General features: G+C 65.4%; 47 protein-coding genes (2 of these 47 running past the window's edge). 27 read left to right on the forward strand and 20 right to left on the reverse strand.

All coding sequences use genetic code 11. The features are described from left to right. From U5775_RS09120 to U5775_RS09135, 4 genes are all read left to right on the forward strand, one after another. Positions 1-383, forward strand: partial view of a phosphocholine cytidylyltransferase family protein gene (locus tag U5775_RS09120; protein ID WP_322057803.1) — the final stretch only. Its footprint begins 397 nt before the window's first position; 383 of the gene's 780 nt are visible here — the last part of the coding sequence; the start codon falls outside the window, past its left edge; it ends in the stop codon at positions 381-383. Between the two features lie 218 nt (positions 384-601). Next, complete coding sequence (locus tag U5775_RS09125; RefSeq protein WP_322057804.1) at positions 602-2,005, forward strand: MFS transporter; 1,404 nt, start codon at positions 602-604, stop codon at positions 2,003-2,005. Positions 2,006-2,185: 180 nt separating this feature from the next. Beyond that, positions 2,186-3,952: a gamma-glutamyltransferase gene (gene ggt / locus U5775_RS09130; RefSeq protein WP_322057805.1), complete on the forward strand. Its 1,767-nt coding sequence runs from the start codon at positions 2,186-2,188 to the stop codon at positions 3,950-3,952. 220 nt (positions 3,953-4,172) lie between these two features. Then, positions 4,173-5,198: a helix-turn-helix transcriptional regulator gene (locus U5775_RS09135; RefSeq protein ID WP_322057806.1), complete on the forward strand. Its 1,026-nt coding sequence runs from the start codon at positions 4,173-4,175 to the stop codon at positions 5,196-5,198. A 78-nt stretch (positions 5,199-5,276) separates the two neighbouring features. Here U5775_RS09135 and U5775_RS09140 read toward each other — a convergent pair whose 3' ends face one another. From U5775_RS09140 to U5775_RS09150, 3 genes are all read right to left on the reverse strand, one after another. Beyond that, positions 5,277-5,462: a hypothetical protein gene (locus U5775_RS09140; protein WP_322057807.1), complete on the reverse strand. Its 186-nt coding sequence runs from the start codon at positions 5,460-5,462 to the stop codon at positions 5,277-5,279. A gap of 51 nt (positions 5,463-5,513) precedes the next feature. Next, positions 5,514-7,217 carry an FAD-dependent oxidoreductase gene (locus U5775_RS09145; RefSeq protein ID WP_322057808.1) on the reverse strand — a complete coding sequence of 568 codons (1,704 nt, stop codon included), beginning with the start codon at positions 7,215-7,217 and terminating at the stop codon, positions 5,514-5,516. A gap of 243 nt (positions 7,218-7,460) precedes the next feature. After that, positions 7,461-8,288, reverse strand: a complete 828-nt coding sequence (locus U5775_RS09150; RefSeq protein WP_322057809.1) for a helix-turn-helix transcriptional regulator — start codon at positions 8,286-8,288, stop codon at positions 7,461-7,463. A 264-nt stretch (positions 8,289-8,552) separates the two neighbouring features. On the opposite strand from U5775_RS09150, the gene U5775_RS09155 reads away from it, so the two are divergent. Next, positions 8,553-9,578 (forward strand): VTT domain-containing protein, encoded by a 1,026-nt coding sequence (locus U5775_RS09155; RefSeq protein WP_322057810.1) that lies wholly within the window; start codon positions 8,553-8,555, stop codon positions 9,576-9,578. A 105-nt stretch (positions 9,579-9,683) separates the two neighbouring features. On the opposite strand, the gene U5775_RS09160 is transcribed toward U5775_RS09155, so the two are convergent. The 4 genes from U5775_RS09160 to U5775_RS09175 form a co-directional block, all read right to left on the reverse strand. Continuing rightward, positions 9,684-11,126, reverse strand: a complete 1,443-nt coding sequence (locus tag U5775_RS09160; RefSeq protein WP_322057811.1) for a DHA2 family efflux MFS transporter permease subunit — start codon at positions 11,124-11,126, stop codon at positions 9,684-9,686. Positions 11,127-11,416: 290 nt separating this feature from the next. Next, positions 11,417-11,593, reverse strand: coding sequence for a hypothetical protein (locus U5775_RS09165; protein WP_322057812.1), 177 nt, complete (start codon positions 11,591-11,593; stop codon positions 11,417-11,419). Between the two features lie 367 nt (positions 11,594-11,960). Next, positions 11,961-12,662 (reverse strand): carbonic anhydrase, encoded by a 702-nt coding sequence (locus U5775_RS09170; protein WP_322057813.1) that lies wholly within the window; start codon positions 12,660-12,662, stop codon positions 11,961-11,963. Positions 12,663-13,180: 518 nt separating this feature from the next. Continuing rightward, positions 13,181-14,425, reverse strand: a complete 1,245-nt coding sequence (locus tag U5775_RS09175; protein WP_322057814.1) for an MFS transporter — start codon at positions 14,423-14,425, stop codon at positions 13,181-13,183. 114 nt (positions 14,426-14,539) lie between these two features. Between U5775_RS09175 and U5775_RS09180 the strand changes: the two genes are divergently transcribed. Further along, positions 14,540-15,421 (forward strand): LysR substrate-binding domain-containing protein, encoded by an 882-nt coding sequence (locus tag U5775_RS09180; protein WP_322057815.1) that lies wholly within the window; start codon positions 14,540-14,542, stop codon positions 15,419-15,421. A gap of 550 nt (positions 15,422-15,971) precedes the next feature. Then, a complete protein-coding gene (locus U5775_RS09185) occupies positions 15,972-16,367 on the forward strand; it encodes a BON domain-containing protein (protein WP_322057816.1) in 396 nt (131 codons plus the stop codon). Positions 16,368-16,549: 182 nt separating this feature from the next. On the opposite strand, the gene U5775_RS09190 is transcribed toward U5775_RS09185, so the two are convergent. Continuing rightward, complete coding sequence (locus tag U5775_RS09190) at positions 16,550-17,503, reverse strand: LysR family transcriptional regulator (protein ID WP_322057817.1); 954 nt, start codon at positions 17,501-17,503, stop codon at positions 16,550-16,552. 253 nt (positions 17,504-17,756) lie between these two features. Here U5775_RS09190 and U5775_RS09195 point away from each other — a divergent pair, with 253 nt between their 5' ends. Next, positions 17,757-19,283: a CoA-acylating methylmalonate-semialdehyde dehydrogenase gene (locus U5775_RS09195; protein ID WP_322057818.1), complete on the forward strand. Its 1,527-nt coding sequence runs from the start codon at positions 17,757-17,759 to the stop codon at positions 19,281-19,283. Between the two features lie 40 nt (positions 19,284-19,323). Then, positions 19,324-20,214 carry a 3-hydroxyisobutyrate dehydrogenase gene (gene mmsB, locus U5775_RS09200; RefSeq protein ID WP_322057819.1) on the forward strand — a complete coding sequence of 297 codons (891 nt, stop codon included), beginning with the start codon at positions 19,324-19,326 and terminating at the stop codon, positions 20,212-20,214. Positions 20,215-20,284: 70 nt separating this feature from the next. Here the strand turns inward: mmsB and U5775_RS09205 are convergent, their stop codons facing one another. Continuing rightward, a complete protein-coding gene (locus U5775_RS09205; RefSeq protein ID WP_322057820.1) occupies positions 20,285-21,361 on the reverse strand; it encodes a phytoene/squalene synthase family protein in 1,077 nt (358 codons plus the stop codon). Between the two features lie 362 nt (positions 21,362-21,723). Between U5775_RS09205 and U5775_RS09210 the strand changes: the two genes are divergently transcribed. Next, the gene (locus U5775_RS09210; protein WP_322057821.1) at positions 21,724-22,122 is read left to right on the forward strand and encodes a hypothetical protein; all 399 of its coding nucleotides are present in this window, start codon (positions 21,724-21,726) and stop codon (positions 22,120-22,122) included. Between the two features lie 189 nt (positions 22,123-22,311). Next, on the forward strand, positions 22,312-24,561 hold the full coding sequence (bamA, locus tag U5775_RS09215) for an outer membrane protein assembly factor BamA (protein WP_322057943.1): 2,250 nt from the start codon (positions 22,312-22,314) through the stop codon (positions 24,559-24,561). Positions 24,562-24,593: 32 nt separating this feature from the next. Here the strand turns inward: bamA and U5775_RS09220 are convergent, their stop codons facing one another. Next, a complete protein-coding gene (locus tag U5775_RS09220) occupies positions 24,594-25,544 on the reverse strand; it encodes a LysR substrate-binding domain-containing protein (RefSeq protein ID WP_322057822.1) in 951 nt (316 codons plus the stop codon). 123 nt (positions 25,545-25,667) lie between these two features. On the opposite strand from U5775_RS09220, the gene U5775_RS09225 reads away from it, so the two are divergent. From U5775_RS09225 to U5775_RS09245, 5 genes are all read left to right on the forward strand, one after another. Continuing rightward, positions 25,668-26,843 (forward strand): M20 aminoacylase family protein, encoded by a 1,176-nt coding sequence (locus tag U5775_RS09225; protein ID WP_322057823.1) that lies wholly within the window; start codon positions 25,668-25,670, stop codon positions 26,841-26,843. Positions 26,844-26,943: 100 nt separating this feature from the next. Next, entirely contained in the window at positions 26,944-28,272 is a 1,329-nt protein-coding gene (locus U5775_RS09230) for an MFS transporter (protein ID WP_322057824.1), read from the forward strand. A 546-nt stretch (positions 28,273-28,818) separates the two neighbouring features. Continuing rightward, positions 28,819-30,363, forward strand: coding sequence for an efflux RND transporter periplasmic adaptor subunit (locus U5775_RS09235; RefSeq protein ID WP_322057825.1), 1,545 nt, complete (start codon positions 28,819-28,821; stop codon positions 30,361-30,363). A gap of 3 nt (positions 30,364-30,366) precedes the next feature. Then, the gene (locus U5775_RS09240; RefSeq protein ID WP_322057826.1) at positions 30,367-33,528 is read left to right on the forward strand and encodes a multidrug efflux RND transporter permease subunit; all 3,162 of its coding nucleotides are present in this window, start codon (positions 30,367-30,369) and stop codon (positions 33,526-33,528) included. A gap of 4 nt (positions 33,529-33,532) precedes the next feature. Then, positions 33,533-34,984 carry an efflux transporter outer membrane subunit gene (locus U5775_RS09245; protein ID WP_322057827.1) on the forward strand — a complete coding sequence of 484 codons (1,452 nt, stop codon included), beginning with the start codon at positions 33,533-33,535 and terminating at the stop codon, positions 34,982-34,984. Between the two features lie 9 nt (positions 34,985-34,993). Here the strand turns inward: U5775_RS09245 and U5775_RS09250 are convergent, their stop codons facing one another. The 3 genes from U5775_RS09250 to U5775_RS09260 all read right to left on the reverse strand — a co-directional run bounded on the left by U5775_RS09250 (position 34,994) and on the right by U5775_RS09260 (position 37,798). Further along, positions 34,994-35,359 carry a hypothetical protein gene (locus U5775_RS09250; protein WP_322057828.1) on the reverse strand — a complete coding sequence of 122 codons (366 nt, stop codon included), beginning with the start codon at positions 35,357-35,359 and terminating at the stop codon, positions 34,994-34,996. A 366-nt stretch (positions 35,360-35,725) separates the two neighbouring features. After that, positions 35,726-36,259 carry an ankyrin repeat domain-containing protein gene (locus tag U5775_RS09255; protein ID WP_322057829.1) on the reverse strand — a complete coding sequence of 178 codons (534 nt, stop codon included), beginning with the start codon at positions 36,257-36,259 and terminating at the stop codon, positions 35,726-35,728. A 138-nt stretch (positions 36,260-36,397) separates the two neighbouring features. Then, on the reverse strand, positions 36,398-37,798 hold the full coding sequence (locus U5775_RS09260; RefSeq protein ID WP_322057830.1) for a short-chain fatty acid transporter: 1,401 nt from the start codon (positions 37,796-37,798) through the stop codon (positions 36,398-36,400). A 375-nt stretch (positions 37,799-38,173) separates the two neighbouring features. On the opposite strand from U5775_RS09260, the gene U5775_RS09265 reads away from it, so the two are divergent. Continuing rightward, positions 38,174-38,830 carry a peroxiredoxin gene (locus U5775_RS09265; RefSeq protein ID WP_322057831.1) on the forward strand — a complete coding sequence of 219 codons (657 nt, stop codon included), beginning with the start codon at positions 38,174-38,176 and terminating at the stop codon, positions 38,828-38,830. 164 nt (positions 38,831-38,994) lie between these two features. Here the strand turns inward: U5775_RS09265 and U5775_RS09270 are convergent, their stop codons facing one another. Genes U5775_RS09270 through U5775_RS09280 form a run of 3 tightly spaced genes read right to left on the reverse strand, consistent with a single transcriptional unit; the run spans position 38,995 to position 41,769 of the window. Next, complete coding sequence (locus tag U5775_RS09270; protein ID WP_322057832.1) at positions 38,995-39,858, reverse strand: ABC transporter permease; 864 nt, start codon at positions 39,856-39,858, stop codon at positions 38,995-38,997. 36 nt (positions 39,859-39,894) lie between these two features. Further along, on the reverse strand, positions 39,895-40,689 hold the full coding sequence (locus U5775_RS09275; RefSeq protein WP_322057833.1) for an ABC transporter ATP-binding protein: 795 nt from the start codon (positions 40,687-40,689) through the stop codon (positions 39,895-39,897). Between the two features lie 57 nt (positions 40,690-40,746). After that, entirely contained in the window at positions 40,747-41,769 is a 1,023-nt protein-coding gene (locus U5775_RS09280; RefSeq protein WP_322057834.1) for an ABC transporter substrate-binding protein, read from the reverse strand. A 207-nt stretch (positions 41,770-41,976) separates the two neighbouring features. Here U5775_RS09280 and U5775_RS09285 point away from each other — a divergent pair, with 207 nt between their 5' ends. Together U5775_RS09285 and U5775_RS09290 are read left to right on the forward strand one after the other, a co-directional pair. Continuing rightward, positions 41,977-42,657 carry a response regulator gene (locus U5775_RS09285; protein WP_322057835.1) on the forward strand — a complete coding sequence of 227 codons (681 nt, stop codon included), beginning with the start codon at positions 41,977-41,979 and terminating at the stop codon, positions 42,655-42,657. Between the two features lie 12 nt (positions 42,658-42,669). Beyond that, complete coding sequence (locus U5775_RS09290) at positions 42,670-44,094, forward strand: sensor histidine kinase (RefSeq protein WP_322057836.1); 1,425 nt, start codon at positions 42,670-42,672, stop codon at positions 44,092-44,094. On the opposite strand, the gene U5775_RS09295 is transcribed toward U5775_RS09290, so the two are convergent. Then, positions 44,085-44,705, reverse strand: a complete 621-nt coding sequence (locus tag U5775_RS09295) for an alpha/beta fold hydrolase (protein ID WP_322057837.1) — start codon at positions 44,703-44,705, stop codon at positions 44,085-44,087. The genes U5775_RS09290 and U5775_RS09295 overlap by 10 nt on opposite strands. Before the next feature lie 239 nt (positions 44,706-44,944). Here U5775_RS09295 and hutC point away from each other — a divergent pair, with 239 nt between their 5' ends. The 6 genes from hutC to hutG all read left to right on the forward strand — a co-directional run bounded on the left by hutC (position 44,945) and on the right by hutG (position 51,995). Then, positions 44,945-45,658, forward strand: a complete 714-nt coding sequence (gene hutC, locus U5775_RS09300) for a histidine utilization repressor (protein ID WP_322057838.1) — start codon at positions 44,945-44,947, stop codon at positions 45,656-45,658. 364 nt (positions 45,659-46,022) lie between these two features. Then, positions 46,023-47,711 (forward strand): urocanate hydratase, encoded by a 1,689-nt coding sequence (gene hutU / locus U5775_RS09305; RefSeq protein ID WP_322057839.1) that lies wholly within the window; start codon positions 46,023-46,025, stop codon positions 47,709-47,711. Continuing rightward, the gene (locus tag U5775_RS09310; RefSeq protein WP_322057840.1) at positions 47,708-48,418 is read left to right on the forward strand and encodes a HutD family protein; all 711 of its coding nucleotides are present in this window, start codon (positions 47,708-47,710) and stop codon (positions 48,416-48,418) included. Before hutU ends, U5775_RS09310 begins: the two co-directional genes overlap by 4 nt. Before the next feature lie 36 nt (positions 48,419-48,454). Beyond that, on the forward strand, positions 48,455-49,681 hold the full coding sequence (gene hutI / locus U5775_RS09315) for an imidazolonepropionase (protein ID WP_322057841.1): 1,227 nt from the start codon (positions 48,455-48,457) through the stop codon (positions 49,679-49,681). A 22-nt stretch (positions 49,682-49,703) separates the two neighbouring features. Then, positions 49,704-51,104: a formimidoylglutamate deiminase gene (locus U5775_RS09320; RefSeq protein WP_322057842.1), complete on the forward strand. Its 1,401-nt coding sequence runs from the start codon at positions 49,704-49,706 to the stop codon at positions 51,102-51,104. Positions 51,105-51,185: 81 nt separating this feature from the next. Further along, entirely contained in the window at positions 51,186-51,995 is an 810-nt protein-coding gene (hutG, locus tag U5775_RS09325) for an N-formylglutamate deformylase (protein WP_322057843.1), read from the forward strand. Between the two features lie 153 nt (positions 51,996-52,148). Here the strand turns inward: hutG and U5775_RS09330 are convergent, their stop codons facing one another. Then, a complete protein-coding gene (locus tag U5775_RS09330) occupies positions 52,149-53,534 on the reverse strand; it encodes a cytosine permease (protein ID WP_322057944.1) in 1,386 nt (461 codons plus the stop codon). Between the two features lie 282 nt (positions 53,535-53,816). Then, on the reverse strand, positions 53,817-54,677 hold the full coding sequence (locus U5775_RS09335) for a LysR family transcriptional regulator (protein WP_322057844.1): 861 nt from the start codon (positions 54,675-54,677) through the stop codon (positions 53,817-53,819). A gap of 157 nt (positions 54,678-54,834) precedes the next feature. Between U5775_RS09335 and U5775_RS09340 the strand changes: the two genes are divergently transcribed. Next, positions 54,835-56,472 carry a gamma-glutamyltransferase family protein gene (locus U5775_RS09340; RefSeq protein ID WP_322057845.1) on the forward strand — a complete coding sequence of 546 codons (1,638 nt, stop codon included), beginning with the start codon at positions 54,835-54,837 and terminating at the stop codon, positions 56,470-56,472. 164 nt (positions 56,473-56,636) lie between these two features. Continuing rightward, on the forward strand, positions 56,637-56,882 hold the full coding sequence (locus U5775_RS09345) for a hypothetical protein (protein WP_322057846.1): 246 nt from the start codon (positions 56,637-56,639) through the stop codon (positions 56,880-56,882). A gap of 119 nt (positions 56,883-57,001) precedes the next feature. Here the strand turns inward: U5775_RS09345 and U5775_RS09350 are convergent, their stop codons facing one another. After that, a protein-coding gene (locus tag U5775_RS09350) for a D-2-hydroxyacid dehydrogenase (protein ID WP_322057847.1) crosses the window boundary here: on the reverse strand, positions 57,002-57,671 show its 3' portion. 464 nt of this gene lie beyond the right edge of the window; the window shows 670 of its 1,134 coding nt (coding positions 465-1,134); the start codon falls outside the window, past its right edge — the gene reads right to left on this strand; its stop codon occupies positions 57,002-57,004.

Here is a 57,671-nt window from a genome sequence, read left to right on the forward strand (position 1 = left end):
ACTGCGATTTCGAGGCCGGCGACGAGCCCGTGAAACTATGCCTGCGCGAGGGCGTGCCCGTCGAGCTGCGCAAGCAACTCGCGGTGGGGCTGCAGTACGACACGATCGGCGAATCGGTGGGTTTCTTCCGCTTGAACGAAGCGACGGCGCACCGCTTTGCGCAGATCGTTGCGGGCTATGTTGATACCGATCGTGCGAACATGCCGCACGAAGAAGCGCTGCGAGACCTGCTGCTCGAACGCGGCAGCGAGTTCGAAACCGCGGACGTCACCGGCGCGCCGTGGATCGAAATCGACTTCCCGAATGACGTGACGCGTGCGGCGCAAGAGGTGCTTCCGCAACTGGCGCCGATCGTGAGCCGCGTGAAGCAGACGGCGGTTTGATCGCCATCCGGGCCGCGCTTTTCGCTTTCGACATAAGAGGGCCGTGAAGTCCGTTGCCGCGTGAATGCGGCGCCGGGTTTCGCGGCCCTCGTGCTTTTTGCGGCGCGTTCCCGGTATTTTTCGCGCCGCTTCATCTGTTGCGGCCTCACCGTTTTCGGCAACACGGTGCCATAATGGCAGCTTTACGCCATCAGCCACGCTGACTGTCGTTCCTGCCCATGCCCCTTGCACTAGGCACCTTCATCGTTCCGCTCATCGTCGCGTGCTCGATGTTCATGGAGAACGTGGACGCGACGGTCATCGTCACCTCGCTGCCCGCGATGGCCCGCGATCTGGGCCAGAGCCCCATCACCCTCAAACTCGCCGTCACGAGCTACGTGATCGGGCTCGGCGTGTTCATTCCCATTTGCGGCTGGGTGGCGGACCGCTTCGGCTCGCGCAACGTGTTTCGCACCGCGATCGGCATTTTCATGGCGGGCTCGCTGCTGTGCGCCGCGTCGCGGTCGCTCGAAATGTTCGTGGCCGCGCGCTTCGTGCAGGGTATCGGCGGCGCGATGATGGTGCCGGTGGGCCGCATCATCATCTTTCGCTCGCTGCCCAAATCGGACTTCATTCGCGCGGTCAACTATCTCACCGTGCCTGCCTTGCTCGGTCCCGTGATGGGGCCGCCGCTCGGCGGCTTCATCACGACCTACCTGCACTGGCGGCTGATTTTCTTCGTCAATATTCCGATTGGCGTGCTCGGCATCTGGCTCGCGAACCGGCATATCGCGAACATGCACGAGGAGCATCCCGGACCGCTCGACTGGTTCGGCTTCATCCTCTCCGCGGGCGGCGCGTCGCTCTTCATGCTCGGGCTGTCGTTCGTGGGCGGCGAGCTGGTTTCCAATGGGAAAGCCCTGACGATGTGCGTAGTGGGCGCGCTCCTGCTGGGCGGCTACTGGTTCTACGCGCAACGCGCCGAACGGCCCGTTCTCGATCTGAAATTTTTGCGCATCCCGAGTTTCAATGCGAGCGTGCTGGGCGGCTCGCTGTTTCGCATCGGACTCGGCGCCGTGCCGTTCCTGCTGCCGCTCACGCTGCAGGAGGGACTTGGCATGACGGCGTTCGTTTCGGGCGCCATCACGTGCGCGTCGGCATTCGGCTCGATCTTCATGAAGTCGATCGTTTCGCACGTGCTCGGCCGCTTCGGCTTTCGCCGCACGCTGATCGTCAACGCCGCGCTCGCGGGCGTCTCCATCGCCGTCTATGGATTGTTCGCGCCGGGCACGCCCATCTGGCTCATCTGGCTCGTGGTGCTGCTGGGCGGCGTGTTTCCTTCGCTACAGTTCAGCGGTCTCAACTCGCTGGCTTACGCCGATATCCCCACCAAGGACATCGGCCGTGCCACGAGCGTCGCCAGCGTGATCCAGCAGGTTTCGCTGGGGCTCGGCGTGACCATCGCCGGGATCGTGCTGCAGGTTTCGCATCGGATACAGGGGCATCCGACCATCGTATGGTCCGATTTCTGGCCCGCGTTTTTTGTCGTGGGGCTCTTTTCCGTGGCCTCGATTCCGGTGACGATGCGTTTGCCCGCCAACGCGGGCGACGAGATCGCGCGTGGCCGGCGCGGACAAACCTGATCCGTTCGCCGATTTCGCTTCTGCCGGTTCGGTGTCCAGTGTCCGGGGAAGGCTATCGGCGGATGGCCTGATCGCAAACGATTTCTGCGCGTGCTATAAGCGCAGGATCCGGGCTGAAAGTCGATTGAAAAGCCGGGTCACAAGCTGGTGCTCGATGAACCGAATCATGGAGGTCACTCAATGAAGCTGGTCGATAGAACGAAAATTTCCGCCGCTGCTCTCGCACTCGTTTCGCTTTCCACCTTGTCCGCGGGCTTTCTCGAAGCCACGCCCGCGTTTGCGAAGGACACGCAGCAACGTCCCGCTGTCCTGACCGCGTCGGCGGTCGCCGTCGCCGACAAGTACGCGGCCGATGCGGCCGAGCAGATCTTCAAGGAAGGCGGCAACGCCGTCGACGCGGCGGTCGCCATCGCCTTCTCGCTGGCCGTCACCTATCCGGAAGCCGGCAACATCGGCGGCGGCGGTTTCATGACGCTCTACGTGAACGGCAAGCCGTACTTCCTCGACTATCGCGAGCGCGCGCCGCTGGCCGCCACGCGCAACATGTATCTCGACGACAAGGGCAACGTGATCCCGGGCAAGAGCCTCTATGGCTACGACGCCGTGGGCGTGCCGGGCACCGTCGAGGGCATGTGGGAAGCACAGCGCCGCTTCGGCAAGCTGCAATGGAAGCAGGTGCTTCAGCCCGCGATCCATTACGCGCGCGACGGTTTCCTCGTCGACGAGCAACTGGCCAAGCGCCGCGAAGACGCGTCGAAGGAGTTCGGCGGCAAGACCAACTTCGACCAGTACTTCGGCGACATGAAGGAGGGCACGACGTTCAAGCAGCCCGATCTCGCGGACGTGCTCACGCGCATCGCGAACCAGGGGGCGAAGGACTTCTACGACGGCAAGACCGCCGACCTGATCGCGGCGGCCATGAAGGGCCACGGCCTCATCACCAGGCGCGATCTGCAGGAGTACAAGGCAGTCTGGCGTCAGCCGGTGGAGGCCAGGTGGAACGGCTATGAAGTGATCACCGCGCCGCCGCCGAGCTCGGGTGGCGTGGGCCTCGTGCAGCTGCTCAAGATGAAGGCGATGCTGGCGCCGCAGTTCAAGGACGTGCCGCTCAATTCGCCGCAATACATCCATCTGATCGCGGAGATCGAAAAGCGCGTGTTCGCCGATCGCGCGCAGTATCTCGGCGACCCCGACTTCTACAAGGTGCCGGTCGCGCAGCTGACCGACGACGCCTATCTCGCCAAACGCGCCGCCGACGTGGACCCCGACAAGCCGTCGGACACGAAGAGCGTGCAGCCCGGTCTCGGCACTTCGATGCCGGAGAAGGCGGACGCCACGCACGGCAACAAGATGCCGGAAAAAGCGGAAACGACGCACTTCTCGGTGGTCGACAAGTGGGGTAACGCCGTGTCGAACACCTATACGATCAACGGCTACTTTGGCTCGGGCGTGGTGGTGCCGGGCGCCGGCATCGTGCTGAACGACGAAATGGACGACTTCTCGTCCAAGCCCGGGGTGCCGAACATGTTCGGCGTGGTGGGCAGCGACGCGAATGCGATCGCGCCGAAGAAGCGCCCGCTTTCCTCGATGACGCCCACGATCCTCACCAAGGACGGCAAGGTCGCGCTCGTGATCGGCACGCCCGGCGGCTCGCGTATCTTCACGTCGATCTTCCAGGTCATCAACAACATCTATGACTTCAAGATGCCGTTGAAGGACGCGGTGGCCGCGATGCGCTTCCATCATCAACTGCTGCCGCCCAACACGATCTTCTGGGAGCCGTACCAGCCGATCAACGGCGACCTCGCCAAGCAGGTCGAGGCCAAGGGCTATGTGCTCAAGGGCCAGGACTTCAGCGGCGATATTCAGGCGATCCGCATCGACGGCGATACGCCGGAAGCCGCCGCCGATCCGCGCGGACGCGGCGTGACGCGCGTGGTTCAGTGATGTGATGCGCGGCGAACGTGCCGGTCGGGTTTGCCGATGCGTTCGCCTCCATGTTGCGCGGCCTGTTGCCGATGAGAAATAAATGCCGATCGAGTTTTCCCGAAATTGAGTTGGTGCGGGCCACCTCGGGCGTCTGCCCAAAAAACTCGCATGCGATGAATGTTTGTAAGCGTCTTGTCCTCTTTAATGAGGACGTCGCAACCAGGGTTCATCGCGTAGTATGCAAACTCCGGCGCGTGAAAACCGAGCCGGCGTGTGTTTTCCTGGGCGGCTCTGGCCGCCCTTTTTCTTTTCCGGGCGCGGTGTGGGGCTCGCGGGTTTTCTTGAATGGGTCGGGCACGCTAAATACGTTTTAATGTTTGCGGCTGCCCCGATGGCTGCGCGCGCAACGGCAACGAACCACGATCGGGGGGCTACGCAGGCGCTCTTCAACTCAGGGTCGTTCACGCCGCGCATGCACCTCACAAGCCGCGAACTGGCGTTGCTCGCCGACGTCTTCAAGCTGCTGGCCGACCGTACGCTGCCGGAGGACGTCCTGCGGCTCGAGGTGGGGCGGCGCATGCTCGATCTGCTGCGCGCGGACCATATGGGGTCCTACGTCTGGGATGGCGTGCAGGAAAAATTCGGGCAGCGCGTGGCTCTCAACATGTCCGCCGACAATCTCGGCGATTACGAGCGGTACTTCCAGTATTGCGATCCACTGATGCCGTCATTGCAGAACCGCCGCGAGGCGGTGCGCGTGACCGATGCGATACCGCACGAAGCGCTCGTGCGCACCGAATTCTTCAACGATTTCCTGCGTCTCGACGGCCTGTATTGGGGCATCAATCTGTTCGTCTGGGACGGCGACGAGAACATCGGCGATCTGCGGATCTGGCGCGGCAAGCATCGGGAGAATTTTTCCGATCATGAAGTTGCGCTGCTCGATCTGATCCGGCCGGCTTTCACGGCGGCGCTGGCGCGGGCACGCCGCGAAGCCGGCATGGCGAAGACGGCGGATGTGTCCGTGGAGGGGATACCGGCGGAGATGGCCCTGACCGGGGCCGATCTGCTCGCGCGTCTCACGCGTCGCGAGCGCGAGGTCGTGACTCTCGCGGCCGAGGGGCTACTGGACAAGGAGATCGCGCAACGGCTCGGAATTTCCTATACGACCGTGCGTACGCATCTCGATCGTGCGTTTCAGAAACTCGGCGTCAACAATCGTTCGCGGCTCGCGCGGCTGCTGCAGTTGGCGCAGCCGCGCTAAGCGAACCGGTGCGTTGCGGATCGGAAACGGGGCGCGGGATCCCGTTCTTTGTGCTGCCGTTCTTTGCCTGTTCGTTATCTATTGCGGCATCGACATGCCCTCGCGGGCCGCGTCGATCAGGCCGAGCGACGCCTCGGCGTTGCCGATCCGCTCCACCGCGAGCAGCGCGAAGCGCGCGAGAAAGAGCGGGGCATTGGCCTCGCCCAGTTCAGTCATGGTCTTGCACAGCCGCGTGTAGACCTTGTCGAGTTCGCTGTCGGTCATGGCGTTTTCCAGTCCGGGTTTCATCGTTTTCGGTGGTGTGGGCAGCGGGCCTCAGGCCCGCAATGCGTGCTCGAGCGCGTCGCGCGCGCGTTGCGCCAGCGTCTCGTCGGCGCCTTGCCAGCGGCCGAGCACGTGGCCGTCGGGGCGCACGAGATAGAGCGTGTCCGCAGTGGCGCCGTACATCGGGAACAGCCGGCCTTTGCGGTCCCAGCCGCATCGGCGCATGACGTCGGCGGGCTTGCGCTGCGCGAGCGGCACGAGCGCGAACGGCACGTCGCGCGAGGCGAACGCCGCTTCGAGCGCGTCGACGGCGGGCGGCACCGCGCCATCCGCGCTGAAATAGAACGCCGTGAAGCGCGGTCCGACGAGATCGGTCAGATGGCCCTCGGTCATCGAGCCGCGATCGACGATCGACACCGGGCATTCGGGCAGCACCGCGCCGGGCGCCGGGCCGCCAGCGAGCGGATCGGAAACCGCGTTCAGCGGCGAAGCCGTATAGGCGATCGCCGAGGTCTGGCGCGGGTTGATCAGCGAGCGCAGGCCGGGATATTTGAGCGCGAGGCTCAGCACGGCGGTGCGCATCAAGCTGAACGCGAACGAGGGCGGCGCCATGAATTCGGTGCTCTTGGTGCCGTAGCTCAGGTTCTCGTGCGCCGCGAATACGCGCTCGTCCGAGTAGCTGTCGAGCAGCCGCTCGCCCGCGCGTTGCTGCACCACCCAGGCGAGCTTCCACGCGAGGTTGTCGGCGTCGTCGATGCCCGAGTTCGCGCCGCGTACGCCGAAGATCGGCACGAGATGCGCCGCGTCGCCCGCGAACAGCACGCGGCCGTGACGGTAGCGTTCGAGCGTGAGCGCATTGGCCTTGTAGATCGTGATCCAGATGGGCGACCACGGCGCGGTCTCGCCCATCATGTCGAGCAGGCTTTGCACGCGGGGCATCACGTTTTCGGGCTTGACGGCTTCTTCGGCATCCTCGCCGTCGCGCAGTTGATAGTCGATGCGCCAGACGTTGTCGGGCTGCTTGTGCACGAGCACCGTCGAGCCCGGATTCGAGGCCGGGTCGAAGTAGGCGAGGCGCTCGGTAGGGCGCGCGCTGTCGAGCAGGATGTCGACGATCACGTAGCGTCCTTCGTAGCTCGTTCCGGTGAGCTTCAGACCCAGCGCATCGCGAACCATGCTGCGGCCGCCGTCCGCGGCGACGAGCCAGTCGGTCTGGGCTTCGTACTCGCCCGCGGGCGTCGCGAGCGTGAGCGTTGCGCCGTGTGCGTCCTGCTGCACGGCCGTCACCCGGGTGCCCCAGCGAATGTTGATCAGGTCGGCATGCCGCTCGGCCGCATCGAGCAGAAACTGCTCGATGTGGTATTGGGCGAGGTTCACCATCGGCGGCAGCTTCTGGTTTTCGTCCTGCGGCATCGTGAAGTGCAGGACTTCGTCGTTGCGATAGAAGCTGCGCCCGCCGGTCCACGGCAGTCCCTTCGCGAGAAAGCCGTCGAGCGCGCCGAGGCGCTCGATGATCTCGAGGCTACGGCGCGAAATGCAGATGGCGCGGCTGCCGTAGCAGACCGAGTCGTCGGCCTCGATCAGCACCGAGCGCACGCCGTGCTTCGCGAGTCCCAGCGCAATGGCGAAGCCGACCGGACCGCCGCCGACGATTACGACCGGATGAGGCGCGTTTTCGCGCCCGTCGACGAGTTCGGGAAGGCGAGCATCGTAATGCCGGGCTTCGAACGGATAGGGCTTGAATTCGGTGCTCATGGCGCGGTGCCTCCGTGCGTGGCGGGGCCGTTGCCGATCGGGGAAAGGGCGAAACGAGGCATGAGGGTAGGCGTCTCCGACTGGAAATTTTTTCTCGCGCGCCACACGAGGCGCGCCGCGCGGGCCGCCGGGCCATCGAAGACCGGCGGCGATGCATGGAGTATGGAGCGTGGCTGACGCGGCGCTGTCCTCATTTTGGGTACAGCGGGCCGGGATGCGCCGCTCACGCAGGCGGTGACGCGTTCAGCCCTGATCGCTGGCGGCGTTGGCGAGGCAGAGCGCGAATAGCTGACGCTGGCTGGAGATGCCGAGGCGCTGATACGCGCGCTTTTGATAAGTCACGACGCTGCTGGGCTTGATGCCCATGCATTCGGCGATGTCGGCGGCGCTTCTGCCTTCGAGCACGCCGCGCAGCGCGTCGAGTTCTCGCTTCGAGAGCGCCGGGCACAGGCCGCGCAGGCGCGCGAGCATCAGTTGCGGAATGCCCATCTGGCTCTGGCCGCGCAGGGCGTAGTGATGCTTCGTGGCCTCGCCGATCAACGGTGCAAGCGACTCGACCAGCTCGACCTCGCCCGGCCGGAAATTGCCGGCGTCGCGTTCGCGATAGAGGTTGACCGAGAGCCAGATGTCGGCGGCGGGCTGCAGCAGCAGGGAGAGCCGATCGGAAACATTGGGCGTGGCGTAGCAGGCCTGCCGATAGCCGTCGTGCGCGATGTCCTCGCTCGACTGCCAGTGCAGCACCAGCGACGAGCCCGGCGGGTTCGCCGTCTCGCCGCCCACGATCTGCTGATTGCCGTCGAGCGCGTAGAACAGGCGCGAATAAGTGTCGGCGACGTCACGCAGGAAGCGGCCGCCGCGATGGTCGGCGACCGACACGGTGCGCGGGCGGTTGCCGAATTCGTACGCGAACACCGTGCATTGCGAAACCGACGTGGCCGGCCCGAGCAAATTGAGAACTTCGGCGGCGAGCGCGTTGGTGTCGTCGCGGCCAAGCGCGGAAATGAGACTGGTGACACGGGACAGGTCGAATTGGCCCGTTTGTCTCGGTCGGTCAAGACGCCAGTGACGCATGTTTCTGAAGGGAAACGAAGGGGGAATGAAGTCGGCTGCAACGGCGGGAGCGCCCAGAGTAGCACCGATTCACGGCCCGCATAAGCCTTCCGGAACGCCCACCGGGCGCAGAAAAGGGCAGGATCGGCGGCCGGCCGCTTTGCTTGCGTCAGCCGTGGAGCCGCAAGCAAGAAACCACCCAGTTGGGGTAATCTCTATGTTCGTGCTGCAACTGCACAAAAATTTCCTTTCTGATCCAAACGTCTTCGCGCAGGAAATCCCGATATGTGGACGCTCCCCACCGCCATTCCACCCGATTTTGGTACCGGGGCGGTCTTTTTCAGCGTGCTCGTGACGCAGCTCGGGGTGCCGGTTCCGGCCGCGCCGGTACTGATACTGGCGGGCACGATGGCGGCGGGCGGGGATGCATCGTATGTGAGTCTGCTGCTGGCGGCGGTCGTGGCAACCTTGTTCGCCGATTCGCTCTGGTTCACGGCGGGCCGCATGCGCGGGCGGCGGCTGCTCAATTCGCTCGTGCGCTTTTCGCTGTCGCTCGATACGACGATTCGGGTCGCGCGTAACGTGTTCGAGCGTCATGGCGCGCCCATTCTCGCGGTGGCGAAGTTCGTGCCGGGTCTCGGTCTCATATCGGCGCCGCTGCTGGGCACGACGTCGATGGACGTGCGCCTCTTCCTGCTCTGGGACACAGTCGGGGCAACGCTGTGGGCCGGCACCTGGCTCATCGGCGGCGCGGCCATGCACGCGCAAATTGCGCGGTTCGCGATGTTCGTGCGCGCCAATGGCTGGACCATCTTCGACGTGCTCGCGCTTGCGGGCCTGCTGTTTCTCGCCTGGCGCTGGGCGCGCCGCCTGCAGTTGCGCCGCTGGCTGGCCACGCATCGCATTTCGCCCGATCAGCTCGACGAGATGATGAGGTCGTCCGTGCCGCCGGTCGTGTTCGACGCGCGGCCGCAAAGCGTGCGCGAGAAAGAGTCGTATCGGATCCCGGGCGCACGGCCGCTCAATCTGGATTCGGCCGATGCGCTCGCGCCCGAGCTGCTCGCGCAGTCCATCGTGGTCTATTGCGTGTGCCCGAACGAGGCGACGGCCAAGCGCATCGTGAGTCAGCTGCGCAGCAAGCACATCTATCACGCCCACGCGCTCAAGGGCGGTCTCGACGCGTGGGAGCGCCACGGCTATCCCGTCGAGCCGCTTTCTTCGGAGTTCCATGCCGCGCACGCGCGCGAGGACGACGCGTTCGAAGCGGACGCCGAACAGGAATTCACGGTTCGGGCCAGCATTCCGGAGTAATTCGCTCACGCCTCGTCTTGGGGCGGTCGCGCGCGCATGGCCGCTATATCGGCTCACCAAGCGGACCACTAAGCGGCCCACTGCAGGCGTGCTTCGCTCGTATCGTCAGGCGCGTTGACGCCGCGAGCCGCCGCCCACGTTCTGCCCCGCATCGCGCGCCATCTGAGCATAGCCCCAGATCGAAAGCAGCGTGAGCACGCCGGCGCTCAGAAACGCGAGGCGGAAATCGTCGAGCGTGAAGGCATGGCCGCTCGATTCGCCATGGAAGCTCGCCGCCACGCGCAGCGCCAGCGCGCCGAACGCGATGCCGAGTCCGTTGGTCATTTGCGCCGCGGCGCTCCAGAGCGTGCTGGCCGCGCTCATCTGCGGCTGCGCGACGTCGGCATAGGCGAGCGTCGCGAGCGTCGAGAATTGCATCGAGCGCGTGACGCCGTACACGAACACCACGATCAGCACGATGGCGAGCGGCACTTCGGGCGTGAGCATTCCGCACGCGATCATCGAAACGCCGGCGAGCGCCACGTCGACCACGGCGACGAGCCGAAAGCCCCAGCGCTCGAGAATGCGCGTCGTGAGCGCTTTCATGCCCAGATTGCCGAGCGCGCTGGCGAGCAGCAGCAGCCCCGACTTGAAGGCCGAGAGTCCAAAGCCGATCTGGAACAGCAGGGGCATCAGGTAGGGCGCCGCACCAATGCCGATGCGCGTGATCGAGCCCGTCACGACCGTGACCGAAAAAGTCGGAATGCGGAGCGTGGAAACATCCACGAGCGGATGCGGATGGCGTTTCGCATGAGCAAACGCGATGGCGCCGATCAGCACGCCAGCAGCCACGAGCGCCGCGCCGCTCCATGGGCTCGAGCCGGGCTGGCTCGCGAGCTCCGCGCCATAGAGCAGGGCCGTGAGCGACGCGCCGCTCAGCACGAGTCCGACGACGTCGAGCGGCCGGCGCTGTTCGCTGCGCAGATTCGGCACCACGGCCGCGATGGCCGCGAGCACGGCAATGCCGAACGGGACGTTGAGCAGGAAGATCCAGCGCCATGACGCATAGGTCGTGATGAAGCCGCCCACCGGCGGCCCGACCACGGGCGCCGCGATGGCGGGCCAGGTGATGGTGGAGATCGCCTGCATGAGGCGGCTCTTGTCGGTGCTGCGCACGACGATCATGCGGCCCACGGGCACCATCATGGCGCCCCCGATCCCTTGCAGCACGCGCGCGGCCACAAACTCCCAGAGATTCTGCGAGATGCCGCAGAGCACCGAGGCGAGCGTGAACGTCACCACCGCGCCGAAGAACACCGTGCGCGAGCCGCAGCGGTCGGCGACCCAGCCGCTCGCCGGGATGAAGATGGCGAGCGCGAGCATGTACGCGGTCACGCCGAGACTCAGGCTGTTCGGCCCGATGCCGAACGAGTGCGCCATCTGCGGCAGCGCCGTGGCGATCACGGTGGTGTCGAGATACTCCATGAAGAACGTCGCCGCCACGATGTAGGGCAGCCAGCCGACCCAGGCTGTGCGGACTGTGCCGTTGTTCCGTGCGCTGTCGTTCATCGTGCCGCCTCGCGGCTGGAAGGGAGGCGTGGGCCGAGGGGCGGAGGGCAGAGCGAAGGGCGGATCATGAGGCGGTCGGCGGGAAAGTTTCCGATCGGAATAGCGTGGACCGGGAGTTTTCTGTGCACCGTCCACCGGAAAGGCCACAGTTTCCGATAGGAACGCGCGTCTGTACAGTGGCGTTCGTGCTTCGCGTCGAGTCGAACGGCCGGCGCTGGCACCGCTCGTTCGCCGCCATGCGCGGCCGCGGCCTGTGTCGCGGTGCGGCGGCGTTCGTCGGCGTTGCGCGGTTAGTTCGTATCGGTGGAGCGCAGGATTTCCGCTGCTCCGAGATGAATGGCCAGCGCGAAGAACTCGCGCTCGGCAAGATTCGCCGCTTTGGCGATGGCAAGCGCGCGGTGATGGTCGTGCGGATGCAGGAGCAGCTTGACTTCGACTTTGGCGGGCGACTTGAGGGCGGATTCCACGGCGTGACTCCTTCGGTAACAGGCGAATTCGGGCGTTCTGCCCGTCGCGGTGCGTAGCCCATTACCGGCCGCCAGGGTGCGAGCGCACCAGCCGTTTGTCATGACGCATGCTGCTGCAAACCAAACGGCGCTAGACGTGGAGTGGGCCTGAAATTTTTCTTCTGATGCGGCAGGGTGCCGCGTGTACCACGGGCGCAAGTATAGTCAGGTCCTGCACCAGGGTAAATACCTGGTTGATGCGGACGGGTCAAATCATTGTTGCGAAAGTTGATGCAATCCAGCACGAATACCGGACGACGCCTGGCGGCGTGGTCCGGTTCATCGGGGTTTCGCGGGAGCGTTGGGAGCCCGGGAGGGCGCGGGCGGCTTAGCCCGTGGTGTCTTTGAGCAGGCGGGTGCGCGCCGAGCCGAGCGATTCGAAGCGGCCGTGCGTGTCGTCGAATACGGAAATCGTGCCGTGACCGATGTCGTACACCCAGCCTTGCAGCTGGAGCTGGCCTTGCGCCACGCGAGCCGCCACCGCCGGGTGGGTGCGCAGGTGCGTGAGCTGGAGGCGGACATTTTCCTCGACGAGCGCCTGCACGATCTGGTCGTCGTTCAAGCCGCGCGTTTGCACGACGCTGCGCGCCGCCTCGGCGTTGCGCAGCCAGGCTTGCACCGTAGGCATGTCCGCGGTGGCGCCGGGACCGTCGGCGAGACCTTTCATGGCGCCGCAGTCGGTGTGGCCGCACAGCACGATCTGCTTCACGTTCAGCGCGAGCACGGCGAACTCGACCACGGCCGAGACGCCGCCGAGCATTTCCCCATAAGCCGGCACGATATTGCCGATGTTGCGGCAGACGAACAGCTCGCCGGGGCGCGTCTGCGTGATCAGTTCGGGCGAGACGCGCGAATCGGCGCAGGTGATGAACAGCGTATGCGGCGCCTGGGAGTGGGCAAGGCTGCGGAACAGCTCCTTGTCGCCCGGAAACACGTTACGAGCGAACTCATCCACGCCGTCGAGAAGGTGCAGCAAATCGCAGCCGCACGATTCGGAGTGGCCGTCGTGCGAGTGGGTATGGTCTGACATGGAAGTTTCTCTCTTTATCATGAATCGACACATTCGAATGGCAACAGCGGCAGTTTACGCTCAGTTCCGTTTGGCCGCCGCGTTTCGGTTCGGAAAGTTCCGTCCCGGCGTACGTTTTCCCGTTTTCCGATCGTCACATTACGGTGCTTCGGTGCGCCGAGCGGAATGCCTTATTCGTCATACGACCGGCCAGTCGGTTGGCCAGGCTCGCGTGAGCGCACCGGCAAGCGCTGCGTAGCCGCTGCGAGCCGCGCGGAAACCAAAGGCGCGCGTCTACCCGAGGCCGGCGGGGCAGCATTGTACTCGACGCGCTACGCCGTGCGAGGGACTATAGGGAAATGCCGGATGCGTGTGTGTCGGGAGGAGAGAGGTGGGATCGATTTCCTGGGTCGGTTCTCTTCATCTAACCGATATTTACTTCGGATATCGAATTGATTTGCCAGGCGAAGGGAGCGCCGAAATCGCCGCGAGAACACGCCGAGGCCATCGCAATGCAACGGCGCCCGCGCGCGGACGTTTCAGGATTCCACGGCGTGGCGGCGGGCACCGGCGTGCCGGGCCGGCATGAAGTACCACACGGCGGCGAGCACTTGCAGCACGATCAGGCCGGTCCAGACCGCCTGATGCGCGACGACCGGATAGTGGCCGTCCACGGCGCTCCAGTGGCCGAGCGCCGCGCCGATCGCGATCTGCGCGACGAAGATGCCGATAAAGATGACAAGCGTGAACGTGGTGTTGACGCGGCCGATCAGGCGCGGGGGAAAGTATTCGGCGAGCACGGCGTAGGTGAGGATGCCGGTGCCGCCCAGCGCGCCATACGCGGCCCACAGGAACGTGGCGGGCAACGGCACGCGGGCCGCGAGCAGCGCCTGGACGAGCACGAAGAGCGCCATCGTGACGCCGGAAAAGCGCGCGACGCTCACGCCGCAGCGCTCGAAAGTGCGTGCGAGCGCACCAAAGCCGATGTTGCCGACGATGAACGCGCCGCCGAGTACGGAAACCAGCGAGGCCGCACGCGAGGCCACATCGGTCGTACCGGCGGGCACCACGTCGCGCAGGAACGCGCCCACCCAGAGCGACTGCATCGCGTAGAACACGATCTGCGTGAAGGCGGAGAACGTCGCCGCCTTCCAGAACGCGTGGCTGCGCAGGATGTGCGCGGTGCCCTTGAACTGCTCGAGTACGCTCGCCTGATGGTGCGTGTCGCGCGTGCGCGGGCCGCAGATCCAGATGATGGCCGCGACGGCTGCGGTGAGCACCGCGAGTCCGACGCTCACGGTGCGCCACGGCGCAATCGTGAGCAGCCACGAGAGCGGGGCGCCGACCGCCACGCCGCCGAGGCCGCCCACGGCCATCACGAGCCCGTTGACGAGCGTAAGCTGGGCGACCGGGAAATGCTGGGCGGTGGCCTTGAATGCGCCGCCGAGGCACACCGAAACGCCCACGCCGACCAGCAGACGCCCGATCATCATCGCGCCCATGCTGTGCGAAAGGCCGAACACGAGCGCGCCGGCGGCGGCCACCAGCATCACGCTCGCGGTCACACGGCGTGGGCCGAAGTGGTCGAGCAGCACGCCGGCGGGGATCTGCGCGCCCGCGAAGCCAAGGAAATAGAGGCTCGTGAGCGTGCCCAGATCGGTGGCGGTGAGGCCCATTTCGTGCGTCAGGAACGGCGCAAAGCCGAGGTTGACGCCGCGAAACAGGTAAGAAACGAAATAGCCGAGCGCAAAAACGGCGAATACGCGCAGTCTGAGTGCGGTCATGATGCGGGCGGGACCCGAAAGCGGATTGAATGGCTGGGTCACGATTATTGGCGAGAAGTCCACCGCGAGGCCAGCGAGAGATTTCAGCCGCGATTGTGAGTAGAATTTGACGTCATGTCACGATCGCTTCCTCCCTTGCAGGCCCTGCGTGCGCTAGAAGCGGCGGCGCGGCGGCGCAGTTTCAGCCGCGCGGCAGAAGAATTGCATTTGACGCACAGCGCCGTGAGCCACCACCTGCGAGCCCTCGAAGCGGAGCTCGGCGTCGAGCTGTTTCGCCGCGCCGGCAGCCGCATGATTCCCACGGCGGCCGGCGCGCAGCTTGCCGAGCGCGTGCGGCGCAGCCTCGAAGAGCTGCGCGAGGCGCTCGACGCCACGCGTCCGGGCGTGAGCGCGGTGACGCGGCTCGAATTGAGCGTGATGTCCGATTTCGCCTCGGTCTGGCTGATTCCGCGCCTGGGCGACTTCTACGACCGGCATCCCAACGTCGATCTTTCGCTGCGCATGCACGCCGACGTCACGCCGCCCGATCCCTATCCGTTCGATATCGGCATCTGGCATCGGCGCGTGGATGAACCGGGCTTCCAGATCCGCAAGTTGCTCGACGACCAGGTGGTGGCCGTCTGCAGTCCCGCTCTGCTCGCGCGCTACCCGGCGTTTCGCATCGAAGATCTCGCCGCCATGCCGCTGCTGCGTTTCTCGCGCCGCTCGTGGCGCGACTTTTTCGATGCGGCGGGCGTGGCGGCAGGCGAGCCCGAACGCGGGCCGGTATTCGACGACGCCGGCCTCCTGCTGCAAGCCGCAGTGGCCGGGCAAGGGGCCGCCACGGCGCGCCTGCAGCTCGCGCGCGGCTTCATCGACCGCGGTGAGCTGGTGCAGTTGGGACAGGTGCGCATTCCGGCGTCGCTCGATTATTACTTCACGTGGCGCGAGGGCCATCCGCGTGAAGCGGCGATCCAGCAGTTCTATCGCTGGGTGAAAGCCCAGCTCGCCAATTGACCGGCTGATAAGCGCCATTTTCTTTCGTGAGTAAATGCGGGTAAAACCTGTGCTCGCGCCTGTCAACGGTATCCGATTGATACGCGTTGCTCGTCGATAAGGATGCACAATACGGCGCGAATGCAATGAGTCAATGCAGGCGAATGCAGTGTTATTCATGACGCATGCACCTGATTGGCGCATATAGCGAAATGGTTGCATCGTTCGCCCATGAAACGAATGGACTGACGGTAAACGCTATTCAATAGCATTTCATGATTTTGGGTGGTCCAGTACCGGAAGTTGAGTGCCGGCGCGCCTTGCGGGATGCCACAAATCGTCTGCGGATTGAACTGAAGCAGAGGTAAAGTGCACTGATGCGAAATAGTGACGACGACACCTTTCGCATCAAGTCTGAAATAAATGGAGTATTGTTACTCCCCAGTGCAATGCGGCGAGGTCGGCCATGAAGTCAACTGCATTGGCAGCGTCTGTATACCGGTAGTGAATGGTGTGTAGTGCATGGGTCCCTCGAGGGCCATCAAAAAACTGTGACAACAGGAGAAACCGCATGAAGGCTATTCAGGCGTTCACACTGGCAGCCGGCGCTTTGCTGGTTGCCGCTTCGCTCAACGTTTATGCGCAGGACGCCGCAAGCGCCCCCGCCGCCACGACGGCGACCGCTCCGACCGACGCCGCCCAGGCCAACGTCAAGCAGTCGAAGGCAGACCTCAAGAAGGCTCGCGCCGCCAACCGTGCGCTTTCGCGCAAGGTCCGTGCAGCGCTCGCCAAGGACAAGAACATCAGCGTGGCCAACATCACCGTGCGCGCCAAGGACGGCGCCATCGTCCTGCAAGGCACCGTGCCGGAGCAAGGCCAGGTTGACCACGCTGCGGAAGTGGCGAAGGGCGTGGCTGGCGTGACCTCGGTCAAGAACGCGCTGACGATCCGTCCGGTCGGGACCTGATCGCCGGCGTTCGGCGCAGGCCGGGCGCCTCGGGCGGCCCGTGTTGCGTGAACCCTGGCTGAATGGCATCTGGAACGGGCTCGAACCGGCCCGGATGCATTCGGATTCATCCTGAAAGCCGCACATGCAATCCGCGAACCGGATTGCATGTGCGGCTTTTTTTATTGGCGCCGGCAGTGCAGTCAGGGGTCGATATAGTGCATGTGCGGCGACTCGCCCATCAGGAGCCCATGGTTCGCGTCGGCGGCCGCGCGCAGATAGTCCCAGAGCGACGTGATGCGCCGCAGCTTGCGCAGATCTTCGCGGCTGCAAAGCCAGAAGCGCCGCGTCACGACGATTTCCTCGGGCAGGATCGCCACGAGCCGCGGATCGGGTTCGGCCATGAAGCAGGGCAGAATGGCGAGCGCGCTGCCCTGCAGCGCGGCATGGTATTGCGCGATCACGCTCGTGCTGCAGAGGTTCACCGAGACGTTCGGCACCGTGCGTTCGAGGTAGAGCAACTCATGGCTGAAGGCGAGATCCGCGACATAGCTGATGAATGCGTGATGGCGCAAGTCCGCAGCCGAGCGAATGGGCGCGTGCCGCGTGAGATAGTCCGGCGTTCCATATAGGCGCAGACGGTAGTCGCATAGCTTTGTATAAACGTACTGGCCGCGCTCGGGACGTTCGAGCATGATCGCCAGATCGGCTTCGCGCTTCGAGAGGCTCACGAAATGCGGCACGGGCAGCAGATCGATCGACATGTCGGGATGCTTGCCCGTGAAGCGCGCGAGTTGCGGCGCAAGAAAGAAGCAGCCGAACCCCTCGGTCGATCCCACCCGCACGTGGCCCGAGAGCGACTGCGCACCGAGCGCGAACTGCTCGCTCGCTGATTGCACCGTGCTTTCGATGGTATCGGCGTAGGCCAGCAGGCGCTGGCCTTCGGCGGTCAGCACGAAGCCGCCCGAGCGCGATTTGTCGAACAACACTGTGCCCAGCGCCGCCTCCAGCTCGCGCACGCGGCGCGCCACCGTCGTGTGGTCGACGCCGAGGCGCCGTGCCGCGCCGCTCGCGCGCTGCGTGCGCGCCACCTCCAGGAAATAGCGTAAATCGTCCCAGTTCAGTGTCTCCATCGGCCTAGTTGTGCTTTTTTGCATATCGGATGGGCTTTTTCGTCTCTATACCGTGGATATTCGAATAACTATACTCGGTTGCAGGCCGCTGCAATACACGGTCGTCTATAACTAGGATGGAGACAAACAATGCACACGCAGCCCCCCACGCGCGACCCCATCCCCGGAACGCACTTTGCGTGCGTTCGCACCACGACCGACGCAACCGGCAATTAGATCGTAATCCTGATTATCCGGCTCAGGCCGGCCCGTTCAGCCCTTTCATAGAGAGTTCAAGATGAACGCAGTTACCCAGGCCTCCAACGCTCATGCTTCGACCGTCAAGCTGTTGATCGACGGCGAGTTCGTCGAATCGAAAACCACCGAATGGCGCGACATCGTCAATCCCGCCACCCAGGAAGTGCTGGCGCGCGTGCCGTTCGCGACCGTCGAGGAAGTCGATCGGGCGGTCAAGAGCGCGCATGCCGCGTTCGCGACGTGGAAGAACACGCCGATCGGTACGCGCGTGCGCATCATGCTCAAGCTCCAGGCGCTGATTCGCGAGAACATGTCGCGCATTGCTCAGACGCTCACGGCCGAGCAGGGCAAGACGCTGCCCGATGCGGAAGGCGACATCTTCCGCGGCCTCGAAGTGGTCGAGCACGCGTGCTCGATCGGCACGCTGCAACAGGGCCTGTTCGCGGAGAACGTGGCCGGCGGCGTGGACACCTATACGCTGCAGCAGCCGCTCGGCGTATGCGCGGGCATCACGCCGTTCAATTTCCCCGCGATGATTCCGCTGTGGATGTTCCCGATGGCGATCGTCTGCGGCAACACCTTCGTGCTCAAGCCTTCGGAACAGGACCCGCTCTCGACGATGCAGCTCGTCGAGCTCGCCGTCCAGGCCGGCATTCCCAAAGGGGTACTAAACGTCGTGCACGGCGGCAAGGAAGTCGTCGATGCCATCTGCTCGCATCCGCTCATCAAGGCCATTTCGTTCGTGGGCTCGACGGCCGTGGGCACGCATGTCTATCGCCTCGGCAGCGAGCATGGCAAGCGCGTGCAGTCGATGATGGGCGCGAAGAATCACGCGGTCGTGCTGCCCGACGCCAATCGCGAGCAGGCGCTCAACGCGCTCGCGGGCGCGGCGTTCGGCGCGGCGGGCCAGCGCTGCATGGCCACCTCGGTCGTCGTGCTCGTGGGCGAGGCCCAGCAGTGGATAGCCGAGCTCGTCGAGAAAGCGAAGACGCTGAAAGTCAATGCGGGCCATGAGCCGAAAACCGACGTTGGCCCGGTCGTCTCGCGCGCCGCGAAAGCGCGCATCCTGAGCCTGATCGAGTCGGGCGTGAAGCAGGGCGCCACGCTCGCGCTCGATGGCCGCGACGTGAAGGTGCCAGGCTACGAAAACGGCAACTTCGTCGGCCCGACGGTGTTCACGAACGTGAAAACCGATATGGACATCTACACGAACGAGATCTTCGGGCCGGTGCTCGTGGTGCTGACCGCGAATACGCTCGACGAGGCCATCGCCATCGTCAACGCGAATCCATTCGGCAACGGCGTGGGCCTCTTCACGCAAAGCGGCGCGGCGGCGCGCAAGTTCCAGAGCGAAATCGACATCGGCCAGGTGGGCATCAACATTCCGATTCCGGTGCCGGTGCCGTATTTCAGCTTCACGGGCTCGCGCGGCTCGAAGCTTGGCGATCTGGGTCCGTACGGCAAGCAGGTCGTGCAGTTCTATACGCAGACCAAGACCGTGACGGCGCGCTGGTTTGACGACGCCACCCTTAACACCGGCGTGAACACGACGATCAACCTGCACTGAAGCACGGGCTCGCCTCGCTAATTTAAAGGGAGAATCGCTCATGAAAATCGGTTTCATCGGGCTGGGCCACATGGGCGCGCCGATGGCGCTCAATCTGATCAAGGCGGGGCATGCGCTCACCGTGTTCGATCTGAGCGCCGAGGCGTTGCAGACCCTGATCGATGCGGGCGCAACCAAAGCCGCTTCGCCCAAGGCCGCAGCCACGGGCGCCGAATGGGTTATCACGATGCTGCCCGCAGCGGCGCACGTGCGCACCGTGCTCACCGCCGAGGACGGCGTGCTGGCGGGCATCGGGAAGGGCGTGACGATCATCGATTCGAGCACGATCGATCCGGCGAGCGCGAAGGCATTCGGCGTGCTCGCCGCGGCGCACGGCAATGCTTTCGTGGATGCGCCGGTGTCGGGCGGCACGGGCGGCGCGGTGGCGGGCACGCTCACGTTCATGGTGGGCGGCAGTGCCGCGCTCTATGAAAGCGTGAAGCCGGTGCTCTCGGGGATGGGCAAGAACATCGTCCATTGCGGCGAGACGGGTACGGGGCAGGTCGCGAAGATCTGCAACAACCTCGTGCTCGGCGTCACCATGGCGGGCGTGGCCGAGGCGATGGCGCTGGGCGAGGCGCTCGGCATCGACTCGAAGGTGCTGGGCGGCATCATGAATACGTCGACGGGCCGCTGCTGGAGCTCGGACACGTATAACCCGTTCCCGGGCGTGATCGAGACGGCGCCTTCGTCGCGCGGCTATACGGGCGGCTTCGGCACGGACCTGATGCTCAAGGACATGGGCCTCGCGACCGACGCCGCGAAGAGCGTCCATCAGCCCGCCTATATGGGCGCGCTCGCGCAGCAGCTCTATCAGGCGATGAGCAGCCACGGGGACGGCAAGCTCGACTTCTCGGCCATCATCAAGCTGTATCGCGGCGAGAAGGGCTGACGCGGGTTCGACGCGTAGTGTCCCGGTGCGTGCCCTGATCGGCACGCGCCGTTTTTTTTCAGGCGTTCGGTTATGCGTTGCCGAGGGCGGCGATGCGCGTTTCGATACGCGCGAGCAGCCGCTTGAACCACCGGTTGAGCAGCGCATTGGAAGGCGCGATCAGCGTCGAGCACGCGAGAATGCGATAGACGTCGTTGCGCGTGAGCTTGGACGGCCGAGCGGGATCGAGCCAGTCTTCGTTGTCGATCAGCAGCTCCAGCGTTTCGAGGCCGATCAGGATCGGCCACAGGCAGGCGAGCCGCAAACGCACGGAGAGGCGCGGCAGCGCGAACGTGTAGTCGATGGCCGCGCGGAAGTGATCGAGCGCGATGCGCACGAGCCCGAACATCAGCGGCCGCGCGCGTGCGGACGTACCGGGCTGGAGCAGGTCCTCGGGCGTGAGGCCGGCCTGCGCGAGCATGGTCGCGGGCAGGTAGCAGCGGCCGATGCGCAGGTCCTTGCCGCAATCGCGCAGCACGTTCACCATCTGCAGCGCCTTGCCGAAGCGCACGCCGCGCTGGTACATGGTCTCGCGCAGCGCGGGGGCGAGCGTGCCGGGCAGATGCATGTAGGTCATCCTGGTCCAGAACTCGCCCACGCAGCCCGCCACGAGGTAGGTGTAGCGGTCGAGCGCGTCCCAGGTGCCGAGCGCGGCTACCTTGCCCGAGCGCTCGTCGGGGAAGGTGTTCAGATCGAATTCCATGCCTTGCGTGAGCGTCGTGACGATCTCGCGCACGGCGCCGCGGTCGGTTTCGTCGAGTTGCGCGAGCACGTCGAGCGCGCCGCCCAGCGATTCGAGCAGCAGCTTCTCGTCCGATTGCGTCTGCTGGCCCGCGACCTCGCTCGCGATGCGCTGCAAGGTGTCGTCGTGGGCGCTGACCGGCGCCGTGCCATTGACGCGCTCGCGCAGCGCGAGCAGCAGCGCGAGGCGCTGGGGCGGCGGGATCAGCGAGGTGTCGGCGATAGTGTCGGCGGCGCGCGCGAGCAGGTACGCCTCCCCCACGGGGTCGCGCATCCCGGCGGGCAGCACGCGCATGGTGAGGTAGAACGAGCGGGAAACGCCTTTGAGCAACGGACCGAGCAGGAAAGCCCGATTAGAGTTCTGCATGTCGATGGGGGCAGTGGAACGGCAGCCGCATTGTAGCGTGCGAGCGATCCACAAGAAGCTTTCGGGTCGACATGGCCCCCTGGGCGGATATTCATCCGCCTGTCTGCCTGCTGTCAGGCGCGGTAATCGCTTCGGTTACCGGGTGTTTCACGCGCCGCGTTGCGAGCGAGCCGAAGCGGGAAACTGAAAGGCGGGCAGCGGGCTCGACGCAGGCCGCTCCGGACGCTTCGGCCGCGCGCGCGTCGAAGCGCATGGCATGCGCGGCAATATTGATGAAAGTAATTCACGTAACACGCGGGTAATTGGGCGCATAGCCACGCCGACTAGACTCCGCCGATGCTTTTCGTCACGGAGCGCCATCCATGTCCACGTCTACGTCACTTGCCATCGATTCGCTGCGCGGCTTCGAGTTGAGCGCGGACGGCCAGTATCTGATGGTCAACGGCAATCAGCCCGATAGCGTCTCCCTGCACTGTTCGGTCATGCACGAGTTGCTGGCCGCGCTCTCCAACGCGATCGGCCGCTCCGAGCGCATCCGCCACAAGGCCGCGAGCGTGAAGTTCGCCATGCCCTGCGAGGCCTGGGAAGTCGGACGGGAGTCGGGCACCGTGCAGCATCTGGTGATGAGCTTTCGCTTGCCCGGCGGCGCGGAGCTCTCGTTTCGCCTGCATCCGGCGCAGGCGGCGCACATGACCGAAGTGCTGACGCTGGCCACCGGGCTTGCCGCGCCGCGGCGGCCGGGCGGGGCGCGCATGCAATAGCGCAGTCCGGGCGCAGCTTTGCGCGCTGTCTTTCAATCAAGAGTGCGAACGCTTTCGCCGCGATCGCTTGTCGCGTCGCGCACGGCTGCGCGGCGTTTTCCGTTGGCCTTTTTCCCGACCTCCCGCATGACGGTTTCATCCCCTACGCGCTACGCTCGCGCGCTGACCCTCGCCGGCTTCGGCCTCGGCATGACCGCCACCGCGCATGCCACCGAGCCCTTCGTGGTCCAGGACATCCGTATCGACGGGCTGGCGCGCATCGAGCCCGGCACCGTGTTCGCCTATCTGCCGATCAAGCAGGGCGACACCTTCACCGACGACAAGGCCTCCAATGCCATTCGCGCGCTCTACGCCACGGGCTTTTTCAGCGACGTGCGCATTGCCACCGAAGGCAGCACGGTCGTCGTGCAGGTGCAGGAGCGGCCCGCCATCGGCACCATCGACTTCGCGGGCATCCACGAGTTCGACAAGGACAACCTCACCAAGGCGCTCAAATCGGTCGGACTTTCGCCGGGGCTCGCCTACGACAAGGCGCTTGTCGACAAGGCCGAGCAGGAGCTCAAGCGCCAGTACCTCACGCGCGGCTACTATGCCGCCGAAGTCACCACCACGGTCACGCCGATCGACCGCAATCGCGTGGGCCTGCTGTTCTCGGTGATCGAAGGCCCGAGCGCGAAGATTCGCCAGATCAACTTCATCGGCAACAACACGTTCAGCGAGGGCACGCTGCTTGACGAGATGCAGCTCTCCACGCCGAACTGGTTCTCGTGGTACACGAAGAATGATCTGTACTCCAAAGATAAGCTCACGGGCGATCTGGAGAACGTACGGAACTACTATCTCGACCGTGGCTACCTGGAGTTCAACATTGACTCCACGCAAGTTTCGCTCTCGCCCGACAAGAAGGACATGTATCTGACCGTGTCGATACACGAGGGCGAGCCCTATACGATTTCGGGCGTGGGCCTCGCGGGCAATCTGCTCGACCGGGAAGCCGTGCTCAGGAAGCTCATTACGGTGAAGGCGGGGCAGCGCTTTTCGGCGCAGAAGCTCAAGGACACGACCAAGGCGCTCGTCGACAAGCTCGGCGAGTATGGCTATGCGTTCGCGACCGTCAACGCCGAGCCGCAGATCGATCAGGTGCACCATACGGTGAACCTGACCTTGCAGGTCGATCCGGGGCGCCGGGTGTACGTGCGTCACGTGAATATCACGGGTAACACGCGCACGCGCGACGAGGTGATCCGCCGCGAGATGCGCCAGCTCGAAAGCTCGTGGTTCGATTCGAGCCGCCTCGCGCTCTCGAAGGACCGCATCAACCGGCTCGGCTATTTCACCGACGTCGAAGTCACGACGGTGCCGGTGGAAGGCACGCAGGACGAAGTCGATGTGGACGTGGCCGTGACCGAGAAGCCCACGGGCACGATCTCGCTGGGCGTGGGCTATGGCTCGGGCGAGGGGCCCATCATCTCGGCGGGCGTTTCGCAGGACAACGTGTTCGGCTCCGGCACCAGCCTGTCGCTGAACGTGAATACGGCCACGACCTATCGCACGCTTTCGGTCACGCAGATCGATCCGTATTTCACGATCGACGGCATCAAGCGCATCACCGACGTCTACTATCGCACCACCGAGCCTCTCTATTATTCGAGCACCAACGACACGAGCTTTCGCATCATTTCGTACGGCGCGGACACGAAGTTCGGCATTCCGTTCTCCGAGACCGACATGGTGTATTTTGGTCTGGGCATCGAGCAGGATCGTCTCGACATCGATGCGACCACGCCGCAGACGTACAAGGACTATGTGGACGACTTCGGGCGCGTCTCGAACACGGTGCCGCTCACGGTGGGCTGGTCGCGCGACAACCGTGACAGCGCGCTCGTGCCGAGCCGCGGCTACTATGCGCAGGCCAACGCCGAATATGGCACGCCCATCGGCACCGAATACTACAAGGCCGATGCGCAAATGCAGTACTACTACTCATTTGCGCGTGGCTTCGTGCTGGGGCTGAACTTTCAGGGCGGCTATGGCAACGGGCTCGGCGGTAAGCCCTATCCGATCTTCAAGAATTACTACGCGGGCGGTATTGGCTCGGTGCGGGGCTACGAGTCGGGCTCGCTCGGTCCGCGCGACGCGACCACGGGCGACCCGATCGGCGGCTCGAAAATGCTCGTCGGCAATATCGAGCTGACCTTCCCGCTGCCGGGCACGGGCTACGACCGCACACTGCGCGTGTTCACCTTCGTCGACGGCGGCAACGTCTGGGGCACCGAAGGCAACAGCACCGGCGCGAACGGGCTGCGCTACAGCTATGGCGCGGGCCTCGAATGGATCTCGCCGATCGGCCCGCTCAAGCTCGACCTGGGCTTCCCGATCGTCAAGCATGCGGGCGATCAGTATCAGAAGTTCCAGTTCCAGATCGGCACGTCGTTCTAGTTCTGGACGGCGACGCAGCCCGCCTGCGCCCCTCAGATCAGCAGTTCGAGCGAGTGATAGAGCCGGCGCCGCTCGGGGTCCTGGGAAGCCTCGCCCGCGCGGATCGCCTCCTTGAGGCAGGCGAGAAAGCATTCGGCGGCGGCGGAAAGCGGCACGCCGCGTCGTGCCACCACGCTCACCACGGTGCGGTCCACTTCCTCCTGTAGCGCGAGCGCGCACAGGTTATCGCGCGCGAAGCGCGTCTCCACGAGCGGCCAGGGAAAGATGCTCGCCATGTCGGTGTTCATGATGAGCCCCATGGCCACCACGAACGAATGCGCGAGATGCACCGTGCGCGGCAGCGGCAGGCCGTGACGGCGGAAGATGTCGTCGGTGACCATCTCCTTGCTCGCCGGGTCCCAGTTGAGCAGCCATTCGCAGTCCTGCAGTTCCACGAGCGTCTGGGCATGTTCGAGCGGATGGCCACGGCGCACGACCACGGCGGATTCGGTGGCGAAGATGGGCGTCTGCATGAATTCGGCGTGCAGCGAGGCGAGGCCGGGCTTGCCGAGCGAGAAGTCGAGCGTGCCGTCGCGCAGGCGCGGCATCACGATATTGAGTAGTCCCTCATAAAACTCCAGCTGCATGCCGGGCATGCGCTCGCGAAAGCGCGTCACCGCGTCGGGCAGGAACGAGAGCGCGAGCCAGGGCGTCACGCCGATCGAGAGCTTGCCGCCGCCGTGGCCGCGCCGCGCATCGAGCTCGTCCTGGGCGCGCGACATCTGGTGCACGATGGCCCGCGCGTGCACGAGCAGCGCCTGGCCGGCGTCCGTGAACGCGATGCCGTTCGCGTTGCGCGTCACGAGCGCGATCTGCTGCTCCGCCTCGAGCTCGCGCACGGCCTTGGTCGCGGCGGCCGGCGAAATGCCCAGCGCGCGCGCCGCCGCGCGGATGCTGCCGGTATCGGCCATGGCGACGAGCGCCCTGAACTGGTGGAACTTCATAAGGGGAAACCCGAGTGAAAACCTGCGGTTGGCGGGCTAACCATTTTAGGGCTGTCGGCGACCAGGCGACGTCATTATCCTGAACCGTCACGCAATGGATGGCTTGAACGCAGGAGACGACGAATGAACACGATGGCGATTCCCGCTGCAATCGCGGATATCGAAGAGGAAATGATCGCGCTGCGCCACGCGATCCACGCGCACCCGGAGCTGGGTTTCGAGGAGTTCGTGACGAGCGATCTCGTCGCGGAGCGGCTCGCCCAATGGGGCTACGAGGTGCATCGCGGGCTGGGCGGCACGGGCGTCGTGGGCACGCTCAAGGTGGGCACGGGCAAGCAGCGCCTCGGCCTGCGCGCCGACATGGACGCGCTGCCCATCCAGGAGGACACGGGGCTCGATTATGCGAGCCGCGTACCCGGCAAGATGCACGCGTGCGGCCATGACGGCCACACGGCCATGCTGCTCGCGGCGGCCAGGCACCTCGCGCAGTCGCGTTCGTTCGACGGCACGCTGCACCTCATTTTCCAGCCCGCCGAAGAAGGGCTCGGCGGCGCCAAGCGCATGCTCGACGAAGGGCTTTTCGAGCGCTTCCCCTGCGATGCGGTCTTCGCCATGCACAACATGCCGGGCTTTCCCACCGGCAAGCTCGGCTTCCGCCCGGGGCCGTTCATGGCGTCGTCGGACACGGTGATCATCGACATCGACGGCCGCGGCGGTCATGGTGCGGTGCCGCACAAGGCCATCGATCCCGTGGTGGTGTGCGCGAACGTGGTGCTCGCGCTGCAGACCATCGTGTCGCGCAACGTGCCGCCGCTCGACATGGCGATCGTCACGGTGGGCGCGATCCACGCGGGCGAGGCGCCCAACGTGATTCCGCAGACCGCGCAGATGCGCCTTTCTGTGCGTGCGCTGCGTCCCGAGGTGCGCGACCTGCTCGAAGAGCGCATCACGACGCTCGTGCACGCGCAGGCGAGCGCCTACGGCGCGACGGCGCGCATCGATTACCAGCGCCGCTATCCGGTGCTCGTGAACGACGCGGAAATGACGGCGTTCGCGCAAGACGTGGCGCGCGAGTGGCTCGGAGAGGACGGTCTCATCGACGATCTCGCTCCGCTTACCGGCAGCGAGGACTTCTCGTTCCTGCTCGAGCAGTGCGCGGGCAGCTATCTGATCATCGGCAATGGCGATGGCGAAGGCGGCTGCATGGTCCACAACCCCGGCTACGATTTCAACGACGACTGTCTCGCGACGGGCGCCTCATACTGGGTGAAGCTGGCCGAACGCTTCTTGCGCGCCTGAGCTGGGCCATCGCCCCGGGCGTATTCGATCAAGAGATGAGCTTTGCATGGGATCGGAACAAGGCGTTAAAGCGCCAACTCTGATCGACAGGAGACCCACAATGAACGCCACTTCGCTGCAGCCCCAGGCGGGCGCGCCCGCGCAAGGCCACACACGCGCGTCGCGCGCGAAGGCCATCGCCGCGATCACGCTCGGCAACGGCCTCGAATTTTTCGACTTCACGGTCTACAGCTTCTTTGCGACCACCATCGGCACGCTGTTCTTTCCGGTGCACGGCGCGCTGAATCAATTGCTGCTGGCCGTGGGCAGCTTCGGCGTGGGATTCATCGTGCGGCCGCTCGGCGGCGTGATGATCGGCGCGTTCGCCGACCGCGCGGGCCGCAAGGCGGCCATGACGCTCACGCTCTGGCTCATGGCGCTCGGCTCGGCGATGATCGCGTTCGCGCCCACCTATGCGCAGATCGGCCTCGCGGCGCCCGCGCTCATCGTGCTCGCGCGGCTCGTGCAGGGCTTCGCGGTAGGCGGCGAAGTGGGCGCCTCGACGACGATGCTGCTCGAATACGCGAACGACCGCACGCGCGGCTTCTACGGCAGCTGGCAGTTCGTGAGCCAGGGGCTCAACGCGGTCTGCGGCGCGCTGCTCGGCGTGGCGCTTTCGGCGGCGCTCACGCCCGCGGCGCTCCAGAGTTGGGGCTGGCGCGTGCCGTTCGTGATCGGCATGCTGGTCGTGCCGGTGGGCGTCTACATCCGCCGCCATCTCGACGAAACGCTCGAGCACACCGAGCCCGTCGACATGGCCGCCCCCGTGACCGAGGCCGTGCGTCCGCTGCGCGAAATCTTCTCGCGCCATCGCGCGGCGCTCGTCGCGGGCGTCGTCACGACCATCGGCGGCACGGCGGCGAACTACATCGTGCTGTTCTATATGTCCACCTACGCGATCAAGATCCTCGGCCTGCCGATGTCGGTGGGCATGAGCGCCGCGCTCGTGGCCGCGCTCGTCACGGCCGCGTGCTCGCCGTTCGCCGGCATCCTGTCCGACCGCGTGGGCCGCAAGCGGGTGCTCGGCTACTCGCGCGTGCTGCTGATTGCGGTGATCTATCCGGCATTCATGCTGATCCACGCCGTGCCCACGGTGCCGACCGTGCTGGCCGTCGTGGCCGTGCTGGGCGCCATCGTCGCGTTCACGGCGGTGCCCAACATCGTCATGCTGCCCGAGCTGTTTCCGCAGGCGATCCGCGTGACGGGCATGTCCATCGTCTATTGCGTGGGCGTCTCGATCTTCGGCGGCTTCGCCCAGTTCTTCGCGACCTGGCTCATTCAATTGCTCGGCGACCCGCTGGCGCCGGCGTGGTATCTGATCGGCTGCGGCGCGGTCTCGCTGCTGGCGTTGCCGCTGATCCGCGAACCGGCAGGCCGGCCGCTCGACTGAAGCGGGCTTGACCGGCCAATGCTGCTGACTCGATAAAAGCAGGCCAACCGCAGACCAGCGGCAGACCGGCCGGCAGGCCGGCACCGCGTAACAGACTTCCGCCCTCATGCGCCGCGCAATTCTTGCGCGGCGTTTGCATTTCCGTCCTTGAGCGGTCTGTCTTTTGAGCTCGAACGCTCATCCAATCGCTTCGAATGTTTGCAATCCGATTTATTCGATTCGTTGCTTTAAATGCAACTTTTCGCGTGATTATTTCGCAATGCATAGCGAATATTGATTGCCGGCAAAAACGTGCTGACTGGCGGCAAACTTGATCGTGTGCTTAAGGGAATCGCTGTAAGATTTTGCACCGAGCTTCAAGGCGACGCAGCCCATCCGGCATGACCGGATTCGCCTCGAGTTCGTCGGTCCAGCGCAGATCGTCGACAACGGAGAAACAGTATGGCAAGCGGAAATTGGGTGGCACGGCTGTGCCTGTCCCTGGGTATGGCGTTCGGGGTTGCTGCGTGTCACGACAAGACGCCTGTTGCGTCGGCACGACCACCCGTGAATGTGGACGTCATCAACGTCGCGCTGCGCGACGTGCCCGTGATGTTCGACTATGTAGGGCAAACCGAAAGCTCGCAGCAAGTCGAGATTCGCGCCCGCGTAAACGGCTTCCTCGAAAAGCGCGTTTATGAAGAAGGCTCGATGGTTCATCAAGGCGACGTCATGTTCCAGATGGACCGCAAGCCGTTCCAGGCTTCGCTCGATGCCGCGCAAGCCGAGTATGCGCAGCAGAAGGCGCGGCTCGACACGGCGCAGGCCAACCTCAATCGCGTGCGTCCGCTCGCGGCCAAGAACGCACTGAGCCAGAAAGACCTCGACGACTCCGTGGGCCAGGAACAGGCCGCCGCCGCCGCGCTCGAACAGGCGCGCGCCAATGTCACGAGCGCGAAACTGAATCTCGGCTATACCACGATCACGGCGCCCGTCACGGGCCTCTCGAGCTTCGCGAAGAAGCAGGACGGCTCCTATATCGACGCGAGCAACAGCCTGCTCACCTACGTGGCGAAACTCGATCCCATGTGGATCAACTTCTCGCTCTCAGAAAACGAGATGTTGAACCTGCGTTCGCAGACCAAGAGCGGCGCGCTCAAGCTGCCGCAGATTGGCGAGCTCGAAGCGGTGATCGTGCTGGCCGACGGCAGCATCTACCCGCAGCGCGGCCATATCAAGTTCGCCGATGCTTCGCTAAGCGAAGAGACGGGTACCTATCTGATTCGCGCCGAGGTGCCGAACCCGAACGGCACTTTGCGGCCGGGCCAGTTCGTGCGCATCAAGCTGCTGGGCGCCCAGCGCGCGAGCGCGGTGGCGGTGCCGCAGGTCGCCGTGCAGCAAGGGCCGCGAGGCGCGTTCGTCTGGACCGTGGACAAGGATGGCAAGGCGCAGCAGCGCGCAGTCGAGACCGGCGAGTGGAACGGTAACGACTGGGTCATCAGCTCGGGATTGCACGCGGGCGACCACGTCGTCATCGACAACACGCTCAAGCTGATGCCGGACGCGCCCGTGAAGGCGACGCTGGTGCCCACGCCCGCGGCCAGCGTGAATATCGGCGGGCAGGGCGGCGCGGCCGGGGCCAATGGTGCTAATGGCGCCAACGGTGGGAATGGTGCGAACGCGGCTAACACCGCCGGCAACGCCACGAACGCAAACGCCGCGAACGCGAAAGCCGGCACAGGCGCGACGAGCGCGGCTCCGGCAACCACGGCCGAGGCAGGCGCATCGGGGCAGACGCAACTGTACTTCGCGCCGGGCAGCGCGAGCCTCGACGCGCAATCGGCCACGGCGCTCGCCACGGTCGCGCAGCATCTGGCCGCGTCGCCCGATACGCGCGTCGTGATCTCCGGCTATACCGATGCAAGCGGCTCCTACGCGCAGAACGAGCGCCTCGCCAAGTCGCGCGCCGGCACCGTGCGCGCGGCGCTGATCGTCGCGGGCGTGCAGGATGCGCGCATCGAGATGCGCAAGCCCGCGAAGATCGTTGCCACCGACCCGCCCGACCAGTCCCGCCGCGTGGACGTGACGCTCTCTCCCGCAGCGGGAGGCTGAGCGATGAAGTTCTCCCACTTCTTTATCGACCGGCCGATCTTTGCATCGGTCCTGTCGATCATCATCGTCGTGGCCGGTATGGTGGCCATGTTCAACCTGCCGATCGCGCAGTTTCCCGACATCGCGCCGCCGCAGATCACGGTCACGGCGAGCTATCCCGGTGCGAGCGCCGACATCATCGCGCAGAACGTTGCCGCGCCGATCGAGGAGCAGGTGAACGGTGCGGACAACATGATGTACATGAGCTCGTCGAGTTCCTCGACGGGCAACATGACGCTTACCGCGTACTTCAATATCGGCACCGATCCCGCGCTCGCCCAGGTGGACGTGCAGAACCGCGTGAACCTTGCGCTGCCCACGCTGCCCGATGCGGTCACGCAGCAGGGCGTCTCGGTGCAGAAGCGCTCGTCGGCGTTCATGATGGTGATCGCCGTCTATTCGCCGGACAACACCTTCGATCAGCAGTACGTGGCGAACTACGCGAACGTCTACGTGCTCGATGCGATCAAGCGCCTGCCCGGTGCGAACCAGTCGGCGATCATGGGTTCCGCCGACTATGCGATGCGCGTCTGGGTCAAGCCGGACCGCATGGCCAAGCTCGGCATCACCGTGGACGACGTGAAGAACGCGATCAGCGCGCAGAACCAGCAATTCTCGGCCGGCCGCCTCGGCCAGTCGCCGACCAACGGGCCGGTGCTGCAGACTTTCCCGGTGGCGACCGCGGGGCGTCTCACCGAGCCGGACCAGTTCGACAACATCATCCTGCGCGCCAAGTCGGGCGACGCGGCGATCGTGCGCATCAAGGACATCGGCCATACGGAGCTCGGCGCGAAGGACTACTCGATGCGCGGCCGCTACAACGGCAAGACCGCCACGCTGCTCGCGGTCTACCAGCAGCCCGGGGCCAACGCGCTGCAGGTGTCCAAACAGGTGCGCGCGACGCTCGAGCAGTTGAGCAAGAGCTTCCCGCCCGGCCTCAAGTATGAAATCGCGCTCGACACGACCGAGTTCGTGCACGAGTCGATCGACGAGGTGGTGAAGACGCTGCGCGACGCGGTGATACTCGTGATTCTGGTGGTGTTCATCTTCCTCCAGAGCTTCCGCGCCACGCTCGTGCCGATTCTCGCGGTGCCGGTGTCGATCATCGGCGCATTCATCGGCATGCTCGCGTTCGGCTTCTCGGTGAACATGCTCACGCTGTTCGGCATGGTGCTCGCGATCGGTATCGTGGTGGACGACGCCATCGTCGTGATCGAGAACGTCGAGCGCAACATGACCGAGTTCAAGCTGCCGCCGAGGGAGGCGGCCAAGCGCGCCATGGACGAGGTGAGCGGCCCCGTGGTGGCCATCGTGCTCGTGCTGCTCGCCGTGTTCATCCCGGTGGCGTTCCTCTCGGGCATCACGGGCCAGCTCTACAAGCAGTTCGCCGTGACCATCGCGGTCTCGGTGGTGCTCTCGGGTATCGTCGCGCTCACGCTCTCGCCGGCGCTGGCCGCCATCCTGCTCAAGCCGGGCGAGAAGAAAAAGAACCGTTTCTTCGTCTGGTTCAACGAGCGTTTCGAGCAGGTGACCGCGGGCTACGGCAGGACCGTGCAGTCGGCGATCCGCCGCGTCATGCTCTCGATCATGCTGATCGCCGTGATGTGTCTGGCCACCGGTGTGCTCTTCAAGAAAATTCCCACGTCGTTCGTGCCGGTCGAGGACCAGGGCTATCTGCTCGGCGCGGTCATCACGCCCGACGCCGCGAGTCTCGACCGCACCGGAGACGTTTCGAAGCGCGCCGAAGACTGGTTCATGAAGCAGCCGGCCGTCAAGGCCGTGGCCGCGCCGGTCGGCTACAGCCTGATCGACTCGCAGTACAAGGCCAACGCCGGCACGCTGTTCGTCACGCTCAAGGACTTCAGCGAGCGTGGCAAGAACGGCACGGCCGCCGACCTCATCACGGCCGCGAACCGCGCGTTCGCGGGCTTCAAGGACGGCGTGGTGATACCGGTCAATCCGCCGTCGATTCCGGGCCTCGGCACGACGGGCGGCTTCGAGTTCTGGGTGCAGAGCACCGGCGATGGCACGTACCAGCAGCTCGAAGAGAAGGTCCGCGCGGTGATCGCGAAGGCGCGCCAGAACCCGGCGCTGCGCGGCGTCAATTCGACCATCGACACGAACTCGCGGCAACTGCTCGTGGAAGTGGACCGCGAGCGCGCTGAATCGCAGGGCGTCGCGGTGCAGGACGTCTACTCAGCACTGCAGACGATGTTCGGTTCCTCGTACGTGAGCCAGTTCCCGAAGGGCAGCCGCCTGTTCCAGGTGATCGTGCAGGCCGAGCCGCAGTACCGCACGCGTCCGGACGACATCCAGCAGCTCTACGTGCGTAACCGCTCCGGCGACATGGTGCCCATCAAGGCCGTCACTACCTACAAGTTCGTGAACGGCGCGGACATCGTCAACCGCTTCAACAACTTTCCCGCCGCCAAGATCACCGGCGACGCCGCGCCCGGCCACAGCTCGGGTGAAGCGATCGCGGCGATGGAGGCGATCGCGAACGAGGTGCTGGGCGATGGCTACAGCTACTCGTGGAGCGGCCAGGCGTATGAGGAAAAGACGGCCGGCTCGACGGCGGGGCTCGTGTTCGGCTTCGCGCTGCTGATGGTGTTCCTGATCCTCGCGGCCCAGTACGAGAAGTGGTCGCTGCCGATCGGCGTGCTGCTGGCGGTGCCGTTCGCGGTGTTCGGCGCGCTCGTGGGCATTCTGATCCGCGGCATGGAAGACGATGTGTACTTCCAGATCGGCCTCACGGTGCTGATCGCGCTCGCGGCGAAGAACGCCATCCTGATCTTCGAGTTCGCCGTGGAAATGCGCGAGAAGGAGGGCATGTCGCCCTACGAGGCCGCCCTGCACGCCGCGAAGCTGCGTCTGCGGCCGATCATCATGACGTCGCTGGCGTTCATTCTCGGCTGCGTGCCGCTCGCCATCGCGAGCGGGGCGTCGGCGGCCAGCCGCCGCTCGCTCGGCACGGGCGTGGTGTTCGGCATGCTCGGCGCCACGCTCATCGCGCTCTTCTTCATTCCGATGTTCTTCTGGGGTCTCGAAACGCTCTCGTCGCGCAAGAAGCCCAAGTCCGAACCGGAATTGCCGCCGCCGGCGGTGCCTCCCGCACAGGAGGGCTGAAGCCATGAGCCCGAAATTGAAGCAGGCATTGAAGCCCCTCGTTGTTGCTGCGAGCACGCTCTGGCTCGCGGCCTGCGCGGTCGGCCCCGACTATCACCGGCCCACGGTGGACACGCCGGCCACCTATCGCTTCGCGGCGCCCGACGCGGAAGTGGTCGATACGTCGCTTGACTGGTGGAAGCAGTTCGACGACCCCGTCCTCGACGACCTCGTGGTGAAGGCGCTCGCGCAGAACAAGGATCTCGGCATCGCGGCGGCGCGTGTCGAGCAGTACTACGGCCAATACGTGGTGGCGCGCGCGGGTCTGTTCCCGCAAGTGGGCGCGAATTTCGGTGGCTCGCGCAGCCGCGGCGTGCCCGCGCCGGGCTATCCGCCGCTGGTCGGCAATCAGGTGCAGCTCCAGGGCACGGTGTCCTGGGAGCTCGATCTGTTCGGACGCCTGCGCCGCCTGACCGAAGCTGCGCGCGCCGAATATCTCGGTACACAGTCGGCGCAGCAGGCCACCCGTATCGCGCTGATCGCCAATGTGGCGACGAGCTATCTGCAACTGCGCGACCTCGACAATCAACTGACGATTGCCGAGGAGACGCTCAAGAGCCGCGACGACTCCGTCAAGCTGTTCGAGGAGCGCTTTGCGGGCGGGGTGGTGTCGCAACTGCAACTGAGCCAGGCGCGTTCCGAATACGAGTCCGCGCAGGCGTCGGTCTACTCGATCGAGAACCAGATCGGGCAGCAGGAGGACGCGATTTCCTTGCTGCTCGGCCAGAATCCGGGGCCGATTCCGCGCGGCAAGTCGATCTCGCAGCTCTCCGTGCCGGCGATCCCGGCGGGCCTGCCGTCGTCGCTGCTCGAGCGGCGGCCCGACATTCAGCAGGCGGAGCAGGCGCTCATTGCGGCGAATGCCCAGATCGGCGCGGCCCGCGCGCAGTATTTCCCGGAGATCTCGCTGACCGGCATGTTCGGCGCGGCCAGCACGGCGCTTTCGGGGCTCTGGACCGGGCCGGCGCGCGTCTGGTCGTTTGCGGGCATGATCACGCAGCCGATCTTCGAAGGCGGCGCCATCGCGGGCTCCGTGCATTCGGCGGAGGCGGTGCACCAGGAGGCGCTCCTGAGCTACGAGCAGACAATCCAGCAGGCCTTCGCCGATGTGGAGAATGCGCTCGTGGGCGCCGCGCGCACCAACGATCAGCTCGAGGCGACCTCGCGCCAGGTGGTCGCGCTCACGCAGTACACGTCGCTCTCGAACGATCTCTATGAGGGCGGCTACACGAGCTATCTGGAAGTGCTCGACGCCGAGCGCAGCCTGTTCGCGGCGCAGATCCAGCAATCGCAACTGCAGGATCAGCGGCTTGCGGAGATCGTGAATCTCTACAAGGCGCTCGGCTATGGATGGACGCCGCCGGCGCAGGCGCGCGCGAGCGGCAGAGCGGCTGCACAGCCCGCGCCGCAGTCTTGAGGCGCGAAATCAGTCGGGGGAACTACGGTCTGCGAGCGCAAGCTCGCAGTCCTTGAGCACCTGCAGGACGAGCTTGGCCTGGTAGTTGAGGTCGTCGGTGTCGAGGATTTCTTCGACGGCGTCGCGCGCCCAGGTAGCGTCGACGAACCACGCGTGCTGCTTGGCGATTTCCTGGGCGATGGCGGTGAGCCGCGCGATGGCGAGCCAGTCGGCTTCGCGCGCGTGGCGGTCGAGCCATTTGTGCGCCGCCTGCACGTGAAACGCCGCGTTGGGCCAGGCTTCGTTGAGGTAGTACGCTCCGAGGCTCCCGCAGGTGAGCCAGCAGAGCAGTTCCACGCGGTCGCGCGGACTCAGATGGTGGCGTACATCACTCATGGCGACGCTCGCGAAGGTGACAGAGTTCGATGGACGGGCACATGCGCGCTACGACTCCGGTATCCAGACAATATCATGGGCTGCTCAAACTCGCCGGAGCAATCCACGTGCCGCGTACGCGGACTACGGGAATAGCGTCGCCTGGCAGCGGGTGGTATGCAAACCAGGGCTGACACCAGGGCGCAGCGGGCCAGAGTGGCCGAGGGTGGCGGGAGTCCCAGGGAGAGCGAATCAAGCGTGCCGGCAGCGCCATGCACGGTGCATGCGTGCACTGTGCGTGCGGGAACCCTGCGCGAAGCCCGGCAATTGTCTGTGTACGTCCGAGCAAGATCGCGCCGCCGGGCCCGAACGCTGCGGTCAAGCCCTCTATATCGCCTTGCCGCTGGCGCCTGCGAGATACGCGGCGGCGTCGGTGGCGCCCATGCCGTTCGCGACGTCGAACGCCGTGTTGCCGGCGCTGTCCTGGGCATGCGGGCTCGCGCCGCGCGCGAGCAACTGCTCGACGATATCCACGCGGTTGAACATGGCCGCGATCATGAGCGCGGTGCGGCCGTCGGGCGACGCGCCTTCCACGTCGGCGCCGTTATCGAGCAGCGCGCCGATCACCTCGGCATAACCTTTGAACGCCGCGCCCGCGAGCGGCGTCTGGCCGTTGTCGTTGCGCAGGTCGGGGTCGGCGCCGCGCTGGATCAGTGCGCGGACCGCGTCGGCGTGGCCGTGATAGCTCGCCAGCATCACGAGGCTGTCGCCTTTCTCGTTGCGCAGATTGGGCGGCAGGCCCTGGTCGATGAGCGAGGCGAGCGTCGCGGCCTCGCCGCGGCGGGCCGTATCGAAAACCTCGCGCGCGAATTCGATCAGGCGCGGGTCGAGATCGGCGGCTGGCGGTACGTTGGCGGTCACGGCAGACTCCTTCGGCAGGGCCGGGCGATGGGTCCGGAAAGGTCGTCTGCCATTGTCGCGCGATTCACGCGGGCGATGCCCGGCGATGTCCGAGGCGGCGCGCGGAACCACGCGCCGCGCCGATTACGCCCGCTGCAATCAGGGCACGAGCCAGAGCGCGGCGGCGTAAATGACCAGCGAGACCGCGAACGTCACCGCGGTATAGCCCATCACGCGCTGGATGCGGATGCCCGCGATCGCGACGATCGGCACCGCCCAGAACGGCTGCAGCATGTTCGAGACGTTCTCCGCCATCGCGACGCCCATGGCCGTGCGCGGCACCGAGGCGTGCAGGCTCAGCGCGGCGGGCAGCACGAACGGCCCTTGCACGGCCCAGTGTCCGCCCGCGCTTGGCACCAGCAGCGTGATGATCAGCGAGCTCAGGTAGCTCCAGATCGGCAGCGAGGCCGCCGTGGCGATCGTCACGAAGGCCTTGGCGATCATCGACGCGAGGCCCGTGCCCTTCATGATGCCCATGATGCCGCCGTAGACCGGGTATTGCAGCAGCATCGAGCCCGTCTGGCGCGCGGCGCGGCGGATCGCGTTCGCATAGGCGATGGGCGTGCGCTGCAGCGCGAGCCCGATCAGCAGGAAGATCAGGATCGTCGTGTTGATGTCGAGATCGAAGCCCTTGCTGCGCCATTCCATCGCGAGATAGCCCACGCCCAGCACGATCAGCAGCAGCGTGCCCAGCATCGACTGCTCGAGGCGCGTGGCGAAGGTGGGCGTGTCGCTGCTCGCGCGCGCATGCGGATCGTCGCTTGGCTCTGAGCTCTCGTTTTCGGCTTCGCTGGCCTCGCTGAAGGCCACGACATCCTCGGCTTTCGGGTGCATGCGGATGAAGATGAACGTCATCACGACCACCACGAGCACCGTGGGAACGAACACGAACGGCGCGAACACGGTTTGCGTGAGCGGCACGACCTGGCCGGTGGCCTTTTCGACCAGATTGAGCGCGTTGCCGTGCGAAGCCTGGGAGAGCGCGATCGAGCTGGAGAGGCCGCTATTGCAGATCGACCATGCCGAGTAGCTGCCGGCCACGAGCCACGCGAAATCGACCTTCACGCGCCGCGCGATCTCGCGCGAGAGCAGCGCGCCGACGATGAGGCCGAGGCCCCAGTTCAGCCATGCCGCGACGGCCACGACCGGGAACACCAGCAGCGCGGCGCGCGCCGGTGTCTGGGCGCCGGCGGCGAGCGCGCGCAGGCCGCGCTGCACGATAGGCGCCTCGGCGATGGCGTAGCCGGTCGCGAGAATCAGGATCATCTGCAGGGCGAAGCCGAGGATGCCGAAGGTTCCCTCGTACCAGGCGCTCAGCAGCGTGGGGATATGGCCTTGCGGGGCGATCGCGAGTGCGAGCACCGCAACGAAGGCGGTGAGGCAGATCGAGAGGACGAAGGGGTCCGGCATGACCCGCTCGAAGACGTAGACGAGGGCGGCAACAATGCCGCGTCCGTTGGCGGGGCGCGCCGGTCTGCTGGGATAGTTGTCTCTTTTCATGCTGTTGTTGCTCTCGCAGCGTGTGGCTGCTGGCTGGCCAGGGCAGGCGGGATTGGCGTGCTGGTGCGGGTGGGCCCCGTTCTTGTTGTGCTTGGCTGTTGTGATCAGCCGAAGTTCGTAATACGAACACTGTTTCGTTTATCGAACCGGCCAATAGTCGCTTTATGCAGCGTGAATGTCAAGCTGCAATATCGTGCTTATGCAGTATTTTTCACATCAAATGCGCCGAGTTGAATGCAAAATGAAAGCATTCGACATGAAAAACAAATCGCAAAACCGCCCGCTGGACTTCCTAAAATGCAACAGCGTGCAGCAATACTGTGCGCCTCATACTAGGGCAGGGCTCTGCAGTGCAACCCCACATGGAGGCTCGAGATGACGATTCGTCTAGGAGAAGATGCACCCGATTTCACGGCGGAAACCACCGAAGGACCGATCCATTTCCACGAATGGATTGGCGATCATTGGGCCATTCTGTTCTCTCATCCGAAGGATTTCACGCCCGTCTGCACGACGGAGCTCGGCTACATGGCCCGGCTCAAGCCCGAGTTCGACAAGCGCAATACGCGCATCATCGGCCTGAGCGTGGATCCGGTGAGCGACCATCAGAAATGGGTCAAGGACATCGAGGAAACGCAGGGCAGCGCGGTCAACTATCCACTGATCGGCGACGCGGACCTCACCGTCGCGAAGCTCTACGACATGATTCACCCCGCGGCGAGCGGCGGCGGCCCGCGCACGGCGGTCGACAACGCCACGGTGCGCTCGGTGTTCATCATCGGGCCGGACAAGAAGGTCAAGGCCATGCTCGTCTATCCGATGAGCTCGGGCCGCAACTTCGATGAAGTTTTGCGTCTGCTCGATTCGTTGCAACTAACGGTCAAGCATGCAGTGGCCACGCCAGTGAACTGGGAGCCCGGCGACGACGTGATCATCCCCACCTCGGTATCGGACGACGCGGCCAAACAGAAGTATCCGCAGGGCTTCAAGACGCTCAAGCCATATCTGCGCACCGTCGCGCAGCCGAAGTAGCGCGGCGGGAGCCACGCGGTGCCGGCCCGCCCCGGGCCGGCGCACGGCCCAAAAAAACGCGGCGCACAGGTGTGCGCCGCGAACGACAGGCCGGAGGATATCAGCCTCTCGCGCCCGGACAGCTTTGCGGGGCACGCATGCCCGTCGACAGGGGAACCAGAGAATCAGTTGGCGGGCGTAGGACGCCACTTGAGCAGACGATGCTCGACGGCGGTGAGCAGGTAGTCGGCGATCAGCGCGACCACGGCGAGCACGATCATGGCCGCGAACACGCCGCTCGCGTTGAAGGCGCCTTGCGCCGTCGAGATCAACAGGCCGATGCCTTGCTTCGAGCCGAGGAATTCGCCCACCACGGCGCCCACCAGCGCGAAGCCGAAGCTCACGTGCAGGCTCGCGAGAATCCACGAGAGCGCCGAGGGAATCACCACCGAGGTAGTCACCTGGCGGCGCGACGCGCCGAGGATCTGCGCATTGGCGATCATGTAGCGGTCCGCTTCGCGCACGCCCTGGAACGCATTGGCGAACACCACGAAGAACACCATCACCACGGCGAGCGCGACCTTCGACGCCATGCCGAGCCCCAGCGCGATCACGAACACCGAGCCCAGCACCACGCGCGGGATCGAATTGGCGACCTTGATGTAGAGGCTGAACACGTCCGAGAGCAGCTTGTTGCGGCCCAGCACGATGCCGCAGAACACGCCGGCCACCGAGCCGATGATGAAGCCGAGCCCGGTTTCTTCGAGCGTGACCCAGACCTGCGTGAGCAGCGGCCCTTGTGAGGTGCCGTTCACGAACCAGTCGACGATCTGCTCGAAGATGGCCGAGGGCATCGAGAAGAAGAACGGGTCGATCCATTTGAGGCGCGCGGCCAGTTCCCAGCCGCCGAGCACGACGACGAGCACGAGAATGCGCAGGCCGATCACGAGCGCCTGGCGGCGCCGGATGCGCTGCTGCGCGGCGCGCTCGACCTCGTCGAGCGAAGCCGCGTCGATGCCTTGCGGCAAGGTTTGTTGCGGGGTGGACATGCGCAATCGCTCCATGTTGCTTGAGGGTTGGCCGGGTTAGCCGATCTGCACTTCTTCGCGCAGGTCGTGCCAGATTTCGCGCGACAGCTCCACGAAGTGCGGCGCATAACGGATTTCCGACGTGATGCGCGGACGCGGCAGATCGATCTCGTAGACCTTCTTGAGCGTCGCGGGCCGTGCCGTGAGCACGAACACGCGATCGGCGAGCGCGATGGCTTCTTCGAGATCGTGCGTGACGAACACCACCGACCCCGTGCCGCCCCACAGCTGCAGCAGCTCGTCCTGCATCAGCGTGCGCGTCTGCATGTCGAGCGCCGAGAAGGGCTCGTCCATCAGCAGGATTTCGGGCTTGTTGATGAAGGTCTGCGCGAGCGCGACGCGCTTGCGCATGCCGCCCGAAAGCTGATGCGGATAGTGCTTGCCGAAGTTCGCGAGGCCGACGCGGCGCAGCCACTCGTTCGCCTCGTCGTAGGCCACCGATTTCGAGCGGCCGCGAAAGAGCGGACCGGCCGCCACGTTGTCGAGCACCGAGCGCCACGGAAACACGGCATCGGCCTGGAACACGAAGCCGATGCGCGGGTCGATGCCGTCCACGGGCGTGCCCATCACGCGCACTTCGCCCGTGGTGGGCTTGAGCAGCCCCGTGATCAGGCTGAGCGTGGTGGACTTGCCGCAGCCCGTGGGCCCGACGATGGCGACGAATTCGCCGCGCGCGACCGCCATGCTGAAGTCGCGCAGCGCGAGCGTCGCCTTGCCGTCGGGAGAGATGAAGCGGCACGATACGTTGCGCAGCTCGATGGCCGGCGTGCCTTGCGAGTGGGGGGAGCTCATGCTTCTTTGCCTCGATGGTGCATGGACAGGGCTTCTACGTTGACTCGCGCGGTGGCCTTATTTCGCCGCGGCGGTAGCCGTCGTGGCGGGCAGATAATCGTTCGAGTACGTCTTCGCGAGATCGATATGCTTGCCCTTCACCGAGGGGTTGAAGGCGGAGAGCACCTTGAGCACGGTCTCGGGACCGTCGGCGGGCATGCGGCCGTCCTTCGTGAACATCGGCAGCGAAGCGCTCAGCGCCTTTACATAGAGATCCTTATTAGTCCCGTAATAGTCCTTCGGCATTTTGGCGGCGATCTCGTCGGCGTTATGCGTCGCGATGAAGTTGAGCGTGCGCGAGAAGGCGTGCGCGAGCTTCGTGGCTTCGTCCTTGTGCGATTGCGCCCAGGCGCGCTGCACGTAGAAGCTCGAAGCGGGGTAGGTGCCGCCCAGCGCGGCACGCGTGCCGTCCAGCGTGCGCATGTCCACGAGCACCTTGGCGTCGCCGGTCTGCAATAGGCGCGAGACGGTGGGCTCGGTCGTCATGCCCGCGTCGATGCGGTTCTGCTTGATCGCGGCGATGAAAGTGGCGTCGGCGCCCACGGGCAAGAGCGTGTACTGGTTCGACGGAATGCCGGCACGCTGCGCGAGATATTGCGTGAGAAAGCTCGTGGACGATCCAAGGCCCGTCACGCCGAGCGTCTTGCCCTTCACGTCGGCCATGCTCTTCACGGTGCCGGCCGCCGCATTCGAGACCATCTCGACTTCGCCTGGCACCTGGCCGAACACCACGAGCGTCTGGACTTCCTTGCCCTTGCTCTGCAGATCGATCGTGTGGTCATAGAAGCCCACGACGCCTTGCACCGCGCCCGCGAGCAACTCGTTTTCCGCATCCACGCCGGCGGGCTGCGACTGCAGCTCCACGTCGAGCCCCTCGTCCTTGAAATAGCCGAGTTGCTCGGTCAGCTTGGCGGGCAGATAGATGATCTTGGTTGCGCCGCCAACCATGATGGTGATCTTTTCCGCATGCGCGGCAGCGGAGGTGGCGGCGAGTGCGAAAGCGACGCTCGATACGGCAGCGATCTGGCGCAAGGTGGGCATCGTTGAGTCTCCTTGGGTGTGGCACACGCCTCGCGGGCAGCGCCTTTTTTTGATGGGTGCAGCCGATTATAGAAATGCCAACCCTTCTGCCAGCCTTCGGCACCCCTGCGCGAGCGTCCGTGTTAACCCGCAAGGCGGCCACGCGCCGAGGGCGGCACAATCGCGGCACCACCTGATACAAGCGGTTTTCCATTCAACGCTGCGCCCATGAAGCTGCTGCTCATCGAAGACAACTCCACGCTCGTGCACTGGCTCGTCAAGACGCTGGAGGAGCAGGGCTTTGCCTGCGATGCGGTGCAGGACGGCGATGCGGCCGACTCGCTCCTGCGCACCAACGGCTACGACGTCGTGCTGCTCGACCTCAATCTGCCGAGGCTCTCGGGCAAGAACGTATTGCGGCGGCTGCGCCAGCGCGGCGACGTCACACCGGTCCTCGTGCTTACCGCGAGTGCGTCGATCGACGAAAAGGTGGAGCTCCTCGGCAGCGGCGCCGACGACTATCTCGTCAAGCCCTTCGAAGTGCGCGAGCTCGTGGCGCGCATCAAGGTGCTGATCCGGCGGCAGACGCCGGCGCGCGCCAACGAAGTCAGTTGCGGCGACCTCGTCTTCGACATCAACACGGGGCAATTCGCGCTCGACGGCGCGCCGCTCAATGTGACGCCGCGCGAGCGCACCGTGCTCGAAGCGCTGATGCTGCGCGCGAACAAGACCGTCTCGAAGTCGGCGCTCGCCGATGCGATCTTCACGCTCGCCGACGATCCGAGCGAGGACGCCATCGAGATCTATGTCTCGCGGCTGCGCAAGAAGCTCGAGGCCAGCTCGGCCACCATCGTCACGTTGCGCGGCCTCGGCTATCTGCTGCGCAAGCGCGACGAGGCCGTCCAGTGAGGGACGTCCGCGATGACGAGTAGCCTGCGCATCCGGCTGCTGTGGTGGATGCTCGTGCCGCTCGGCCTCTATGTGATTTTCACGGCCACGTTCGAGTATCGCGCGGCGCGCCATACCGCCGATCTCGTGCAGGACGGGCGCCTGCTCTCGTCGGCGCGCATGCTCGCGGGCTCGGTGGAGTGGAGCGATGGCGCGCTGCGCGCGAACGTGCCGCCGGCGGCGCTCGAGCTCTTCGCCTCGCCGCAGCGCGACCAGGTGTTCTACAACGTCAGCGTGGAAGAGGGTCCGCTGCTCGCGGGCATGCCCGATTTTCCGCGTGCGCGCAAGGCGCCCGCCGTCGATGCGCCGGTCTGGTACGACGCCGCGCTGCACGGCGAGGCGCTGCGCGCCGTGAGCGTGCTGCGTTCGATGTACGACAACGGTCGCGTGTGGCGCGTGCGCGTTTCGGTGGGCAAGACCGCGCATTCGCGCGACGCGATGGCCACGGCCTTATGGCGGCCCCAGCTCGTGCGCCAGATCGGCATGGTGATGCTGGCCGTCGCGCTCGCCTGCATCGGCCTCACGTTCGAATTGCGTCCGCTCATGAAGCTCAAGAACGAGGTCGCGGACCGCGATCCGATGCATCTCGTGCCGATCCGCTCCGAAGGGCTGCACGCGGAGCTGCGGCCCGTCGTCGATGCGATCAATCAGTGCATCGCGCGCCTCGGGGTGCAGAACGCCGTGCAACGGCGCTTCATTGCCGATGCCTCGCATCAGTTGCGCACGCCGCTCACGCTGCTCGGCACACAGCTGCAGTACGCGTGCTCGCAGAAGACGCTGGACCCGGCGCTGGCCGAAGTCTTCGCGGCCATGCGCGAAAGCAATCGCTCGATGGTTGCGCTCACAAACAAATTGCTGTTGCTCGCCCAGGCCGAGGCGTTCGATACGGCGCAGCGGCCCGGCGTGCCCGTGGATATGGCGCAGCTGGCGCGCGAGGCCGTCGAGGGGCTCGTGATGCTGGGCGAGGCGCGCGGCATCGACCTGGGCGCGGAGCTGCACGGCGCCGCGTACGTGTCGGGGCATCGCGAGCTGCTGCGCGCGATGGTGACCAATCTCGTCGATAACGCGCTGCGCTATACGCAGGCGGGCGGGCACGTGACGCTCAGCGTGCGCGCGAGCGGGCAGGCGGTGACGCTCGAGGTGCTCGACGACGGACCGGGCATTCCCGCCGAAGCGCGCGAGCGCGTGTTCGAGCCGTTCTTCAGGGCCGCGGCGGACACCGAGGGCACGGGCCTCGGTCTCGCGATCGTGCGCGAGATCGTGCATACGCACGGCGGCGAGGTCAGTCTGGACGCGGGCGCGAACGGCCGTGGCGTGCGTGCCCGCGTGGTGCTTGCGCGGCTTGTCGAGCCGCGGCCGGAAGCAGCGCGCGACACGCCGGGCCTCTATCAGGCGTAGTCGCCGGCCAGCAGGAAGTCGTCGACGAGCGGGGCGAGCACGCGCGCATGCACGTTGGCGAGATCGTGGCCGCCGTCGCTCACCACATCGAGCTCCGAATTGGGCAGCAATTCGAGCAGCTTCTCGCCCACGGAGAGCGGGCTCAGCGGATCGGCGTCGCCCCACAGCAGCATGACCGGCTGCTGGACGAACGCGAGCTCGCTCGTGAGGTCTTCGCGCAGCGTCACGAACCAGTCCGGCAAGTGCGGGTTTTGTGCGACGAATTCCTCGCGCCAGTCGCGCGCGCCGAGCGCCTCCGTGTCGAGCCCGCCCGAGGTGACGGCCAGCACGAGATGCGTGACGAGGGCGGGCTTGGCCAGCGCGGCGCGCAAGGCGAGCACGCCGCCCATCGACTGGGCGATCAGCGCGCTCGGCCGGTCGATCTGCTGCACGACCTTGCGCACGAGATCTTCGAAGTTCTCGACTTCGGGGTCGGCGGGCTCGTCGCCGAAACCGGGGTAAGCGAGAAAACGACGCTCGGCCGGATGCTCGAGCTGGTCCGCGAGCGGCTGCCAGAACACGGGATTACCCGAGGCGCCGGGCAGGAACAGGAGTTGGGTGGGAGCGTTCAAGTTCAAAGGCCTGTAGTGGGACCTGCGGTGGAACCCGGAGTTTGCCTGGGGGCGCCCTGCGTTGCGCTGATACGTGGCGCCGGTGCATGAATTCGAAGCCGCCGATCTTAGCATGGGACCCGGCCCGCGCCGGCGGCCTCGCGGCGGCCCGGAAAGACTCGCGGCACAGCACAGCGCGGACGGTACAATGTGGCGCGGCCAGGTTGTCTAGCCTGGACCCGCCATAACCAGAGACAACCATGGAAAACAAGCCGGCTCGCGGCACGCCATTGCCCGCATACGAACAGATCAAGCGTCACGTCCTCGCACAGATCGAAAGCGGCGCACTCAAGCCGGGCGACGTCGTGCCTTCCGAAACGGAGATGGTCAAGGAGTTCGGCGTCGCGCGCATGACCGTCTCGCGCGCGCTGCGCGAGCTCATGGCCGAAGGCGTGCTGAACCGCGTGCGCGGCTCGGGCACCTATGTCGCGCCGCGCCAGTACGAATCGACGGTCCTGCAGATCCGCAATATCGCCGACGAAATCGCCGCGCGCGGGCATCGCCACACGGCGCGCGTGCTCGCGCTCGAAGCCAGCGACGACCCGAACGCCGTCGCCGCGCTCGAACTCGACCGGGGACCCGTGTTTCATTCGCGCATCGTGCACAACGAAGAGGGCGAGCCGATCCAGTACGAGGATCGCTACGTGAATCCCGAGGTGTTCCCCGACTACCTCGCCCAGGATTTCACGGTCGAAACGCCGAATCACTACATGGTGCGCCTCGCGCCCATTCAGCGCGCCGAGTTCCGCATCTACGCGCAAAAGCCCGATGCGCACGTGCGCCAGCATCTGGCCATGGAAATCGGCGAGCCTTGCCTGCTGTTGCTGCGGCGCACCTGGGTCGGCAAGGATGTCGCCACTTCGGTGCGGCTCTGGCACCCGGCTTCGCGCTTCCATCTGGCCGGCACCGTCTAGGGCGTTCGTCACCTCCTGTTTTGTGCTGCGCAGCGACGCGAATCGACGCGAATCGCTCGCGCGGCTGACCGCGCACGTCCATTCTCCGGCCGACGGGGCGCCACGCGGGCGCCCACCTGCGGCGGCGGCCATCTTGTCTAGTCAATGAGCGCCATATTCGGCGTTCGACCCCTTCGTGTTCCCCGATTTCCCTTGGAAAAAGCCCGCCAGGGTAATTCCCTACGCTCGATTCGCCGAAACGAGTTGTATATACAACTTGGCGGCGGTAGACTAGCTCTCACGTTGCCGCGACGCCACTTCAGGCCATCGCCCGGTGTGGGCAGACAGGCAGGGCCGCGCAAAAACTTCCATCCCGAGGAACGTAATGAACCATCCCAACTTCACCGATCCCCGCCTCGACCCGTCCCGCACGATCCGCGCGCCGCGCGGCAGCGAGAAGGTCTGCAAGACCTGGCTGGCCGAAGCCGCCTACCGCATGATCCAGAATAATCTGGACCCCGAAGTAGCCGAGCATCCGCACGCGCTCGTCGTGTACGGCGGCATTGGCCGCGCCGCGCGCAACTGGGAATGCTATGACCAGATCCTCGCGTCGCTGAAGGACCTGAACGAAGACGAAACGCTGCTGATCCAGTCGGGCAAGCCGGTGGGCGTGTTCCGCACCCACGCCGACGCCCCGCGCGTGCTGCTCGCGAACTCGAACCTCGTGCCGCACTGGGCCACGTGGGAGCACTTCCACGAACTCGACCGCAAGGGCCTCATGATGTACGGCCAGATGACGGCGGGCAGCTGGATCTACATTGGCTCGCAGGGCATTGTTCAGGGCACCTACGAAACGTTCTTCTCGGTCGCGAACCAGCACTTCAAGGGCGACCCGAAGGGCCGCTGGATTCTCACGGGCGGTCTCGGCGGCATGGGCGGCGCGCAGCCGCTCGCGGCGACGATGGCGGGCTTCTCGATGATCGCGGTGGAATGCGACGAGACGCGCATCGACTTCCGCCTGAAGACGCGCTACGTGGACCGCAAGGCGAAGACGCTCGACGAGGCGCTGGCCATCGTCGAGGAAGCGAAGCAGACGGGCAAGCCGGTTTCGGTGGGCCTGCTCGGCAACGCGGCCGACGTGTTCGCCGAATGCGTCGCGCGCGGCATCACGCCGGACTGCGTGACGGACCAGACGAGCGCGCACGATCCGATCAACGGTTACCTGCCGCAGGGCTGGACCGTGGAGCAGTGGCGCGAGGCGCAGAAGGTGGCGCCGGAAAGCATCGTGAAGGTGGCCAAGCAGTCGATGGCGCACCAGGTGAAGGCGATGCTCACGCTGCAGGAACGCGGCGCGGCCACGCTCGACTATGGCAACAATATCCGCCAGATGGCGCTGGAAATGGGCGTGGAAAACGCGTTCGATTTCCCGGGCTTCGTGCCGGCGTACATCCGTCCGCTGTTCTGCGAGGGCAAGGGTCCGTTCCGCTGGGTGGCGCTCTCGGGCGATCCTGAGGACATCTACAAGACCGACGCGAAGGTCAAGGAGCTGATCCCCGACGATGCGCACCTGCACAACTGGCTCGACATGGCGCGCGAGCGCATCGCGTTCCAGGGCCTGCCGGCGCGGATCTGCTGGGTGGGCGTGAAGGATCGCTACCGTCTGGGCCAGGCGTTCAACGAAATGGTCAAGAACGGCGAGCTGAAGGCACCGGTCGTGATCGGCCGCGACCACCTGGACACGGGTTCGGTGGCGAGCCCGAACCGCGAGACCGAATCGATGAAGGACGGCTCGGATGCGGTGAGCGACTGGCCGCTGCTCAACGCGCTGCTGAACACGGCAGGCGGGGCGTCGTGGGTGTCGCTGCACCACGGCGGCGGTGTGGGCATGGGCTTCAGCCAGCACTCGGGCGTGGTGATCGTGGCGGACGGCACGCAGGCCGCGCACGAGCGCCTGGGCCGGGTGCTGCTCAACGATCCGGCGACGGGCGTGATGCGTCACGCGGATGCCGGCTACGAGCTCGCGCAGCAGACGGCGCGCGAAGCCGGGCTCAAGCTGCCGATGCTGGGCCGATGAGTCTCGCCCACGACACGAGCACCGCGCAGCTCACGCTGCTGCGCGGCGCCGATCTGGTGGCGTCGCCGTGGAAGAACGGCGGCGGCGTCACGCGCGAGATCGCGCTTGCGAATTTGCCCGGCGCCGAGCCTGGCAATTTCGCATGGCGCGTGAGCGTAGCGGACGTCTCGCAGGCGGGTCCGTTCTCGCGTTTCGAGGGCGTGGCGCGCACGCTGGTGCTGCTCGAAGGCGCCGGCATGGTGCTCGACGAGACCGCGCCGGAAGGCGAGGCGCCCCATGGCGGCGCACCTGTGCGTACGCACACACTCGCGCGCGCGCTCGACGTGGCGCGTTTCGACGGCGAAGCGCCGATCGATGCGCGTCTCGTCGATGGCCCCACGCGCGACTTCAATCTGATGGTGCGTCGCGACGCGGCGCGCGCGGCATTCGAGGTATGGCGCGAAAACGTGGCGCGTCGCATCGAGGCCGACACCGTATTGCTCTATTGCGCGCAAGGCGAGACGAGCGTGCGCGTGAATGGCGCCGGGCCCACGCGGCTTGCGGCCGGTGACACGCTGCGCATCGACACGGTCGTCACGAATGACGCGAGCGGCGCGGCCGATTCGTCGCGCGCCGTCCGGATCGAAACGCAAGGCGAGGGCGCGCTGTTCGCCATCGCGCTGGACATCGTGAACGCGCGCGCGGATCGAGAACCTTCGAGAACCTGATAGCGACGCGGCGCGTCGCAGCGCCGTGCAATCTCCATGACCCAGACTGTCTGGCATCACCTGAAACTGTGCGCGCAGGGCGACCCGCGCCACGACATCGAAGACGCGGCGATCGCCGTCGAGAACGGCAAGATCGCGTGGCTGGGCGCGGCGTCGGCATTGCCGGCGCCATTCGCGCAGTGGCCGCGCGAAGACCTCGGGGGCGCGTGGGTGACCCCCGGCCTCGTGGATTGCCACACGCACCTCGTGTACGGCGGCCAGCGCGCCGACGAATTCGCGCAGCGCCTCGCGGGCGTGAGCTATGAAGAGATCGCGCGTAACGGCGGCGGCATCGTGTCGACGGTGCGCGCGACGCGCGCCGCGAGCGAAGCGGAGCTCTATGCGCAGTCGGCTGCGCGCCTCGAACCCTTGCTCGCCGAAGGCGTCACCGCCGTCGAGATCAAGTCGGGCTACGGCCTCGAACTCGCCGCCGAGCGCAAGATGCTGCGCGTCGCGCGCCAGCTTGGCGAGCGCTATCCGGTCACGGTGCGCACGACCTTCCTCGGTGCGCATGCGTTGCCGCCCGAATACGCGGGGCGCGCCGACGACTACATCGAAGAAGTGTGCGAGCGCATGCTGCCCGCTCTCGCCGACGAAGGCCTCGTCGATGCGGTGGACGTCTTTTGCGAACGCATCGGCTTCTCGATCGCGCAGAGCGAGCGCGTGTTCGAAGCCGCTGCGCGCCGCAATCTGCCGGTCAAGATGCACGCCGAGCAATTGTCGAACAGCGGCGGCGCGGCGCTGGCCGCGCGCTACAACGCGTTGTCGTCGGACCATCTGGAGTTTCTCGACGAAGCCGGCGTGGCGGCGATGAAGGCCGCGGGCAGCGTCGCGGTGCTGCTGCCGGGCGCCTACTATTTCATTCGCGAGACGCAATTGCCGCCACTCGAATTGCTGCGCCGCTACGAGGTGCCGATCGCCATTTCGACGGACAGTAACCCGGGCACGTCGCCGGCGACTTCGCTGCTGCTCATGATGAACATGGCGACCACGCTGTTCCGCATGACCGTGCCCGAAGTGCTGCAGGGCGTGACGCAACACGCGGCGCGCGCGCTCGGCGATGCCGAACGCCACGGCACGCTCGCCGAAGGACGCCCGGCCGACTTCGCGGTGTGGGACGTGCAATCGCTCGCGGAGCTAGCTTACTGGATCGGCCGGCCGCTGTGCGCGCGCGTCGTGCGCGGCGGCAAGACCGTCTTCGAGCGCCGTTTGAACCCGAATTGAACGCATGAATCAGGCATCGAACATGAATTCCAACTCACGCGCGCTGTTCGCGGCGCATGCCTGGCTGCCGCAAGGATGGCGCCGCAACGTGCTGCTCGAATGGGATGCGACCGGCACCCTGCAACGCGTCCAGGCGGATCTTCCCGCTGCGCCCGACGGCGTCGCGCACGCAGCAGGCCCGGTCATTCCTGGCATGCCTAACCTTCATTCGCACGCATTCCAGCGTGCGATGGCCGGCCTCACCGAATACCGCGCGAACCCCACCGACAGCTTCTGGAGCTGGCGCGATCTGATGTATCGCTTCGCCGCGCGTATCACGCCCGACGACCTCGGCGCCATCGCGCGCTGGCTCTATGTGGAAATGCTCAAGGCCGGCTATACGTCGGTCTGCGAATTTCACTACGTGCACCACGCGCACGACGGAGAGCGCTATGCGAACCCGGCCGAGCTGGCGCAGCGCGTGGTCGATGCCGCGAGCGAGACCGGCGTCGGCATGACGATGCTGCCGGTGCTCTATCAGTACAGCGGTTTCGGGGCGCGCGTGCCGAGCGACGACCAGCGCCGCTTCATCAATAGTCCTGAGCAACTGCTCTCGATCATCGAGACCTTGCGCGGCGAGCGCCCCGAACATGGCGCATTGCGCTATGGCGTGGCCCCGCATTCGCTGCGCGCGGTTTCGCAGGCGTCGTTGCGCGCGCTGCTCGAAGGTCTCGATGCGGCGCTGCCCGGTGCGCCGGTGCATATCCATATCGCCGAGCAAACCGCCGAAGTCGACGCCTGCGTCGAGACCGAAGGCGCGCGGCCCGTGCAATGGCTGCTCGATCGTTTCGACGTAAATGCGCGCTGGTGCCTCGTGCACGCCACGCACGTGGACGCGCAGGAGACGCTTGCGCTCGCGAAGAGCGGCGCCGTGGCGGGGCTGTGCCTCACCACGGAGGCCAATCTCGGCGACGGCATTTTCCCGGCGCACGATTACCTCGATGCACAGGGCGTATTCGGCGTGGGCTCGGACAGCCATATCGGCGTAGACTGGCGCTCGGAATTGCGCCTGCTCGAATACGGCCAGCGTCTCGTGAGACGCGAGCGCAACGTGCTGGCCGCGCCGCAGACGGCGAACGTGGCGGACCGGCTCTTTGCCGCCGCGCTCGCGGGCGGCGCACGCGCGGCTGGCCGCGCGGTGGGCGCGCTCGACGCGGGCGCACGCGCCGACTGGATCGTGCTCGATCCGCGGCATCCCGATCTCGCCGAAAAGACGCCGCAAACCTGGCTCTCTTCGGTCGTGTTCTGCGAGCATGGCGAAACGCCCGTGCTCGACGTCTACACGGCGGGCGAGAAAGTGGTCGAGGGCCGGCGCCATCGCGAAGAGGAGCGCCTCTACGCGGACTATCGCAGGACGCTCGCGCGCCTGCTGGCCGATGCGTGAGCCGCTGCGATTACGGCGCTGTGCGTCGTAATCCGCTGTGATTCGCTATGACTCGCTGTGACTTATTGAACGGACCGATTCATGACAGACCTCTACACCCTCGAGCGCGGCGACGCGCCGCTGCTCGTTTCGATCCCGCATCTGGGCACGACCATCCCCGAGTCGCTACGCGGCCAATATACGGACGTCGCGCTGAGCCTCGCCGATACCGACTGGCATCTCGACCGCCTCTATGCGTTCGCGAAGGCGCTGGGCGCGACGATTCTGGGCGCGCGCGTGTCGCGCTACGTGATCGACCTGAATCGCCCGCCCAACGACGAGAGCCTCTATCCGGGCCAAACCACTACGTCGCTGTGCCCGACCGAAACGTTTCGCGGCGAGCCGCTCTACCGTGAAGGCTGCGCGCCCGATGCGGCCGAGCGTCAGCGCCGCGTGGCCGCTTACTGGCAGCCCTATCACGACACACTGCGTGCCGAGCTCCAGCGCCTGCGCAGCCAGCACGCGAACGTGCTGCTCTGGGAAGCGCATTCGATCGCGAGCGTGCTGCCGCGTCTTTTCGAGGACAAACTGCCGGACCTGAACATCGGCACGCAGGATGGCCACACCGTGCACGCATCGGTGCAGGCTCGCGCCGAGCAGGCGGCGGCGCGCAGTGCCTATACGTGGGTCGCGAACGGGCGCTTCAAGGGCGGCTATATCACGCGCCACTTCGGCGCGCCGGTCGATGGCGTGCACGCCGTTCAGCTCGAAATGTGCCAGTCCACCTATATGAACGAGCACGCGCCGTTCGACTACGCGCCCGCGCTCGCGGAGAAGGTCGAGCCGACGCTGCGCGAGATGGTGGGCGGCGCGCTCGATGCCGTGAAGGCGCTCAACGCCGCTGCGGCCTGAAGACGAAACGCGCGCGTACGCCTGGCTTGCGTCGCGCGCAAGAAAAACCGGCTCTGGATGCGTAATCCAGAGCCGGTTTTTTTGTTTCAGGAGACCCAGGCCATTCAGACGTGAGGCGCGCTTCTCAATCGTGCGCCATCCCGCCTGCGCGAATTACTCGCGCTCGACCGGCAGAATCAGACGATCGGGAATGGCCTGCGGCGCGCGGCGCATGACGATGTAATAGACCACGCCCGGAACGATGAGCCCGAGAATCCACGAGATATCGGTGCCGCCGAGCGCGTCCACGAACGGGCCCGTGTAGAAGCTCGTGGACATGAACGGCAACTGCACGATTACGCCGAGCACGTAGATGGCGATGGCCTTCACGTTCCAGCGCCCATAGCGCCCGTTGGCGTTGGAGAGCGCGGGCACGTCGTAGCGCGATTGCGTGAAGCAGTAGAAGTCGACGAGATTGATCGCGCTCCACGGCGTGAAGAAGGCCAGCAGGAACAGAATGAACGCCGTGAATTCCTTGAGGAACGAATGGCGTCCCGCGAGCGCGACCAGCGTCGAAAGCCCCACCATGCCGACGATATAGACGAGGCGGTGACGCGTGGAAATCGCGCGCCGCGCGCGAAACGCGCTGACGACCGTGGCCATCGACATGAAGCTGCCATAGGCGTTGAGCGTGGTGACGGTGAGCTTGCCGAACGCGATGCTGAAGTAGAGCATCGCCGCGACTGCGCCGCTCGCGCCCAGGCCGACGATGTAGGCCACTTCATGATGCGCGAACGCGTGCCCGGCGAGCGCCGCGGCGAATACGCCGAACACCATCGCGGCCTGTGCGCCGATCACCGAGCCGAGGCCGACCGCCAGAAACGTCTTCACGGGCGAAGTCGAGCGCGGCAGATAGCGCGAATAGTCCGCGACATAGGGGCCGAAAGCGATTTGCCACGAAGCGGAAAGCGACATGGAAAGCAGGAAGCTCGCGATCGAGAAGTGGCGATTGGCGAGCAGGGCGCCCACGTCGTGATGCGCGAAGAGCTGCGCGAACATGTACACGAACGCGAGCACGCCGATCACGCTCGCAATGCGGCCCACGAAGTGAATCGAGCGGTAGCCGAGTATCGTCAGCACGACGATCAATACCGCGAACAGGCAAATGCCGGTCGTATCGGAAACATCGAGCAACTGGGCGGTGGCCTGGCCCGCAAGCACGGTGCCGCTCGCCGAAAAGCCCACGTACATGACGCACACAAGCGCAATGGGAATGGCGGCGCCGTAGACGCCGAACTGCACGCGGCTGGAGATCATCTGGGGCAGGCCGAGCTGCGGGCCCTGCGCGCCGTGCAAGGCCATGACCGTGCCGCCCACGAGTTGTCCAATCAACAGCGCGACGAGCGACCAGAACACGTCGCCGCCGAGCACGACGGCAAGCGCGCCCGTGATGATCGCGGTGACCTGCAGATTGGCCGAGAGCCACAGCGTGAACTGGCTGAACAGGCTGCCGTGACGTTCCGCGTCGGGAATGTAGTCGATCGAGCGCGTTTCCAGCAACTTATGGCCTTCAGGCTCTAGCTTGGCGACGGATTCGGGAATGGCCACAGCTTGCTCCAGAGTGGATTTGATGATCGGACAGGGCGCCCGCCTGGGCGGACGATGAGATCATCCGATCATCTTGTATAGACAACTTTGGGGAAATTGGGGATTACCCGCGCGCACCGCGTTGGCGGCGCCGGTTTCGTTTCGGAAGTAAATGTGCTGCGGCGTCCAGAGCGCTGCGTGCCTGCTCCGTTGCGAACGAAGCAGGACACGATAGAGAGGATCGCTAACGATTAATCAACGCAGCATTTCCGCGAGCGTATTGAACAGCAGCGTGCGCGGGTTCGATTTACGGTGAATCATGCCCACCGTGCGCATGAACGGGGGATTGCACAGCGGAATCAGCCGCAGGTTCGCATCGTCGTGCCAGTGGCCGTTATGGAGAACCGGCAACACGCTCACGCCCACGTCGTTGCGCACCAGCGAGACGATCGTTTCAATGGAGTTGAGCTCCAGATACTCCTGCGGTTTGATGCCGAGCGTGCGCAAGGCTTCGTCGATAACCCCGCCCGTCGGGACGCGGCGGTCGAAGCGCAGGAAGCTGCGTTCGCGCAGAATGCTGCGTGCGTCACCGCCTGCCGTGGCGCCACTCGCCACCAGCATCAGCGGCTCGGTATAGAGCGGCGTCCACGCGAGCGAGTCGTGCAAGGTGCCGTCCGCGTTGCCGACTACCACGGCGAGATCGACTTCGCCCGCTTCCACCATTTGCGCGAGCTCGGCGGAGCGCGCGGAGGTGAGCCGCACTTCGAGCTCGGGATGTTCGGCCTTCAGATGCGCGACGGCGAGCGAGAGTGCGCCGATCACGGAGACCACGGCGCCCACGATGACCGAGCCGCGGATCGTGTCCTCGGCGCGGGCCGGCAATTCGTCGATCAGTTCGAGAATGCGCTCGACCTTGGCGCAGATTTCCCGGCCCTCGCGCGTCAACGCCACCTGGCGCGCACGGCGGTCGAAGATCTGCCGGCCCAGCGCTTCTTCGAGCCCGCGCATCTGCAGGCTCACGGCCGCCTGCGTGAGCGCCGTCTTTTCCGCGGCGAGCGCGAACGAGCCGCTACGGGCCACGGCCTGGAGGGTACGCAGCATGCGCAGGGAAAGCATGGAAGAAAAATTTAAGTATCGAAAACAAAATATTAATATTTTTTTGCTTGAGCCTTCAAGATAATCGTCATATTGGTGCATCCGTCTTGCGCGTTCGCGTGGCTCGCCGCGCTGCCCGCACGGACTGCGTTTCTCCGCTCATCCAACCGACACCGCCATGACACGCTTTGACTGGCAGAACCCTTACTCGACGCCGCGCCTGCCGGTGTTCGCCCGCAACATCGTCTCGACCTCGCATCCGCTCGCCGCGCAGGCGGGCCTGCGCATGCTCTGGAAGGGCGGCAATGCCGTCGATGCCGCGATCGCGGCCGCAGCGGCCATCACCGTGGTCGAGCCGGTGTCGTGCGGGCTGGGCGGCGACGCGTTCGCGCTCGTCTGGGACGGCGTGCAGTTGCATGGCCTCAATGCCTCGGGCACGGCGCCCGCCGCGTGGAACCCCGATTACTTCCGGCGCAAATACGGCGAGGAAAACGGCCTCGCCAAACAGCCCAAGCGCGGCTGGGACACCGTCACCGTGCCCGGCGTGATCGCCGGCTGGGAAGCGCTGCACGAGAAGTTCGGCACGCTGCCGTTTGCCGATCTGATGGCGCCCGCGATCGAGATTGCCGAGCGCGGCTACGCGCTTGCTTCGATCGTCGCGCGCAAATGGCAGGCGGCCATTCCCGAACTGCACGACCAGCCCGGTTTCGCCGACACGTTCATGCCGCGCGGCCGCGCGCCTGAGGTGAGCGAGCGCGTTTGTTTGCCGGGCCACGCGGCCACCTTGCGGCGGCTCGCCGAACTCGGCCCGCGTGCCTACTACGAAGGCGAAATTGCCGAGCGTATCGCCGCGTTCGCGCGTGAAGGCGGCGCGGCGCTCACGCTCGACGATCTGCGCAACTATCGCGCGCAATGGGTCGAGCCGATTTCGAAGGCGTATCGCGGCTATCGGGTGCACGAGATTCCGCCCAACGGGCAGGGCATTGCGGCGCTCATCGCGCTGGGCATTCTCGAGCAATTCGACGTGGCCTCGTTGCCGCGCGACGGCATCGACTCGCAGCATCTGCAGATCGAGGCCATGAAGCTCGCGTTCGCGGACGTCTATCGCTATGTGTCCGATCCGCGCTCGATGGAAGTGACGCCCGAACAGATGCTCGACGACGCCTATCTCAAGGTGCGCGCGAAACTCATCGACCCGAAGCGCGCTACGCCATTCGATTTCGGCATGCCGCGCTCGGGCGGCACGATCTATCTGTCCGCCGCCGACGAACGCGGCATGATGGTGAGCTTTATTCAGTCCAACTACATGGGCTTCGGCTCGGGCGTGGTGGTGCCGGGGATGGGCATTGCGCTGCAGAATCGCGGCTGTGGATTCTCGATGGACCCGGTCTCGCCCAACGTCGTCGAAGGCGGCAAGCGTCCGTTCCACACGATCATTCCCGCGTTCCTCACGCAGCACGTGGAAGGCCGCGAAGAGGCGGTCATGAGCTTCGGCGTGATGGGCGGCGACATGCAGCCTCAAGGCCATCTGCAGACGGTCGTGCGCATGCTCGATTACGGCCAGCAGCCGCAGGCCGCATGCGATGCGCCGCGCTGGAAAGTGAATCGCGATTTCACGGTCGATATCGAATCGACATTCGACCCCGAGGTGGCTCAAGCGCTGGAGGCGCGGGGCCACGAAATCAAGGGCATCGACGACCCGTATATGGATTTCGGCTCCGGCCAGTTCATCTGGAAGCTCGATCGCAACGATCCCGAGCGCGGCTACGTGGCGGCGAGCGATTCGCGGCGCGACGGGCTGGCTGCGGGCTTTTGATCACGGGCCGGCAACCCTCGCGTTTTTGCTGAACGCAAGTGAAATATTCTTTATGTGGCTCGATTGTCCGCGTCGCTGAATGGATTGCGAAGCAGTGCTATATTCGCGTCCTCATCGCTATTTCGCGATGAAATGTTTACGTTTTGACAGGTAGCGGAGAGTGTATGGCGATCGAATACCGAGGCTTTCAAATCAACGTCGATACGAAAGCAGATGCGACGGACACGCAATGGCTGTGCCGCGCGGACATCACGGGAGCGGAAGAGGAAGTGCGCAATGTTGAATTGCCTTGCGTGGAGCTTTCGTTTCCCAAACTGAAGATCGATGTGCTGATGGTGGTCAGCATGGTCGAGCACAAGGCGCGTCAATCGGTCGATGAATGGTTGGCAGCGCAACCGGCAATGGCCTAAAAGCCAAAGCGTAGTTGGCTTGCAAAGCTGAAAGGCTGAGCGCCATTAAAGGGGCCCTTATAGGGCCCCTTGTCATTTGCGGCGCGGCCCGTTTCCGTAAGGAAACCGCGCCAGAACGATTAATGCGGCCGTACGATATTGCGTGGCTGCCCGGCGTAAAAGCCGGCAATGTTGTCGATCAGCTGATCGGCGAGCGCTTGCGTGGCCTCTTCGCTGGCCCATGCCACGTGAGGCGTGAGAATGAAACCGGGGTGCGCCAGGATCGCGTGAAACGGATGCGTGGCCGGCAGCGGCTCTTCTGAGGCGACGTCGAAACCTGCCCCCGAAATCTGGCCGCACTGCAGCGCTTTTACGAGCGCCACTTCATCCACGAGGCCGCCGCGCGCCGTGTTGATGAGGATTGGGCGGCGTGCCATCCGTGCGAACGCGTCCGCACCGATCAGATGGCGCGTCGCGGGCGTGAGCGGGCAGTGCAGCGAAATGATGTCGCTGTGCGCGAGCAAGGCGTCGAGCGGCATGCGTTCGTTGCGCACGTCCATGCCGCTCTCGTGATCGTTCTGCGCCTTCTGCGTCTTCTGCGTATCGTGAGCGGCGAACACCACGCGTAGCCCCAGCGCGCGCCCCATGATGGCCGTCGCGCGCCCAAGCGCGCCCGCACCGACGATTCCCAGCGTCGAGCCAGCGAGGTTTCGGATCGGAAAATCGAAAAAACAGAACTGACCCGATTCGAGCCAGCGCCCCGCGCGCACGGCTTCCCGATAGGCGAGCAGGCTGCGCCGCAGCGCGAAG

This window comes from Paraburkholderia sp. J63, from assembly GCF_905220245.1.
In the GTDB taxonomy this organism is placed as follows: domain Bacteria; phylum Pseudomonadota; class Gammaproteobacteria; order Burkholderiales; family Burkholderiaceae; genus Paraburkholderia.

Coding starts and splice junctions, on each gene's coding strand:
- ggt (WP_322057805.1), top strand. CDS start 2,186: ATGAAGCTGGTCGATAGAACGAAAATTTCCGCCGCTGCTCTCGCACTC.
- U5775_RS09220 (WP_322057822.1), bottom strand. CDS start 25,544: ATGAAGTTCCACCAGTTCAGGGCGCTCGTCGCCATGGCCGATACCGGC.
- U5775_RS09225 (WP_322057823.1), top strand. CDS start 25,668: ATGAACACGATGGCGATTCCCGCTGCAATCGCGGATATCGAAGAGGAA.
- U5775_RS09250 (WP_322057828.1), bottom strand. CDS start 35,359: ATGAGTGATGTACGCCACCATCTGAGTCCGCGCGACCGCGTGGAACTG.
- U5775_RS09150 (WP_322057809.1), bottom strand. CDS start 8,288: ATGCGTCACTGGCGTCTTGACCGACCGAGACAAACGGGCCAATTCGAC.
- U5775_RS09205 (WP_322057820.1), bottom strand. CDS start 21,361: ATGCAGAACTCTAATCGGGCTTTCCTGCTCGGTCCGTTGCTCAAAGGC.
- U5775_RS09275 (WP_322057833.1), bottom strand. CDS start 40,689: ATGAGCTCCCCCCACTCGCAAGGCACGCCGGCCATCGAGCTGCGCAAC.
- U5775_RS09145 (WP_322057808.1), bottom strand. CDS start 7,217: ATGAGCACCGAATTCAAGCCCTATCCGTTCGAAGCCCGGCATTACGAT.
- hutG (WP_322057843.1), top strand. CDS start 51,186: ATGACAGACCTCTACACCCTCGAGCGCGGCGACGCGCCGCTGCTCGTT.
- U5775_RS09230 (WP_322057824.1), top strand. CDS start 26,944: ATGAACGCCACTTCGCTGCAGCCCCAGGCGGGCGCGCCCGCGCAAGGC.
- U5775_RS09245 (WP_322057827.1), top strand. CDS start 33,533: ATGAGCCCGAAATTGAAGCAGGCATTGAAGCCCCTCGTTGTTGCTGCG.
- U5775_RS09240 (WP_322057826.1), top strand. CDS start 30,367: ATGAAGTTCTCCCACTTCTTTATCGACCGGCCGATCTTTGCATCGGTC.
- U5775_RS09285 (WP_322057835.1), top strand. CDS start 41,977: ATGAAGCTGCTGCTCATCGAAGACAACTCCACGCTCGTGCACTGGCTC.
- mmsB (WP_322057819.1), top strand. CDS start 19,324: ATGAAAATCGGTTTCATCGGGCTGGGCCACATGGGCGCGCCGATGGCG.
- U5775_RS09310 (WP_322057840.1), top strand. CDS start 47,708: ATGAGTCTCGCCCACGACACGAGCACCGCGCAGCTCACGCTGCTGCGC.
- U5775_RS09185 (WP_322057816.1), top strand. CDS start 15,972: ATGAAGGCTATTCAGGCGTTCACACTGGCAGCCGGCGCTTTGCTGGTT.
- U5775_RS09290 (WP_322057836.1), top strand. CDS start 42,670: ATGACGAGTAGCCTGCGCATCCGGCTGCTGTGGTGGATGCTCGTGCCG.
- U5775_RS09160 (WP_322057811.1), bottom strand. CDS start 11,126: ATGAACGACAGCGCACGGAACAACGGCACAGTCCGCACAGCCTGGGTC.
- U5775_RS09175 (WP_322057814.1), bottom strand. CDS start 14,425: ATGACCGCACTCAGACTGCGCGTATTCGCCGTTTTTGCGCTCGGCTAT.
- U5775_RS09210 (WP_322057821.1), top strand. CDS start 21,724: ATGTCCACGTCTACGTCACTTGCCATCGATTCGCTGCGCGGCTTCGAG.
- U5775_RS09180 (WP_322057815.1), top strand. CDS start 14,540: ATGTCACGATCGCTTCCTCCCTTGCAGGCCCTGCGTGCGCTAGAAGCG.
- bamA (WP_322057943.1), top strand. CDS start 22,312: ATGACCGCCACCGCGCATGCCACCGAGCCCTTCGTGGTCCAGGACATC.
- hutI (WP_322057841.1), top strand. CDS start 48,455: ATGACCCAGACTGTCTGGCATCACCTGAAACTGTGCGCGCAGGGCGAC.
- U5775_RS09280 (WP_322057834.1), bottom strand. CDS start 41,769: ATGCCCACCTTGCGCCAGATCGCTGCCGTATCGAGCGTCGCTTTCGCA.
- U5775_RS09195 (WP_322057818.1), top strand. CDS start 17,757: ATGAACGCAGTTACCCAGGCCTCCAACGCTCATGCTTCGACCGTCAAG.
- hutC (WP_322057838.1), top strand. CDS start 44,945: ATGGAAAACAAGCCGGCTCGCGGCACGCCATTGCCCGCATACGAACAG.
- U5775_RS09260 (WP_322057830.1), bottom strand. CDS start 37,798: ATGAAAAGAGACAACTATCCCAGCAGACCGGCGCGCCCCGCCAACGGA.
- U5775_RS09125 (WP_322057804.1), top strand. CDS start 602: ATGCCCCTTGCACTAGGCACCTTCATCGTTCCGCTCATCGTCGCGTGC.
- U5775_RS09190 (WP_322057817.1), bottom strand. CDS start 17,503: ATGCAAAAAAGCACAACTAGGCCGATGGAGACACTGAACTGGGACGAT.
- U5775_RS09140 (WP_322057807.1), bottom strand. CDS start 5,462: ATGACCGACAGCGAACTCGACAAGGTCTACACGCGGCTGTGCAAGACC.
- U5775_RS09155 (WP_322057810.1), top strand. CDS start 8,553: ATGTGGACGCTCCCCACCGCCATTCCACCCGATTTTGGTACCGGGGCG.
- U5775_RS09270 (WP_322057832.1), bottom strand. CDS start 39,858: ATGTCCACCCCGCAACAAACCTTGCCGCAAGGCATCGACGCGGCTTCG.
- U5775_RS09320 (WP_322057842.1), top strand. CDS start 49,704: ATGAATTCCAACTCACGCGCGCTGTTCGCGGCGCATGCCTGGCTGCCG.
- U5775_RS09265 (WP_322057831.1), top strand. CDS start 38,174: ATGACGATTCGTCTAGGAGAAGATGCACCCGATTTCACGGCGGAAACC.
- U5775_RS09170 (WP_322057813.1), bottom strand. CDS start 12,662: ATGTCAGACCATACCCACTCGCACGACGGCCACTCCGAATCGTGCGGC.
- U5775_RS09135 (WP_322057806.1), top strand. CDS start 4,173: ATGCAAACTCCGGCGCGTGAAAACCGAGCCGGCGTGTGTTTTCCTGGG.
- U5775_RS09335 (WP_322057844.1), bottom strand. CDS start 54,677: ATGCTTTCCCTGCGCATGCTGCGTACCCTCCAGGCCGTGGCCCGTAGC.
- hutU (WP_322057839.1), top strand. CDS start 46,023: ATGAACCATCCCAACTTCACCGATCCCCGCCTCGACCCGTCCCGCACG.
- U5775_RS09340 (WP_322057845.1), top strand. CDS start 54,835: ATGACACGCTTTGACTGGCAGAACCCTTACTCGACGCCGCGCCTGCCG.
- U5775_RS09345 (WP_322057846.1), top strand. CDS start 56,637: ATGGCGATCGAATACCGAGGCTTTCAAATCAACGTCGATACGAAAGCA.